This is a genomic window from Heyndrickxia ginsengihumi (assembly GCF_011008565.1).
Taxonomy (GTDB): domain Bacteria; phylum Bacillota; class Bacilli; order Bacillales; family Bacillaceae_C; genus Weizmannia; species Weizmannia ginsengihumi.
In genome coordinates this window covers 57,672-115,342 of record NZ_JAAIWK010000006.1, presented here as the reverse complement: position 1 = coordinate 115,342, position 57,671 = coordinate 57,672, and the positions used below count along the sequence as shown (strand labels likewise).

At 36.4% G+C, this 57,671-nt stretch carries 53 protein-coding genes and 1 pseudogene (2 of these 54 cut by a window edge); 29 read left to right on the top strand and 25 right to left on the bottom strand.

The genetic code is table 11. The features are described from left to right. The 7 genes in view from G4D61_RS06135 to G4D61_RS06105 are tightly spaced (at most 49 nt apart) and all read left to right on the top strand, a layout consistent with a single transcriptional unit that may run on beyond the window. On the top strand, positions 1-22 hold the end of the coding sequence (locus tag G4D61_RS06135) for a ribulokinase (protein WP_163173505.1). Its footprint begins 1,646 nt before the window's first position; only the last 22 of its 1,668 coding nucleotides appear in the window; the start codon falls outside the window, past its left edge; it ends in the stop codon at positions 20-22. 29 nt (positions 23-51) lie between these two features. Continuing rightward, on the top strand, positions 52-738 hold the full coding sequence (locus G4D61_RS06130; protein ID WP_025730479.1) for a class II aldolase/adducin family protein: 687 nt from the start codon (positions 52-54) through the stop codon (positions 736-738). Positions 739-765: 27 nt separating this feature from the next. Next, positions 766-2,262 (top strand): rhamnulokinase, encoded by a 1,497-nt coding sequence (locus tag G4D61_RS06125; protein WP_025730477.1) that lies wholly within the window; start codon positions 766-768, stop codon positions 2,260-2,262. A 16-nt stretch (positions 2,263-2,278) separates the two neighbouring features. Beyond that, entirely contained in the window at positions 2,279-2,707 is a 429-nt protein-coding gene (locus G4D61_RS06120) for an RbsD/FucU family protein (protein ID WP_025730475.1), read from the top strand. 16 nt (positions 2,708-2,723) lie between these two features. Beyond that, positions 2,724-4,244, top strand: coding sequence for a sugar ABC transporter ATP-binding protein (locus tag G4D61_RS06115; protein ID WP_200886149.1), 1,521 nt, complete (start codon positions 2,724-2,726; stop codon positions 4,242-4,244). Further along, a complete protein-coding gene (locus tag G4D61_RS06110; protein WP_197023494.1) occupies positions 4,231-5,244 on the top strand; it encodes an ABC transporter permease in 1,014 nt (337 codons plus the stop codon). Before G4D61_RS06115 ends, G4D61_RS06110 begins: the two co-directional genes overlap by 14 nt. A 49-nt stretch (positions 5,245-5,293) precedes the next feature. Beyond that, entirely contained in the window at positions 5,294-6,394 is a 1,101-nt protein-coding gene (locus tag G4D61_RS06105) for an ABC transporter substrate-binding protein (protein WP_152604359.1), read from the top strand. Between the two features lie 414 nt (positions 6,395-6,808). On the opposite strand, the gene G4D61_RS06100 is transcribed toward G4D61_RS06105, so the two are convergent. From G4D61_RS06100 to G4D61_RS06075, 6 genes and pseudogenes are all read right to left on the bottom strand, one after another. After that, positions 6,809-7,345 carry a ribonuclease H-like YkuK family protein gene (locus tag G4D61_RS06100; RefSeq protein ID WP_025730103.1) on the bottom strand — a complete coding sequence of 179 codons (537 nt, stop codon included), beginning with the start codon at positions 7,343-7,345 and terminating at the stop codon, positions 6,809-6,811. Between the two features lie 386 nt (positions 7,346-7,731). Continuing rightward, a pseudogene (locus G4D61_RS06095) lies at positions 7,732-7,938 on the bottom strand (transposase); the annotation flags it as partial. Between the two features lie 265 nt (positions 7,939-8,203). Further along, a complete protein-coding gene (locus G4D61_RS06090) occupies positions 8,204-9,541 on the bottom strand; it encodes an amino acid permease (RefSeq protein WP_025730099.1) in 1,338 nt (445 codons plus the stop codon). 315 nt (positions 9,542-9,856) lie between these two features. Then, on the bottom strand, positions 9,857-10,081 hold the full coding sequence (locus tag G4D61_RS06085; RefSeq protein ID WP_025730097.1) for a C40 family peptidase: 225 nt from the start codon (positions 10,079-10,081) through the stop codon (positions 9,857-9,859). Next, a complete protein-coding gene (locus G4D61_RS18470) occupies positions 10,011-10,361 on the bottom strand; it encodes an NlpC/P60 family protein (RefSeq protein WP_367613765.1) in 351 nt (116 codons plus the stop codon). Before G4D61_RS18470 ends, G4D61_RS06085 begins: the two co-directional genes overlap by 71 nt. Positions 10,362-10,670: 309 nt before the next feature. Further along, positions 10,671-11,111, bottom strand: coding sequence for a LysM peptidoglycan-binding domain-containing protein (locus G4D61_RS06075; protein WP_025730093.1), 441 nt, complete (start codon positions 11,109-11,111; stop codon positions 10,671-10,673). A 160-nt stretch (positions 11,112-11,271) separates the two neighbouring features. Here G4D61_RS06075 and G4D61_RS06070 point away from each other — a divergent pair, with 160 nt between their 5' ends. Further along, positions 11,272-12,036 carry a polysaccharide deacetylase family protein gene (locus G4D61_RS06070; protein WP_025730091.1) on the top strand — a complete coding sequence of 255 codons (765 nt, stop codon included), beginning with the start codon at positions 11,272-11,274 and terminating at the stop codon, positions 12,034-12,036. 124 nt (positions 12,037-12,160) lie between these two features. Here G4D61_RS06070 and G4D61_RS06065 read toward each other — a convergent pair whose 3' ends face one another. Next, complete coding sequence (locus G4D61_RS06065) at positions 12,161-13,810, bottom strand: M20/M25/M40 family metallo-hydrolase (protein ID WP_025730089.1); 1,650 nt, start codon at positions 13,808-13,810, stop codon at positions 12,161-12,163. A gap of 29 nt (positions 13,811-13,839) precedes the next feature. Then, a complete protein-coding gene (locus tag G4D61_RS06060; RefSeq protein ID WP_163173503.1) occupies positions 13,840-14,736 on the bottom strand; it encodes a PhzF family protein in 897 nt (298 codons plus the stop codon). A 311-nt stretch (positions 14,737-15,047) separates the two neighbouring features. On the opposite strand from G4D61_RS06060, the gene G4D61_RS06055 reads away from it, so the two are divergent. After that, on the top strand, positions 15,048-17,084 hold the full coding sequence (locus G4D61_RS06055) for a Na+/H+ antiporter (protein ID WP_163173501.1): 2,037 nt from the start codon (positions 15,048-15,050) through the stop codon (positions 17,082-17,084). 72 nt (positions 17,085-17,156) lie between these two features. Here the strand turns inward: G4D61_RS06055 and ehuA are convergent, their stop codons facing one another. The 5 genes from ehuA to G4D61_RS18460 form a co-directional block, all read right to left on the bottom strand. Continuing rightward, positions 17,157-18,032 carry an ectoine/hydroxyectoine ABC transporter ATP-binding protein EhuA gene (gene ehuA / locus G4D61_RS06050; RefSeq protein ID WP_025730082.1) on the bottom strand — a complete coding sequence of 292 codons (876 nt, stop codon included), beginning with the start codon at positions 18,030-18,032 and terminating at the stop codon, positions 17,157-17,159. Beyond that, entirely contained in the window at positions 18,029-18,721 is a 693-nt protein-coding gene (gene ehuD / locus G4D61_RS06045; protein WP_025730081.1) for an ectoine/hydroxyectoine ABC transporter permease subunit EhuD, read from the bottom strand. The genes ehuA and ehuD overlap by 4 nt, the downstream gene beginning before the upstream one ends. After that, positions 18,721-19,371 carry an ectoine/hydroxyectoine ABC transporter permease subunit EhuC gene (ehuC, locus tag G4D61_RS06040; RefSeq protein ID WP_025730079.1) on the bottom strand — a complete coding sequence of 217 codons (651 nt, stop codon included), beginning with the start codon at positions 19,369-19,371 and terminating at the stop codon, positions 18,721-18,723. The genes ehuD and ehuC overlap by 1 nt, the downstream gene beginning before the upstream one ends. A 64-nt stretch (positions 19,372-19,435) precedes the next feature. Further along, complete coding sequence (locus G4D61_RS18465; protein ID WP_367613764.1) at positions 19,436-19,846, bottom strand: transporter substrate-binding domain-containing protein; 411 nt, start codon at positions 19,844-19,846, stop codon at positions 19,436-19,438. A 2-nt stretch (positions 19,847-19,848) separates the two neighbouring features. Continuing rightward, positions 19,849-20,310, bottom strand: coding sequence for a transporter substrate-binding domain-containing protein (locus tag G4D61_RS18460; protein ID WP_367613763.1), 462 nt, complete (start codon positions 20,308-20,310; stop codon positions 19,849-19,851). 591 nt (positions 20,311-20,901) lie between these two features. Between G4D61_RS18460 and G4D61_RS06030 the strand changes: the two genes are divergently transcribed. Further along, positions 20,902-22,476, top strand: coding sequence for a PucR family transcriptional regulator (locus G4D61_RS06030; RefSeq protein ID WP_163173499.1), 1,575 nt, complete (start codon positions 20,902-20,904; stop codon positions 22,474-22,476). Positions 22,477-23,071: 595 nt separating this feature from the next. Here G4D61_RS06030 and G4D61_RS06025 read toward each other — a convergent pair. Then, entirely contained in the window at positions 23,072-24,241 is a 1,170-nt protein-coding gene (locus G4D61_RS06025; protein ID WP_163173497.1) for a M24 family metallopeptidase, read from the bottom strand. 233 nt (positions 24,242-24,474) lie between these two features. Here G4D61_RS06025 and solA point away from each other — a divergent pair, with 233 nt between their 5' ends. From solA to G4D61_RS05975, 10 genes are all read left to right on the top strand, one after another. Continuing rightward, the gene (gene solA, locus G4D61_RS06020) at positions 24,475-25,611 is read left to right on the top strand and encodes an N-methyl-L-tryptophan oxidase (protein ID WP_163173495.1); all 1,137 of its coding nucleotides are present in this window, start codon (positions 24,475-24,477) and stop codon (positions 25,609-25,611) included. 266 nt (positions 25,612-25,877) lie between these two features. Beyond that, positions 25,878-26,876 carry a hydroxyectoine utilization dehydratase EutB gene (eutB, locus tag G4D61_RS06015; protein WP_163173493.1) on the top strand — a complete coding sequence of 333 codons (999 nt, stop codon included), beginning with the start codon at positions 25,878-25,880 and terminating at the stop codon, positions 26,874-26,876. 147 nt (positions 26,877-27,023) lie between these two features. Continuing rightward, positions 27,024-28,724: a PucR family transcriptional regulator gene (locus G4D61_RS06010; protein ID WP_025730069.1), complete on the top strand. Its 1,701-nt coding sequence runs from the start codon at positions 27,024-27,026 to the stop codon at positions 28,722-28,724. A 302-nt stretch (positions 28,725-29,026) separates the two neighbouring features. Beyond that, positions 29,027-30,214: a M24 family metallopeptidase gene (locus G4D61_RS06005; RefSeq protein ID WP_163173491.1), complete on the top strand. Its 1,188-nt coding sequence runs from the start codon at positions 29,027-29,029 to the stop codon at positions 30,212-30,214. A 28-nt stretch (positions 30,215-30,242) separates the two neighbouring features. Continuing rightward, the gene (locus tag G4D61_RS06000; RefSeq protein WP_163173489.1) at positions 30,243-31,247 is read left to right on the top strand and encodes a cyclodeaminase; all 1,005 of its coding nucleotides are present in this window, start codon (positions 30,243-30,245) and stop codon (positions 31,245-31,247) included. Between the two features lie 20 nt (positions 31,248-31,267). After that, positions 31,268-32,461, top strand: a complete 1,194-nt coding sequence (locus G4D61_RS05995; protein WP_371316477.1) for a cystathionine gamma-synthase family protein — start codon at positions 31,268-31,270, stop codon at positions 32,459-32,461. 33 nt (positions 32,462-32,494) lie between these two features. After that, positions 32,495-33,727 (top strand): M20 metallopeptidase family protein, encoded by a 1,233-nt coding sequence (locus tag G4D61_RS05990; RefSeq protein WP_025730061.1) that lies wholly within the window; start codon positions 32,495-32,497, stop codon positions 33,725-33,727. 4 nt (positions 33,728-33,731) lie between these two features. Further along, the gene (locus G4D61_RS05985) at positions 33,732-34,793 is read left to right on the top strand and encodes a homoserine dehydrogenase (protein WP_163173487.1); all 1,062 of its coding nucleotides are present in this window, start codon (positions 33,732-33,734) and stop codon (positions 34,791-34,793) included. Between the two features lie 18 nt (positions 34,794-34,811). After that, the gene (locus tag G4D61_RS05980; protein ID WP_163173485.1) at positions 34,812-36,257 is read left to right on the top strand and encodes an aldehyde dehydrogenase family protein; all 1,446 of its coding nucleotides are present in this window, start codon (positions 34,812-34,814) and stop codon (positions 36,255-36,257) included. Positions 36,258-36,367: 110 nt separating this feature from the next. Beyond that, positions 36,368-37,849: an MFS transporter gene (locus G4D61_RS05975; protein ID WP_163173483.1), complete on the top strand. Its 1,482-nt coding sequence runs from the start codon at positions 36,368-36,370 to the stop codon at positions 37,847-37,849. Positions 37,850-38,010: 161 nt separating this feature from the next. On the opposite strand, the gene G4D61_RS05970 is transcribed toward G4D61_RS05975, so the two are convergent. The 5 genes from G4D61_RS05970 to hisD form a co-directional block, all read right to left on the bottom strand. Continuing rightward, complete coding sequence (locus G4D61_RS05970; protein ID WP_235929331.1) at positions 38,011-39,015, bottom strand: LacI family DNA-binding transcriptional regulator; 1,005 nt, start codon at positions 39,013-39,015, stop codon at positions 38,011-38,013. Positions 39,016-39,046: 31 nt separating this feature from the next. Beyond that, positions 39,047-39,985 carry a 3-hydroxyacyl-CoA dehydrogenase family protein gene (locus tag G4D61_RS05965; RefSeq protein ID WP_306666534.1) on the bottom strand — a complete coding sequence of 313 codons (939 nt, stop codon included), beginning with the start codon at positions 39,983-39,985 and terminating at the stop codon, positions 39,047-39,049. Positions 39,986-40,005: 20 nt separating this feature from the next. Continuing rightward, positions 40,006-40,767, bottom strand: coding sequence for an SDR family NAD(P)-dependent oxidoreductase (locus G4D61_RS05960; RefSeq protein ID WP_025730050.1), 762 nt, complete (start codon positions 40,765-40,767; stop codon positions 40,006-40,008). Between the two features lie 44 nt (positions 40,768-40,811). Beyond that, positions 40,812-42,137, bottom strand: coding sequence for an MFS transporter (locus tag G4D61_RS05955; RefSeq protein ID WP_025730048.1), 1,326 nt, complete (start codon positions 42,135-42,137; stop codon positions 40,812-40,814). A gap of 364 nt (positions 42,138-42,501) precedes the next feature. Then, positions 42,502-43,791 (bottom strand): histidinol dehydrogenase, encoded by a 1,290-nt coding sequence (gene hisD, locus G4D61_RS05950; protein ID WP_025730044.1) that lies wholly within the window; start codon positions 43,789-43,791, stop codon positions 42,502-42,504. Between the two features lie 380 nt (positions 43,792-44,171). On the opposite strand from hisD, the gene dhaK reads away from it, so the two are divergent. Genes dhaK through dhaM form a run of 3 tightly spaced genes read left to right on the top strand, consistent with a single transcriptional unit; the run spans position 44,172 to position 46,141 of the window. Next, positions 44,172-45,164: a dihydroxyacetone kinase subunit DhaK gene (gene dhaK, locus G4D61_RS05945; protein WP_025730042.1), complete on the top strand. Its 993-nt coding sequence runs from the start codon at positions 44,172-44,174 to the stop codon at positions 45,162-45,164. A gap of 15 nt (positions 45,165-45,179) precedes the next feature. Beyond that, complete coding sequence (gene dhaL, locus G4D61_RS05940; protein WP_025730040.1) at positions 45,180-45,764, top strand: dihydroxyacetone kinase subunit DhaL; 585 nt, start codon at positions 45,180-45,182, stop codon at positions 45,762-45,764. Beyond that, positions 45,764-46,141, top strand: a complete 378-nt coding sequence (dhaM, locus tag G4D61_RS05935; RefSeq protein WP_025730038.1) for a dihydroxyacetone kinase phosphoryl donor subunit DhaM — start codon at positions 45,764-45,766, stop codon at positions 46,139-46,141. The genes dhaL and dhaM overlap by 1 nt, the downstream gene beginning before the upstream one ends. Before the next feature lie 260 nt (positions 46,142-46,401). Here dhaM and G4D61_RS05930 read toward each other — a convergent pair whose 3' ends face one another. Then, the gene (locus tag G4D61_RS05930) at positions 46,402-47,472 is read right to left on the bottom strand and encodes a sensor histidine kinase (protein WP_163173479.1); all 1,071 of its coding nucleotides are present in this window, start codon (positions 47,470-47,472) and stop codon (positions 46,402-46,404) included. Further along, positions 47,469-48,149: a response regulator transcription factor gene (locus tag G4D61_RS05925; protein ID WP_025730034.1), complete on the bottom strand. Its 681-nt coding sequence runs from the start codon at positions 48,147-48,149 to the stop codon at positions 47,469-47,471. The genes G4D61_RS05930 and G4D61_RS05925 overlap by 4 nt, the downstream gene beginning before the upstream one ends. 519 nt (positions 48,150-48,668) lie before the next feature. On the opposite strand from G4D61_RS05925, the gene yidA reads away from it, so the two are divergent. Further along, positions 48,669-49,481: a sugar-phosphatase gene (gene yidA / locus G4D61_RS05920; RefSeq protein WP_163173477.1), complete on the top strand. Its 813-nt coding sequence runs from the start codon at positions 48,669-48,671 to the stop codon at positions 49,479-49,481. A gap of 63 nt (positions 49,482-49,544) precedes the next feature. Here yidA and G4D61_RS05915 read toward each other — a convergent pair whose 3' ends face one another. From G4D61_RS05915 to G4D61_RS05905, 3 genes are all read right to left on the bottom strand, one after another. After that, entirely contained in the window at positions 49,545-50,738 is a 1,194-nt protein-coding gene (locus G4D61_RS05915; protein ID WP_035348876.1) for a S53 family peptidase, read from the bottom strand. Between the two features lie 363 nt (positions 50,739-51,101). Then, the gene (locus tag G4D61_RS05910) at positions 51,102-51,719 is read right to left on the bottom strand and encodes a class II aldolase/adducin family protein (RefSeq protein WP_163173475.1); all 618 of its coding nucleotides are present in this window, start codon (positions 51,717-51,719) and stop codon (positions 51,102-51,104) included. 14 nt (positions 51,720-51,733) lie between these two features. After that, positions 51,734-52,669: a 1-phosphofructokinase family hexose kinase gene (locus G4D61_RS05905; RefSeq protein WP_025730029.1), complete on the bottom strand. Its 936-nt coding sequence runs from the start codon at positions 52,667-52,669 to the stop codon at positions 51,734-51,736. A 285-nt stretch (positions 52,670-52,954) separates the two neighbouring features. On the opposite strand from G4D61_RS05905, the gene G4D61_RS05900 reads away from it, so the two are divergent. Genes G4D61_RS05900 through G4D61_RS05880 form a run of 5 tightly spaced genes read left to right on the top strand, consistent with a single transcriptional unit; the run spans position 52,955 to position 57,419 of the window. Continuing rightward, positions 52,955-55,015 carry a BglG family transcription antiterminator gene (locus G4D61_RS05900; RefSeq protein ID WP_163173473.1) on the top strand — a complete coding sequence of 687 codons (2,061 nt, stop codon included), beginning with the start codon at positions 52,955-52,957 and terminating at the stop codon, positions 55,013-55,015. Next, positions 55,012-55,500, top strand: coding sequence for a PTS sugar transporter subunit IIA (locus G4D61_RS05895; RefSeq protein WP_163173471.1), 489 nt, complete (start codon positions 55,012-55,014; stop codon positions 55,498-55,500). Before G4D61_RS05900 ends, G4D61_RS05895 begins: the two co-directional genes overlap by 4 nt. Positions 55,501-55,502: 2 nt before the next feature. Then, entirely contained in the window at positions 55,503-55,784 is a 282-nt protein-coding gene (locus G4D61_RS05890) for a PTS sugar transporter subunit IIB (RefSeq protein WP_025730024.1), read from the top strand. A 12-nt stretch (positions 55,785-55,796) separates the two neighbouring features. Beyond that, positions 55,797-57,146 carry a PTS galactitol transporter subunit IIC gene (locus tag G4D61_RS05885; protein WP_163173469.1) on the top strand — a complete coding sequence of 450 codons (1,350 nt, stop codon included), beginning with the start codon at positions 55,797-55,799 and terminating at the stop codon, positions 57,144-57,146. Between the two features lie 30 nt (positions 57,147-57,176). After that, positions 57,177-57,419 carry a hypothetical protein gene (locus tag G4D61_RS05880; protein WP_025730021.1) on the top strand — a complete coding sequence of 81 codons (243 nt, stop codon included), beginning with the start codon at positions 57,177-57,179 and terminating at the stop codon, positions 57,417-57,419. An 89-nt stretch (positions 57,420-57,508) separates the two neighbouring features. On the opposite strand, the gene G4D61_RS05875 is transcribed toward G4D61_RS05880, so the two are convergent. Further along, positions 57,509-57,671: the 3' portion of a PTS sugar transporter subunit IIC gene (locus tag G4D61_RS05875; RefSeq protein WP_163173467.1), read on the bottom strand. Its footprint extends 875 nt past the window's final position; the window shows 163 of its 1,038 coding nt (coding positions 876-1,038); its start codon lies off the right edge, out of view — the gene reads right to left on this strand; its stop codon occupies positions 57,509-57,511.

Sequence of the window (57,671 nt, the reverse complement as noted above, 5' to 3'; positions counted from 1 at the left end):
GAAAAATGATGCAAGAGTTTGAGCCGTTTCCAAAGACAGGGAGGTAGCAAAATGAATGAAGCACAACTAAAAGATGAAATATGTGAAGTTTGCAATAAAATGTGGCAATTAGGCTGGGTCGCTGCAAATGACGGCAATGTCAGTGCAAAGCTCGAGGAAAATATTTTTATTACTACACCGACTGGTATAAGTAAAAGCTTTATTACACCTGAAAAGCTAGTAAAGATTAATAGTCAAGGGGAAATCTTGGAGGCAAATGGCGAGTATCGTCCATCAAGCGAAATAAAAATGCATTTACGCTGCTATTCTGAACGTGATGATGTTGGGGCCGTTGTCCATGCACATCCTCCAACCGCAACAGGATTTGCACTTGCTCATATTCATTTAGACAATTATTCCTTGATTGAAAGTGCAATCACGATTGGATCAGTCCCGATTACTCCATTTGGAACTCCTTCAACGATGGAAGTACCAGAAGCAATTACACCGTACTTAGAGCATCATGATGTCCTGTTGTTGGAAAACCATGGTGCATTGTCAGTTGGATGTGATCTTATAACAGCATACTATCGAATGGAAACATTAGAATTAGTTGCGAAGACTAGTTTTATTGCAAGAATGCTTAATCAAGGAAAACAAGAAAAGGAAATTCCGAGAGAGAACCTTGAAAGATTATTTAAAATGCGTGAGGGCTATAAAGTAACAGGAAAACATCCTGGGTATAAGAAGTATAATTAACCAGTTTTGAAAGGGGTGTATTGCTTTGTGAAACAAGTACTGGCGCTTGATTTAGGAGCTTCAAATGGTAGGGCGATCTTGGGAAAATATGACGGCGAAAAATTGTATCTCCAAGAAATCCATCGGTTTGAAAATATACCCATAGAAGAAGAAAATACACTTTACTGGGATATAGAGGCATTATTTTTTGAAATAAAAAATTCTCTGCGACTTGCAGCGCATATCAGTCATTTAGACAGCGTTGGTATCGATACATGGGGAGTAGACTTTGGATTACTGGACAGCGCTGGAAATTTACTTGCAAGGCCTGTTCATTATCGCGATAGACGAACAGAAGGGATGAGTAAAAAAGCAGAAAAAATATTGACAAAAGAAAAATTATATCAATTGACGGGAAATCAAATTTTAGATATTAACACGCTTTTTCAGTTAATGTCATTAAAGGAGCGGAACGTAAAGCAATTTGAACAGATAAATAAACTGCTTTTAATGCCGGATTTATTCAATTATTTATTAACAAATACTGCAAAAACAGAAATAACAATTGCTTCAACGACACAGTTATTTGACCCATATAAGAAAAAATGGAGTAAGGAAATTTTAAATACTTTTCATATTCCAGAGAGTATGATGGGAGAGCTAGTAGAACCAGGGGCAACAATAGGAAATATTACACCAGTTTTGGCAGAGGAACTAGGCATTGCTGAAATCCCAGTAATTGCGGTTGGTTCTCATGATACAGCTAGTGCAATTGCAAGTGTCCCGTGTAATGAAGAATTTTTATTCATTTCATCGGGAACATGGTCATTGATTGGAACAGAAATTAAGCAGCCGATAATTAATGAAACATCTCTATATTATAACATCACTAATGAAAGCAGTGCCGATAAGACAACAAGTTTATTGAAAAATATAGCAGGGCTATGGATGATTCAGGAAACAAAGCGGCAATTTGAGAGAGAAGGAAGGATTTATAGTTATTCTGAGCTTGCTGAGATTGCACAGCATGCCAAACCGTTTAATTGTTATTTGGATACAGATTATCTAGAATTCCAACATCCGGGGAATATACCGAAACGAATTAGACAATATGCAGCCGCAACAGATCAGTACGTTCCTAACACAGATGCTGAAATTGTTCGTGTCATATATGAGAGTTTAGCTTTGAAATACCGATTGGTTATTGAAGAAATTCAAGAGGTGATTGGAAAAGAATACTCAATAGTAAACATCGTTGGTGGGGGGGCACAAGCAGAAATCCTTTGCCAAATGACAGCTAACGCAGTAGGAAAAAAGGTTATAGCTGGACCCGCGGAAGCAACTGCAATTGGAAATATCATCGTGCAATTAATTGGCAGTGGAGCCATACAAGACTTGCAGCAGGCACGAGAAATCGTAAAAAGCTCATTTAGATTAGTAGAATATCAACCAAAAGATGAACAACTATGGAAACAACATTATGAAATATATTGTCATTTACTTAAAGTTGGAAGACTTCATCCAGAACAAAGGAGCAAGTTTTAATAAAGGGGGGAAAAGAATGCTTAAACATATACCAGCAATATTATCGCCAGAAATACTAAAAGTATTAATGGAAATGGGTCACGGTGATGAACTTGTTCTTGCAGATGGGAATTTTCCAAGTGCGAGTCATGCAAATATATTAGCTAGAGCAGATGGTCTAAGCATACCAGTATTGCTTGAAGCTATTTTAAAGTTTTTTCCATTAGATACTTATAGCAATGAAGCAGTTACATTAATGAAAGTATCACCTGGAGATGATGATCGTCCTAAGATTTGGAAAACTTATGAGGAAATATTGGAGCAATCAGGTGCAGAAAATAAACGAATAAAACTTGAAGAACGATTTTCATTCTATGAACATAGTAAAAACAGTTACGCAGTCATTGCAACTGGTGAAGAGTCTTTATATGCAAATATCATTTTAAAAAAAGGGGTCGTCCGCTAGTTTGGAGGTGAAAGCATTGAATGATGTAATCTTAAAAATGTCTGGGATAAAAAAGTCTTTCGGTCCAGTTCATGCACTAAAAGGGGTACATCTCGAGCTTAGAAAAGGTGAAGTTCATGCATTAATGGGAGAAAATGGAGCAGGAAAATCAACATTGATGAAGGTATTGACAGGAATATATGAAAAGGATGGCGGCGAAATTATTTATGATGGTAAAACTGTTGATTTTAAAGGACCAAAAGAATCTCAAGATGCTGGAATTGTCATTGTCCATCAAGAATTAAATATGATGAATCACTTGACAGTCGCTCAAAATATTTTTATTGGGCGAGAAAGTATGAAGATGAAGATTTTTACAGATGATCGTGCCATTAATGACAAATCAAAAGAACTATTTGATTTATTAAATATAAAGATTAACCCAAAAGAAGTAGTAGGAAACTTAACTGTAGGAAAACAACAAATGGTTGAAATCGCCAAGGCTATTTCAATGAATGCAAAAGTTCTAGTATTTGATGAACCTACAGCAGCTTTAACGGAGGCAGAAATTACCGAGCTTTTTCATATTATTGAAGATTTAAGAAGCAAAGGTATAGGTATCGTATATATTTCTCATCGAATGGATGAGATTGAAAAAATTACCGATCGGGTTACGGTTATGCGTGATGGTGAGTATGTCGGAGAACTAGAGACGAAGAATACAACGAAAGATGAGATCATCAGCATGATGGTCGGAAGGGCAATATATGAGGAACCAAAGCAGAAATCCGCTGTAAGTGAAGATGCAGAAATTGTGTTAGAAGTAAAAGATTTATCTCGTAGTGATGAAGTGAAGAATGTATCTTTTCAATTGAGAAAGGGGGAAATTCTTGGCTTTTCCGGCTTAATGGGTGCTGGAAGGACAGAAGTTGCAAGATTAATATTTGGTGCAGACAAATGTGACAGTGGAGAAATCTTTATTAAAGGAAAAAAAGTAGAAATCAAAAACCCGAGGGATGCCGTGCAGAATGGAATAGGCTATTTGTCGGAAGATAGAAAGAGATACGGTGTAGTTGTAGATATGGATGTTGGAAATAATACTGTACTGCCATCATTAGTTCGTTTTACAAAATCTATGATTATTAAAGATAGGTTGATCCAAAAAATTAGTAATCGTTATATAGAATCTCTCAATATTAAAACGCCATCTTCCAAACAGTTAGTGAGAAATCTTTCAGGGGGAAATCAGCAAAAAGTGATCATTGCTAAATGGCTTGCGCAGAATAGCGATATTTTCATTTTTGATGAACCAACAAGAGGGATTGATATTGGAGCAAAGAGTGAAATTTATCATTTAATGAATCAATTAGCTGAAGAAGGAAAATCAATTATTATGATTTCTTCAGAATTACCAGAAATTTTACGAATGAGCGATCGGATTATCGTTATGTGTGAAGGGAGAAAAACAGCAGAACTTTCAATCGAAGACGCGAGCCAAGAGAAGATTATACATTATGCAACAATGAGAAATGGGGGAAGAGACCATGCCAGTAGTTAAGGAAGTAGAAATGGAGAACAACCATCATATTCATTTTGCAGCAAGTACGATACAAAAGATTGGAACACAAAAATTAATTGCAATCGTCGCACTGTTAGCAATTTATTTATTTTTTGCCATTTCTAGTCCAGCTTTTCGTTCAGTAAATACATTGGTTAGTATTTTTGACGCCTCCTATTATATTGGGTTTTTAGCAATTGGGGTAACCTTTGTTATTATCACAGGAGGAATTGATCTATCAATTGGAACAGTGATGATGTGTGCGGCGATGGTAGGTGGAGTGCTGCATTCCAATCTTGGATGGCCAATGTGGTTATCATTAATTAGTATTATTGTCGTTGGTGGTCTATTTGGTCTTGTCAATGCTATCCTCGTTGCAAAAATGAGATTACCAGCTTTTATTGCAACACTTGGAACAATGATGATTGCGGAAGGATTAAGTTCGATGGTATCCAATGTTCAAAGTGTTACTTTTCCGTTACGCTCAAGTTCCGACGGCTATTACAAAAGTTTTTTCCGGCTCGACAATAATTTTCCAATTGGCATTTTTGTGCTTATTGTTTTTGTTCTTTTAGCTGCGGTGATATTAAATAAAACAAGAATTGGCCGTTATATATTTTCGATAGGAAGCAATATGGAAGCTACACGATTATCAGGTGTTAATATTGTGAAATGGGAGGGAATGTCGTACATCATTAGCGGTTTATTTGCCGGGCTTGCGGCAATTGCCTATTCAGCTACTTATACGACTATTCTTCCTGGTGCTGGCCAAGGCTTTGAACTTGATGCGATTGCTGGAGTTGTCGTTGGTGGTACATCTTTAGCAGGGGGGTTAGGCTCAATTTTAGGAACTATTATTGGGGTATTTATTATGAGTGTACTTAAAGTTGGCTTACCATTTATTAACTTACAGCCCCATTATCAAATTTTTATTACTGGTTTTGTTGTTATTATCGCTGTCTATCTTGATATCTATCGAAATCGCAAAAAGAGGGTGTAATGTTTTTCAATATAATATTGGTGTTCTATCTTAATGAGGGGGAAAAACAATGAAAAAAATCTCAAAAAAATTTGGATTTGCAATGGTTGCTACGCTGATATCAATACTTGTTCTTAGTGCATGTGGCAATGCAAAAACAGGGGCATCAAAAGGTGATGATATAAGATTAGAAGTGATAGCAAAAGGTTTTCAAAACGATTATTGGAAAGCTGTTAGAACAGGGGCTGAAAAAGCTGCTAAGGAAGAGGGGGTCAAAATGAATTTTGTTGGCCCTAAAGATGAAAGCGCTATTTCTGACCAAGTTGAAATGCTTAACGATGCTATAAACAAAAATCCTTCGGCGGTTGCCCTTGCCGCTCTTGATACGAACGCAGAATTAGATGATATAGAACAGGCAATGAGCAAAAATATTCCAATTATAGGATTTGATTCTGGTGTTCCGAATGCTCCAAAAGGCGCGATTAAAGCAACTGCTTCTACAGATAACTATAAGGCAGGGGCACTTGCTGCAGATAAAACATTCACAGCCATAAAGAAGAAGATAACTGCGGCTAAAAAAGGAAAACCTGTTCGGATTGGAGTTTTATCACAAGAGGTAAATTCATTATCTATTACTGCAAGAACATCTGGTTTTATTGACGAAATGGTAAAAGATATTGAGAAGATGGATGGCGTTGGTAAGGGAAAAGTTCAAGTGACAGGGCATGATAAATTTGCGAATAAAGTAAAGCCACAAAATGCAATCGCAATAATTGAGGTTCGCATACCAGCGGAAGTAACAGATTCAGCAGGAAAAACGGAAGCGCAAGCTCTGTTAAATAAGAAAGATTTAATTTCTATTTATGGATCTAATGAATTTGCAGCGAAATCAATTATTAATGCAGATTCTGCAATTGCTGGGGGAAGAATTGGCAAGAATAAGGTTATTGCCGTAGGGTTTGATTCAGGTACTTTGCAAATTGATGCAATTAAATCTGGAAAATTCCTTGGTTCCATTACGCAAAATCCAATTGCCATTGGTTATAATACTGTAAAACTAGCAGTTAAAGCAGCCAAAGGTGAAAAAGTAAAAGATGTGGATACAGGATCAAAATGGTATGACAAAGCAAACATTGATTCTAAAGAAATTGCTCCATTATTATATAAATAAACATCTTTATATAGCTTAAAGTACATTTTTTCTCTAGTAAACTTTTATAAATATAAAAAAAGGAGTGGGTAGCAGGGGTTCGCTTTCCGCGGGCGGTTAGGAGGACTCTATTTATATCTTTATCTAATTCCCTTCTTTGGAGGAAGTATGTAGAAATACGTACGATCTGACATTGAGGGGCTTATTTTTTGTAATACAAAGATTGATTGAAGGAGGGGGAAACTTGTTATAGATAAAGTGGATCTTGACTGCTTATCTTCTTTTAGATGTTGATGTTTTGGCAAGGCAGTCAGCAACTAATATATAAGTATGCAATAACTATTAAAAGGTTATTAACGTAAAGATGTTAGATCGATTATGGGCCTATTTCGAATCGCCCCTAAACGGGCAAGGGGATATTTCAAAATTTTGAAGTTATTTTGTATAGCGGTTTGCATAGCTGGAGGCAACAAAAGCATTCGGCTTAATCTTTGGTTCAACTCCCATGGACTCCATTCGAGCAACCATTTCTTTTACAAATGCTCTCGTTTTATTACGGTTGCCAGCCCCAATATCAATATGTCCTTCCATCGAAAAAGTTGCTCCTTGATACACGTAGGGTAGAATGATATGAATCAATTGGTTTTTTTTATGTTCCGTAAACATGGAAACAATTTCTTCTGTTAATGTTAATTCTTTGGAAATACGTTCATGGAGGTGCAGCATTTTTCTCGGCACAATCACCTTTCTAATACAGGCCCATACACCATGACTTTCCTGTTGGATGACAATCCCTGTTATAAAAATGGTATAGGTTCTATGAACTTGGGAATCTGTACCGACCATTAGCCGGTAATTTCCTCGGGGATTGAGCTTCATGAAATGCACAATATGCTTAAAAACATCTTCAAATGACATGTTCTTTTCTTGAAGGTTTTGAAATCGAAAGTTGCGGATCGAATCTTGTTCCATATAGGTAGCCTCACTTCTTCTTAATAATGATAACGGGGAAGAGTACTCTTACCACATTATATGTAACGATAATGATGTCATGCAGTGAAAAAGCATATTTTTCAAAGAGAAATTGACTGTTTATAGGAAGATAGCTAGAGAATGAGTTTGTTAATTAAAATAGTAGAAGATGATACATACATAAAAAATGGCTGCGATTAAACGTTTTTCAGCGTTTCTAAAGCAAAACGAAAAAAAGACACTTGAAATTCACAAATGTGAACTTTAAGTTGTCTTTTTTAGTTACCGGAGTCTGCTTTTCTCCTATTTTTGATCCATTAATTTCAATATTTTTTTAGACCTACTATAAATATAGCCATGGCGCCTTGTAGTTCCATGCCTAATCTTGTTTTTAACAATAAATATTTGAACATGCGAATAGGGGCGATAGCATTTCGACCATTAACATGACAATATTTATCGTTTAGTTCATCATAGACGAAAGAGAAATCGATCAACTCGTTAAGCTTACGCAAAAGATTATCTTTTGGAACAACTAAATCATAAATAGCTATATAATGACTAAAAATCATGGATTGTTGATGTTGTATCATAGTGCCCACACGTTTGAAATGTTTGAAATTAATATTAAAATTATACAGCAAAAAAGGTATAATCCCCTTAATAATGAGGAATTATACCTTTTTAAATTTAGCCTAGGTAAAAAACGCGGTTGATTGGAGTGGAAGGCGGCGAAGATGCCCGCGGAAAGCGAATCTGCCTGAAGCGGAAATCAATAGCCCCATTTAGTATCACAATCTAAATTTAAGGGATTTTTTCAGTGCCCTCGTTTAAACCGAAGCCATTTTTTAGAAGTGATTATGATCTTTTTAGCCTAGTCGTAAAAGATAAAACAATTACGATCGCTAGAATGATAAGACAAACCGTTGTGCCAATAATGTTTTGGTGATTAAAAAGAAAACTGATAAAAATACAAGATAGTGCAATAATTGCAAAGATTGTTATATATGGATAGCCTATTACTTGAAATCCCGGCTTTTTCGGATATTGAGGACGGAGTTTTAATTGTGCTGAACAAATTCCAATCCAAATAAGTAACACGGTAAAGCCAGGAATGGTCATTAAATAGTTAATGACTTGTTCTGGAGTGATGTAAGCTAAAAATACGCCAACTAAAATACATAAAGTTGTTAACAAGATGCTATTTAACGGAATTCCTTTTTTAGACGTTTGTATAAATACTTTCGGTGCTTCACCTGTTTGCGACATTGTAAACAATGTTCGCGATGTTGCGTATATACCTGAATTTGCTGCTGATAAAACAGCTGTTAAAAGAACAAAGTTCATGATATTGGCAGCTCCCGGAAGTCCTGTGAAGCTAAATACTTGGACGAAAGGACTTTCAGCTGAAGATACTTTGTCCCAAGGAATAATTCCGCAAATAATTAAAATCGGTAAAATGTAAAATAAAATAACTCTCCATACAGTGCCTTTTATAATTCGCGGCAAAACGCGCTGACTATCTTTCGTTTCAGTTACACTGACACCGATTAATTCGGCTCCGCCGTAGGAAAACATGACGACTAAAAAGGCACTAAACGTACCGCTAATACCGTTAGGGAAAAATCCCCCATGTGATGTATAGTTTGAAATTGAAGAACTGGAATGAGGGAAAAGTCCCAACAATAACAAAGCACCTAACACAATAAAAGCGATTAAAGTAATAATTTTGATGCCAGCAATCCAAAATTCAAGTTCACCGTAGTATTTTACATGAAATAAATTAATCCCGACAATGAACACAGTGCAAAGAAAACTTAAGAGCCATAATGGTACAGATGGAAACCAGTATTGCAAAAAGCTTCCAGCTGCTAATAATTCTACAACTGTAACGATTATCCAGTTTATCCAGTAAAGCCATCCGATAATAAATGAAATACGGTTTCCAAACGCTTTATTGATTAAATGCTGGACATTTAAATTTGGAAAAACAATTGCCATTTCCCCCAATGCGACCATGACAATGAACAGCAATAATCCTCCGATTAAATAAGCGAGTGCGACACTGGGACCTGCTAAGCTTACCGTATCTGAACTACCTTTGAAAATGCCAGTTCCAATCATTCCTGCTAAAGCAATAAATTGGACATGCCTTGGCTTTAACCCCTTTTGCAAATTTTGATGCTTTGTTTCCATTTTGTTCAACCTACTTTTTGAAGTAATTTATTATATTGAAATGCAAATGATACTAAAACTTTATCACTCAATACTTTTTTAGATAAACGCTTTTAAGCGCTAAAGTATTTTTATATAAATCATACCATAGTTTCAAATCATGTCAATTTTTGTAGAGAAGATAGTTCAATAGATTTATATGTTTGAAGGGAAAGATTTTTCTTATTTTATACAAAAATAAAATCCCACTTAATCTTAAATAGAATAGAAAGTGGGACTTAAAGATTTCATCGATATTTATTAATAAACTCTTTTGGCTCCTGCATAATATTTAGATCAATACGTATTATCGAGAGAATAGGTTGTAACTCCTTTTGAAGTAGTAGCAGAAATGAATTGAATATTTCCTGTATAAAACCCTACATGAGAGATTGTTTCTGGTGAGTTAATAGCAAAGAAAACGAGATCTCCTGGCTGCAACTTTGATTTTTCAATTGCTATTGCGGGGCATGCTAATCCCGTGCTGGCTAAACATATAATAAACGAAACCTGAACAATCAAATCCAGCAGGTGTTATTCCTCCCCATAAATAAGGAACACCAATATAATTAGCAGCATCCTTTATTAATTGCTTTTTGATAGTTGCATGTTCGATGGCTGTGTTTGTTTCCTCATTGGTCTTGCCAGTGATAGAAAGCCCGTAATCGCTTTGAAAATTTTCAATTGCTTGTGTAGTAGCAGTATCATCCTTTCTTGTAAAAGTTTGACTAGTGTAATATCCGGGAGTGTTAAGATTTTTTTGGAGAGATTCTAAATTAGCATTTGTTTGTGCAGTCGGTATTACTAATATTTGTCCAACCTTAATGATGTCACTAGTTAAGCGGTTAACTTGTTTGATTTATTCGGCAGAGACATCATATTTTTTTTGCAATGACAGATAAACTATCTCCTGCAACTACTTTATAGGTTGTTTGCTTTTGGATGGAAGGCTGTTTAGAAGTACTTGATTGACCTTGAATCAATATAGGAATGATGAGGGTTTGCCCAATATACTTTTTAGTCTTATTTGCTTCTTTAATTGCCGCTCAGTCGTTCCATGTTTCTTCACAAGAACAGTGAGATAATCACCTGTTTGAACCTTATGGAAGGTTTAAGGAATAATTAAGAGTTGGTTAACCTTTATAACGTCTGATTTAAGATGATTTGCCTGTTTAATGTTAGTACTTGATGTGTGATACTTAGTTGCAATTTTCGAAAGTGTGTCTCCTGATGAGACTTGATAATAGATAGAACTTGAGTTTGAAACTTGATTGCCTTCCATAGTAGCAGCCTGTACATGATCAGTATGCAATAGTTTAAAGGATGTTACAGCGATTCCGCCAATTACTACTTTTGCCATTGTAATTTTAAAATTTGGGTAGCGCTCTCCAATAAATTTCTTTGTTGTTGCCATAAAGTGTTTATTTTCTTTAATTGTACTGCCTAGTTCATCAGAGAATTCTGTTAGCGGTTTATCATAATAAAAAATGATCTCATATTCATTACTGCCTGAGATAATTTTTCTAAGTTCATGCTTCTGATCATTATTCATCTGTTCTCCCCCTTTATTATATGTAAAGTATAGTTTCTAACCAATTTTCTATTTCATGCGGGAGCACTGTTATTTTTAATTGTTTATAAAAATGAATCCGTTCATAAAATGTCGGATATTACAAACAATAATTAGAAATGAGTGTAGGAGATATTGGGTTATGAAATTACGTTTTGTATTATTTTCCATTATTTTACTTAGTTTATTTAGTTACCATACAACTATTTATGCTTCAGCAAAAAGCAGATTTGATTTTGAAAGGACAGGACATGCTTTCTGGGATGTTAAAACAAAAGAAAAAATGGTCGCACTAACTTTTGATGATGGACCGAATCCTGTCTATACTCCACAAATATTGAATGTCTTAGCAAAATACCATGCAAAGGCAACTTTCTTTGTGATTGGAGCACATGTTGTGAAATATCCTTATTTAATCGAAAGGGAGATTAAAGAGGGGCATGAAATTGGAAACCATACTTTTCAGCATAGTTATAATTTAAATATGAATGAAAAATTTTTAAAAAGTGAATTGAATCAAACAAGTGATGCTGTGCAAAGTATAACAGGGGTCCGACCAGCACTTTTCCGTCCTGTAGGCGGATATTATAATGATTTAATCGTAAACACAGCGATCAAAAATCATTATCAAGTGGTTATTTGGTCTTGGCATCAAGATACGCGTGATTGGAGCAGGCCAGGAGCGGATAAAATTGCCAGCAATGTGTTATCAACTGTTGCACCAGGAAATATTATTTTGATGCATGATTCAGGAGGAGATCGTCAGCAAACCGTACAAGCTTTGGAAAAAATCTTGAAAGTTTTTGCTAAAGAAGGATATGAATGTGTTACTGTTTCTGAAATGCTTTCTCGTTCCAAAATGATTAAGTCAACACCAACACCGTTTCAATTATTTCCATATTATTAAACAAAACGGTTTAATTTCCGCTTCCGGATGCTCGTTCTTTGCACCAATTAGCTTTGAAAATAAGCAACATTTAAATTTAGGAGAGGAAGATTACCTAAACTAGGCAACCTTCCTCTATTGATCGTTAGTTTAATAAATTTTGAATAACATAATTTGTAAGATTAGGGACAATTTCTAAAGAGAACGTCATCTCCATTCTCTCAAATTTTTTGTGGGCATCTACACCATAAGGCCCAATGTTAATAACTGGTACATTTAATGCGCGAATATCCTGATAATCAACATAATGCTTGTATCCTAAACTGGGGCTATTGTTTGTCACGGCATCTAAACCTTCTTCGTTATCACTTATAGCGACAAAACTCATATCTGAGATATATGGGAAGAAGTTTCTCGTGACAATCGGATGTACATAGTGTGGCTGCACAGATTTAATTGCCTGATCCAATGCCTTAATTAAAGCTTGTTCTTTTTCATTTTTCCCTGTTAATTCAATACGTGGAGAATAGAGTGATGAATAAAATAAGATGATCGTTGGGTTTTTGTCTTTCATCCATTTCCAAGCTTCTTCAACGACTCTTGCTGAGAACATGCGTGTATCCAAATCTTGCTGCTTTAAAAGTTGTTCTTTAAATTTAGTCATATGGTTTTTGAAAAGGGAGCCGTGTTTTGAAGTTAATAAATTCATCATTTCTTCATATGTCAGTACTTTCGGTTTCCAGTCCATATTGACATATGGTTCACTACTTATGGCTGCAAATTGCTTGTATCTTTGCTCATAAGTGGCAAGGGCGTTATTAAAGGCAATATATGCTTGCTCTTTTAATTTCGTTAAGACATCCTTTGGTGACCATGAATGTATGAAAAAATTATAATATGCATAGGCAGCAAGTGCTGTTTGCACTGTATAAGATGGTTTTAAATCTGTTTGCTTCAAAGATACTGGCGGGACAGTTGTTTCCCCATATGCTTCATTACTAAGTTCAGGGTTATAATCAATTTGTTTTGTCAGCTCAGCAGCGATTAAATTTGGATCTAATCCTTCAAAGCATGAACCGACATGGGTTTCGGAGCCTGTAATAAAAAACGAGGGGAGGAGCTTTCCCACTGTTCCTTTATATATATAGCGATTGTCATCTCCTGCAAATCGTGGGGCAACAAAATCAGCATTGATGGCAGCAACATAATTGAACCCATATGTTTCTTTCAATGCTTGGAAAGTTTTTAAAGCACTAATGACTCCATGTGATCCATCCTCTTCATCACACTCAGCCAATAACACGATATTGCCATTTAATGTTTCAGGATGTTCAGCATAATATTTTAAAAGATAAAGATGGCTTGCTAATCCACTCTTCATGTCAAGGGTTCCTCTTCCAAATAACCATTCTCCAGACTCTAAATGTGCTTTTGCGGAAGGGGGCAGATCCTCATTCTTAAGTTTTTCCATTAATTGATCAGGAGAGCAGGCATATGGTTGTAACTGATTAAAGTCATCGATACCAACTGTATCGGTGTGTCCCATTAAAATAACTGTTCGTTTGCTGTTTCCTCCTTTTCCTTTAACAAAGGCAATTACATTGTATCTGTCATGATCATCTCTTGTTGTTTTTTCGAGCATAATATGTGAAGGATGTTGTACAAAGTAAGGAAATGATGAGAGAAATGAATACAATGAATGAGCGATTTCCCTTTCTCCATTTGTATTGACGACACTTTCTATATGTACGAGTTTTTTCGTATATGCAAGAATTTCATCACGGCATTGTAACATTGATGAAGCACCTCCTATAAATGGATTATTTATAAATGTAATACCCCTTTAATGGTGACAATTGCTGCACCCGCTACTTTAATAATTGGCTCCGTTCCATTTGGAGTAATGGTGACATATAGCGTTCCAGGTCGTTCTACTTTATGTCCTTGACCTATTATTAGACGGGTTGGTTCGTTCTGTGAAATGATTTTCTCATAATATAGAAGCCCTGCTAATGCACCATTTGCTGAACCTGTAACAGGATCTTCGGCTATTCCGACGCTTGGGGCAAAATCCCTTGTGTATAGGTCACAATCTTGCTTCGTGTTAAATGTATATAAATGTGTTGTACTAACACCATACTTTTTATTGAATGTATCCAGTGCAGCGAGATCTGGATCCGCCTTGTCGATCAGTATATCGTTTTTCAAAGGAATCAATAGATGCCAATTGCCTGTATTTGCTAATTTCAAAGGATAGTTTAGATCAAATGCATCTTTTTCAATACGAAGAAGTCGGCTGAGCTTGTCAAGATCAACGGAAATATCTTTTGTTTTTGGCGCAGCTTGTGTCATCTCAACGCTGTTTATGTTGCCATCTTTTATATCCCATGTAACCGGGATATTGCCAATATTCGTTTCTAGCACAATCCCATGTTTTGCTTGTGCTAGCCCCATTTCGGTTGCAACTAGCCATGTCAAGGCAACTGTTGCATGACCGCAAAAGTCAATTTCTTCCTTTGGAGTAAAATATTTTACTCTAAAATCATTTTCAACTGTTTGTGGCGGTAAGAGAAAAACGGTTTCTGACAGATTTAATTCATTTGTAATCTGCTGCATTTCCTGTGTTGATAGACATTCTGCGTTTAATACGACTCCTGCGGGGTTACCCGCAAATCTTTTTGTTGTAAACGCATCTATATGATTGATACAAATTTCTCTCATTACAAAATCCTCCTCATCTGGTGCTGATATTTCCATAGTAATTCTTTATTTTGTATAAGTAAAATAAATTTTTATTTTCAGAAAAATATATGATAGAGATTTTAAAGTAATAGGAAGTAAATAAAAGGAAATAGGAGATAATATGATGGTCCACATTGGATTTGTAATGAAAAATAACTTTAAAATAGATCTGTATCATTTTCTCAAAATGACAATATTTCCTGGCTGGACCTTCTATAAACATGAGAAAACCATAATTTATATGATTTGTTATAATTAGGAAAGGATAATTAAAAGGAGACTATTGGTACATGGATATTTTTCTTGCTGTTTTACTGCTTTTGATTATAATCGGGCTATCTAATATCATAAACCATCTAATTCCATTTATCCCGGTACCAATCGTTCAAATTGTACTGGGGTTTATACTGGCAGCTATTCCTTTAGGAATACATATACCGATGGAATCGGATTTATTTTTATTACTTTTTATTGCACCACTTTTATTTAATGATGGAAAAAGTGTTTCTAGAGAAGCCCTCTGGGAATTACGGGTACCGATATTATTACTCGCTCTTGGGCTAGTGTTTGTAACAGTGTTTGCAATTGGTTATTTAATTCATTGGATGATTCCGACAATTCCACTTCCAGCAGCATTTGCATTAGCGGCAATCTTATCACCAACGGATGTTGTAGCAGTTAGTGCTATGTCTACTAGGGTTAATATGCCAAAGGGAGTGATGCATCTTCTAGAAGGGGAAGGATTGATGAATGATGCTTCTGGTCTTGTTGCGTTTAAGTTTGCGGTTACAGCGACGGTAACAGGTGTTTTTTCATTACTAGATGCTAGTGTAAGTTTCCTCATGATCTCAATCGGTGGTTTTGTAGGTGGGGTAGTTCTCGCTTTTCTAATTATTCGCTTTCGTATCATGATTCGCCGTTTAGGGATGGAAGACGTAACATTTCATATGCTCATTCAAATTCTTACCCCATTCGTCATTTATCTTACGATTGAGCATTTACACTTATCAGGCATTTTAGGTGTAGTTGCAGCGGGAATTGTCCATGCAATTGAACGGGAGCGGGAAAAATCCCCAACGGTCGAATTACAAGTTGTTTCAAAGAGCACTTGGTCTGTCATTTTGTATATTTTAAATGGACTAGTATTTGTGCTTCTTGGTCTACAAATTCCAAGCGTCGTTAATCAAATATTTGCAGATCCGCATTTTAATAATGGGCAAGTCATTATGTATATTATAATGATAACGGCAGCATTGTTATTGCTGAGATTTATTTGGATATCAATGTCCTGGTGGATAGGCTGGAAACTAAAAAATCAGCAAATATTAAAGCCTGCGTTGAGGCCGATTGGGATTACGACGATTTCAGGTGTAAGAGGAGCAGTGACATTAGCAGGTGCATTTTCCATCCCATTATTATTAGCAAATGGTCAGCCATTTCCAGAACGAGCATTAATTATTTTTATTGCTGCGGGTGTTATATTGGTCAGTTTAATCGTTGCAAGCATCTTTTTGCCGATCATTGCAAAATCTGAAGTCGATATTGTTGAAACAAATAAAGTAGTGATTGAGAAAGAAGCGCTCATTCGAACAAAGGAAGCTGCTATTCATGCTGTCAAAGAAGTAATAGATGATGACAATCAGTCTGCTGCATTAGCTGTTATTTCCAATTACAATCAGCAAATTAATCAATTGAAATATGCAACAAATGAAGAAGCAGCCAAATTTAAAAATCTTGAAAATGATATTCGTGTAAAGGCTTATGAAGCGGAATCGGCTTATATTGCGAATTTAGCTAAAGAAAAGAAAATCGATAAAGAAACAGCCTATCTGTTCCAAGAATATATACGTAGAAAAGAAATGGCTGTTACAAATCAAATGAGATTTAGAGCCTTTATATTATGGAATCTTATCGAAATTAGTTTTATAAGATTGTTTAAGGTTTTTATTTCTCGCCGTAAAGCATTGCGTGAATGCAGAATAAGTAAGCAGAAAGAAATGATTAACATTAAAATAGCGATGGCAGAAGCAGCTATAAAAGAATTAAAGAATATAGTCGATCCGGACTATAAACATGTTGCGTATTTAATTATCGGTGAGTACTACAAATTACTGACACATTTGAAGTTGTACAAAAATGAAGCAGCTTCAAAGCAATTTGTTCATATGGAACGTGAACTTCAAGATAAAGCATTTCAGGCTGAAAGAGATGCCGTTCAGAAGATGTATGAGCAAAAACAAATTACAATTGAGATCCTTCGAACATTGCGCCGGAAAATCAACATGAGAGAAGCTCATTGGATGGAAGAAAATCAATTGCAGGATTAAGGAAAAATAATGTTTCTATGAAATGGAAAAAGAAAAAGCCATCGTGCGTGTTACGATGGCTTTTTCGATGTATCAAGAATGTTGAGCATTTTCCTGATTAGATGAATGGAGAAGACTTCTATAACTATAAGCTCTCTCTGAATTAATTTGTGAGGAAAATCGGCTTAAAAATTCGATTGTACGTTTGTGTTGCGGATGTAAAAAAAGCTGTTCAGGAGGACCTTCTTCGACAATGTTCCCATCAGCCATGAAGACAACACGATCAGCAATGTCACGAGCAAAGGCCATTTCATGAGTAATAAGCAGCATTGCCATCTCATACTCCGCAGCAATATCTTTGATTACTTCTAATACCTCTCCGACCAATTCTGGATCTAAAGCAGATGTCACTTCATCAAATAACATAATTTTTGGCTTCATCACTAATGACCGTGCCATTGCCGCGCGTTGCTGCTGTCCGCCTGATAATTGAGTAGGATAGGCATTACACTTATGTCCGAGACCGACTTTATCAAGCATTTTTTTTGCGTGTTGTTCGGCTTCACTTTTCGTTAATCCTAATACATGTACTTGTGCTTCCATTACATTTCTTAAAATCGTCATATGTGGAAACAAATTATAGTGTTGAAAAACCATTCCAATTTGACCGCGAACTTTGCGTAAGTGTTTTTCATTAGCTTCTACCAATTTGTCTTTTACTTTGTAATGCCACAGCTGTTCACCACTAATTTCAATTGTGCCACTTGTTGGTTTTTCTAATGTCATTAACATCCGTGCTAGCGTTGTTTTCCCAGAACCACTGGGACCAATCATTGCGACCTTTTCTCCTAGGAAAATATCAAAATTGATATTTTTTAATACTTCAGTGCTGCCGAATTTCATACCAATATTTCTATATTTGACGTAAGGTTCTTTTTTTAATTGATATTGATCGTCACCATTCTTCATTTTGCAACCTCCTTATTTTTAATGGAATAAGAACGATCGTAGCGGTAATTGATACGTCTTGAGATGTAACGAAATACAAGTGATGACGGATAACTAAGAACTAGGAAAATTAGGCCGACATCTGTAAAGGCTTCTAAATAGCGGAATGATTCTGCGCCGATCAGTCTCGCTGACTGCACCATTTCAACTAAAGTAATTGCAGACAACAGCGGAGTATCTTTAAACATCCCGATGAAGTAATTGCCAACCATTGGAATAATCGGTGGTATTGCTTGTGGTAAGATTATGTTTGTCCACATTTTTCTTCTTGAAAAATTTAATGCGGTTGCTGCCTCCCATTGTCCTTTCGGGATTGAATCGATTCCTGTTCGAAAAACCTCTGTCAAGTAGGCGCTGTAATGCAATCCAAGTCCGATCACTCCTGCTAAAAATGGTGATAGGGTGATGCCAAAGTTAGGAAATACAAAAAAGATGAAATAAAGCTGCACAAGCAAAGGGGTGCTTCTTACGAAAACAACAATAGCCAGAACTGCACCATTCAATAAGTTAAAGGATGAGCGGCGGCAAATAGTCCAACATAGTCCAAGGATAATAGCTAGTATAAATCCTACGACGGTTGCCTTGACTGTTATAAGCATAGCCTCTAAAAGCTGCGGTAAAATTGAAACAGCGAAATGCCAACTCCACATTAGTTACCCCTCCCAATAGATAGTCTTTTCTCAAGGCGCCGAAATCCGATTGTAATTGGATATGCAATTAGAAAATAGATGATCAATAAATAAGTGAAAATTTTTGTTGATTCCATAGTCGATGCTCTCATTGTCATTGCTTGAAAAGTTAAATCTGAAAGTGTAACAAGGGAAACGAGAGATGTCCCTTTTAGAAGTTCTATTACCAAATTACTAAATGTAGGTAACATAATGAGGAAAGCCTGTGGCAGGATGACAGATCGCATTCTTCGATAAGGAGTCATATTTAAAGAGATCGCTGCTTCTGTCTGCCCTTTTGGAACAGCCGAAAGGGCACTTTTAACCACGACTGCGCCATATGCGCCGTAACCTAAGCCAAGTGCCAGTACACCGACAAACATGGCGGGTAGTTTAATTCCTAAAATTGGAAGACCAAAGTAAAACCAAAACAATTGTACAAGAAGTGATGTCCCTCTAAACACTTCTATATAAAGACTAGAAATCAATCTAATGAGCGGCCATTTCGCCAAACTTAAAAAGCCAAAGAGAAATGAAACTACTAATGCAAAAATTGATGAATATACTAAAACTTGTAAAGTGATGGATAATCCTGTTAATAGTCCTTTTATAATGTCAAGATTTGAAAACATAAATGATTTCACTCCCCGATTTTCTTAAACTTCTAAATAGATGAGGGGGAATATTTCCCCTCATCTATTTGATTAACTGTTCAGTCGTAACATCCCCTGGAAGTTCATTCTCGGTAAATCCGTATTTCTTAAGTATTTTTAGTAATTCACCATCTTTTTTCATTTTTTCAAGTTCTTTATTAAAGGCTTCTCGGAAGTCGTCATCCTGTTTTCTAAATACAGTCGCTCCATACCCCTTCACACTTTTACCATTAATTACAGGCTGTTTAAAATCTTTAACTTTTTCTACATTATTAGATTTCGCCGTGTCTAATAATGAACGAAGTGCTGGACCAGTCATCGTGATTACATCAACTCGACCAGACTGGAGTGCTGACAATGCGCTTGGATTATCCGATATGACTGTAATTTGTGAAGCATTAACACCGGATTCTTTTACATAATTTGCTTCGGCAGTTCCGGCAATAACGCCCACTTTTACCTCGCTATTGTTCTTGATATCTTCATAACTTTAATATGATATGGATTTCCTTTTTTTACTGCGATTGCTTCTCCTATACTATAATCTGGGTTTGCAAAATCTACTTCATTCGCTCGTTCAGGAGTGATAAACATACCTGCAGTGATCATGTCAAAACGGTCAGCTTTCAGTCCGGGAATAAGAGAGCCAAATTCCGTTAACACTCCATCCATTTCTTTTATGCCAAGTCGTTTTAAAATAACACGGGCAACTTCAACTGATTCTCCTGTTAATTTTCCATCTGAAGTAGCATAAGCATATGGCTTTTCATTGGCAAATCCGACGACAACTCGTTTATCTTTTTTGGCTTTTTGAAAAGTTGTTTGTTTTGGAGAAGCAGATGTACTTTCTGATTTCCCGCATCCCATAATGCCGATTGCTAATAAACCAACCATAACAACCATCATAATTTTTTTCATATTCATCACCCTTTTTATTTTTATTTTGTGAAAAACATATCACTCTATTGATTTCAAACTCTCTTTATACACTGAAAATTTATGAATCAAACATTCCGTATAACAAAAAATACAATTTTAGTTGGATGTCTTTTGGACGATTTCATTTTTAATAAATTCTTTTCATTTAATTATCCATATTCTTTCAATATCCCATGTCTTTTTCGATTATCAATATTGCCTCAAATGAACACCTTCCTTCTTGTTAAGTTTTATAACAAACTGTGTTATATCTTATACTTTTATTTTAAAGATCAATCATTTAGAAAACTATCAGCCAATTTGTAAGAATATTCATCTAAATATTCTGTCACTTTTAGCATAGACATAGTATGGAATGTATAATAAAATAGAATTATTTCATTTTTCTGTACCTTATTACTTGCTATAAAGGTCTGTATATATGTACAGAGATGCTTAGAGAAATGTCATGTTTTATAACATGTAATTGGTGCTTACTTTTCGTGCTGGCTGTCTGAAGTGTTTTAAGAAAAGTCGGGAAGTAATCGACATATTAAGCAATCATGTATAGTTATCGTGGAGGAATGGAATATGCATTTTACAATTGAACAATTTTTATCTCATCCATTATTAAAAGAAGCTAAACTGTTATTTAGTAATAAGGCGATGCTTACACAGCCGATAGAGTCTATCTCAGTTATTGAAACTCCTGTTGAACGATTAATAAGAGAAAACGAAATTGTACTAACAACAGCGATTGGCTGTGAAGAAAATGATACTTTTAAATCTTTTATTAAAGCTATCTATGCCTCACATGCTGCTGCGATAGCAATTGCGATAGGGAGAAACGTCACAACGATTCCAGAGTCTATTTTAAAGTTCGCAAGGAAACATGAATTCCCAATTATTCTTTTACCGTGGAAAATCCGTTTCTCAGATATTATTAAAATTGTAACGGAAGGTGTTTACAAGCAAAAACAGTATTTTGCGGATAAAGCGGATTCGCTTCAAAGGCGATTATTGCAGCTTTATTTTGAAGGAGATTCGTTGAGCCGCGCTTTAAAGTTGATAGAAGATGAAACTGGTATGCAAGTCTATCTATTACAGGAGGAATTTGCTGCAGCTTTTTTTTCTTTAAACCAGGAGCATCCAACAAATTATCTCCAATATGATCAAGTGCAAATAGACAAGCCTTCAGTGGTTTGCACAATATGGAATACACGAGCACAAGTTTTTCCGTTTCATATTTATGATCATTACATAGGTATTATTATTCTAGAAACTGCTATGCTTTCTTTTGAATTAATAGACTGGTTTGTTTTAGAAAAAATTACTATTGCGCTGCGTTTATGGTTTAAGAAAGACCGGATATTAATAGAGCAAGAGAACAAAGAAAAAACAGAGTTCATAAAGACATTAGTAGAAGGAAAGTATAATGATTGGAAAAAAATTGAAAAGCAAGTCAATCGATTTAACATAGATAAATCCGTAAAGTATTTTTGTATTGTAGGTTTTGCGGAAATGGAGGACTGTGAACAAAAATACTCATCGTTTGAAAGTCAGATTAGCAAAATAGCTTTCGATTGTGCACGATCATTAAGGATCGAAATGATAAGTACATTTCAATCTGGATATTTAAGCATATTTTTAAACAGTGCAGTTAGCCTGTATAACGAGTTTATTGATGTCTTTGAGGAAAAATTAGCGATCTATTGCTTACCTTATTTTTCATGGGGGATTAGTGAACGTTTAACAGATGTGTACGCGTTTCCTCACAATTATAAAGATGCCAAAATTGCATTAGAAATTGGCAGAAGACAGAAAGGACCGGGAACAAGAAATACTTCTTCAGATACAAGTATATTTCGATTATTATCTCATTTATCTGAAAATAAACTAGCTGATGATCTAGTACGACAAACGATTGAACCATTAATAACATATAATCGAGAAAGAGGTTTAGATCTTTTTCGTACCCTTTCGTACTATATCAATTATCAGGGAAATATTAGTCAAACTGCACGGGCGCTAGCATTGCAGCGTCAATCGTTGCTCTATCGTTTGCAGAAAATAGAATCATTAACAGGGAAGTCCTTGTCCGAACCTGATGACCGTTTTCTTCTACAACTCTGTCAAAAACTATGGACCATTTCAGGTGTTCAGTAATATTTCTCCATCACTGGTTGAATTCAACCATATTGGTTATTCTATTTCTGCTATGTGCATTAAGAGGGGAGAGTTAAAATTAGAGCTTCTTAATGGTAGCGATGGATGGATGAGCTTTTCATCAGCAAAAGGGGAGTAAGAGTAACCAATCAAACACCGAAAATCTTTTGATGGATTTACATTAAAAGTTGTTAACAATCAACAAGTAAAAAAGATTTTTGTTAGGTATAAATAGATATGGATTAGAAATTCTAAAATCGCGGTCCTTCCGTCAGCATCCACCGGAATTGTAAACCAAAATGTTAATATTCAGGTCAAAATACTTAATCTAACAGTTACAATAAACAAGGACGATTTAAATGAAGAGTATTAATCAATTGTTATAAACTGTAGTTCTCATCCTTCTGTTAGTAGAAAAAGACAATTCAAGAAATTTATAAGCATAATGAAAACCTCGATTACTTTTTAGATTTAATCGAGGTTTTAACCTTTATAGCAGTATTAGTGACTTAAAATATGTTGACCTTTTGCTTAATGGCTATATTGATTCTGGCCGTTGATATATCATCAAAGTAAAGGATGACAGCATCCCTATTTATAACGCATTAGAATTTGCTACTTGCGTTATACCTCTTGGAAATGTATTAATGATCTCTGCGCCATTTTGGGTAATGAGTATTGTGTCACATTCTCTAGGTGAGCCAACTTCGGGAATAATTGCCCATGGTTCGATAGTAAGGACCATACCAGGTTCAAGAATACGAGTGTTGTAGTGACGTACTTCACCCAGTTCACTTCTGCCACCTGTATGATGGACAATTCCTCTCATAAGTCCTGATCCATTCGGGATTTGATCAAAACCATTCGCATGAAACACTGCTCGTGCAGCTTTATCAATATTGGCGAATTGACCTCCTGGCTTTGCCACTGAAAATCCGGCATTAAAAGCTTCGATTGCAATTAAACAAGCTTGATGAATCTCTGTGCTTACATCGCCGACTAAGATTGGTCGCTCTAGTGAGGCCTGGTAATACGCGACCTCTGCTTCAATCACGACCTCTACCATATTTCCGGGATTGATAAACAAATCATCTGGCAACGCATGACACTGATCGCTTCGTTGTCCTTGTTGAAGATAGCAGGATACGTTTAGCGGGTATGATGTTTTTGCTGCATCCTTCATAGCGTTACATGCTGCGCGGGACACTTCAATCTCAGTGCTGCCTTTCTTTATCATTTCTACCACTTTGTGCATCCCGATATCTGTAAGCCGGCATGCTTCCTGAATGTAGCAAAATTCCTCATCAGAACTGATGAAACGCGTAAGGTTTACAGCATCTGTGCGATCAACAAAGACAACATTTGGCATTTGTTTGGTGAGCAATGTCTGAAAGGATGCAGGGATTCCTTCTGCCTCAACACCAGCTATTTTTACTTCACGTTCTTTCAATGTTTTGGCAATAAGTTGAACAACCTTTGTATGGGTAGGGCCGTCTGAATCGCGATAAGTGTGAATTTCAGTAATTGGAGATTCGATTGCGGCTGCTCCGGTTTCAAATTCAGGAATAATCAGGACGTGTCTGCCATCTTTGAAAAGAATAGTTGCCGCAAATCTCCCCCATTGCAGCATTGGTAAACCAGACAAATAATAAGAATTATGGAATGAAAGTGCGATAAAGCAATCCTCTTCGTTTAATTTATTAATAACTGCGGATTGGCGCCGACAAATTTCTTCGGCTGTGAATATTGGTGAAGCTATTCTCATCCAGATGCCTCCTTAATAGTTATGTTTATCTTTCAAATTTGGAAGACTTTGAAATTAGTTAAATTATATTTACTTGTTTTATAGGATTCTATTACGCAAAATGTAAGAATAAAGAAAGGAGTTTTCTTACATTTTAAATGATTGATGTGTAAATGAAGTTGATTTATGTTATTTAATAATAAACAAGCTAGAGAAGTATTTCACAAGTAATTGTAAAAAAGGAGAGGAAAAGGATGAATAAGACTTATGATGTAATTGTTATTGGACTCGGAGGCATGGGAAGTGCTGCTGCCTATCATTTAATGAAAAAAGGGTTGCGAGTTTTGGGGATTGATCGCTTTCAGCCGCCTCATCAGTTTGGTTCTTCACATGGTCATACCCGGATTTTTAGAGAAGCCTATCTCGAGGGTGCCTCTTATGTGCCGCTTGCACAAAGAGCACATGCATTATGGCGTAGATTAGAGGAAGAGTCGGGAAAAGACCTACTCGCTGAAATTGGCGGAGTAATGATAGGTCCGGAGAATTGTGAAATTGTTCAAGGGACGATTACAAGTGCAAAACAATACAATTTACCATATGAGATGCTGTCTGCGAAGGAAATGGCTAAACGTTTTCCTGCATTTTATCTCGCGGAAGATGAGGTTGCAGTTTATGAGAAAACGGCAGGTGTTCTTTTTCCGGAAGCTTGTATTGAAGCTTGCTTAAAAATAGCCATATCTGAAGGACTTGAAATCAAAACAGATGAACGAGTGTTAAAGTGGGGTCAAGAAGGTGGCGGGATCACGGTATATACAGAAAAAGGAATCTATAAAGCAGAAAAGCTCGTGATTTCAGCAGGAGCGTGGAACCCGGACTTATTCGGTTTTACGATTCCGCTCGAAGTCCAACGTAAGGTACCTACGTGGTTTCAAGCCATGAATAAACCTGAAATTTTCAATCCTGATCAATTTCCAATCTTTTGCTGGCATTACACAAATGATTTAAATATTTACGGTATGCCTGGGTTCCACGGTGAAGGAACAAAAGTTGCCTTTCATCAAGGGGGATTAATTGGAACTGCTGATGAACTAGATCGGGAGGTCTCTTCAGAGGAAATAGCGCCAATTCAACGATTAGTTGCTGAAAGATTTCCAGATTTAAATATAAATGACGTTACAATTGATACGTGTTTTTATACGAATACACCTGATGGACATTTTGTGCTTGGAAAACATCCAAATTATGATAATGTCGCAATTGCAGGCGGTTTTTCCGGCCATGGATTTAAATTTTGCAGCGTAATCGGTGAAATCCTTTCGGATCTTGTGATAAAAGGTAAAACAAATCATGATATTACGCTATTTGATCCAGTGCGTTTTCAAAAATTATAATGAAAATATAAATGTAGTGATAAATGGCTAGTTGTATTCATTTTTTAGAACATAAAAGAAAAAATGCGCATTGTTAATAGATATATCTGAATATTTTACATTGACAAAAAATACGATAAAGTATATGCTTTCGATATATTACGTTACATTTGATGTTATAAAAAATAACATATTAATAAATGATCAAATTAAATAATTGAGAGAAAGTGAGAGTCCATTTTATAAAAGGTTTTTTAGTTATTTATATAGAATAAGGAGGGGTAGAAATGAGTAAATTAGCAGCTAATCAAACAAATGAGGTAACCATTCGTCATGTTTGGGAAGCAAGGAAAAGAATTGCATCTATTGTCAATAAAACTCCAATTCTTCAGTCCCTAGTACTGTCAGAAAAACTTGGACGCCCGGTTTTTTTAAAGCTTGAGAATATTCATGAGATTGGTGCGTTTAAAGTTAGAGGTGCCGCAAATAAAATTTTAAGTTTAAGTGACGAGGAAAAGAAAAGAGGGGTCGCGACTTATTCAACAGGTAATCATGGGATGGCTGTTGCATATGTCGCAAAAAAGCTTGGCATTGATGCCACTGTTTGTATTTCTAATCGAGTTCCAAAGGCAAAAGTAGATTCGTTGAAAAGATTAGGCGCCAATATTGAGATTTATGGTGATAGCCAGGATGACGCCGGAAAGCGCTGTTATGAATTAGAGAGAGAGAGAGGCCTAACGGTTATTCAGCCGTTTGATGACCCCGATATCATTGCTGGCCAGGGAACAATTGGTTTAGAACTATTAGAAGATGTACCAAACCTTTCGAATGTAATTGTTCCACTTTCGGGAGGTGGACTGCTGTCTGGAATCGGGCTGGCTTTAAAGTCAAGTACTCCGGATGTCCGAGTTACTGGTGTCTCAATGGAAAAAGCAGCTGTTATGTATGAAAGCTTAAGGGCTGGAAGACCAGTAGCATTGCCAGAACAGGATACCCTCGCAGATAGTTTACTAGGCGGGATTGGATTAGATAATAAATATACATTTCGAATGGTAAAGCAATATATGGATGACGTCATCTTAATTCCAGAGAAAGAAATTGCGAACAGTATGGCTTTTATGATGGATAAACACAGATTAATCATTGAAGGAGCAGCAGCCACGGGAGTCGCAGCAGTTTTGGAAAATAAAATTTCTCATCAAGATGGTGCAGTTGCAATTATTATTAGCGGCCAAAATGTAGATCTATCTGTATTAGTCCAAGTTATTCAACAATACCAAAATTGAAAAGAATGGTAGCTATTCTAAAAGATTGAAATTTTTATGATTTCATTGGGAGCATTGCTTACATGTTCGTTTAATGTCTGGATATCGGCTCATCTATATCTTTTGTTTTTTTTCAATGATTTGAATCTTTCTTGCAAGGGGGACAACATGACGTTAACATTAAACGACGTTCTAACATTTGAGATAATGGAAAGTGCTAGGGTGAGAACCGGGAAAAAATTTCTTGACCAACGGTATGTTCAATGGATCTCAGTTATTGAAATGCCAGTTGAAAATTTTGTCCGCAAAAATGAAGCTGTTTTGAGTACGGCGATTGGCTGCGGGCAGGATCTTGAATTATTTAAAAAATTTGTTCAAGATATTATAGAATCTGAAGCATCAGCTTTAATGATTGCTTTAGGAAGGCATATATTTCAAATTCCCCAAGAAGTGATTGCGTTAGCGGAGGAGAAAAATTTTGTCATCATTGAAATTCCTTGGGAGGTCCGTTTCGCGAATATTATTGAAGATGTAATGAAGGAGCTAAATGGTATTCAATATAAAGATCGCGAAAGGTCTGAGCAAGTCCAGCAAGAGCTTTTAAAGTTAATCTTAAAAAATAGTGATATTAATACAATTTCAAGGTTTATTCAAAAGCAAATTGGCTGCCCGATTATGCTGATTGATCGAAAAGGGGTCATGCTTGATCAAAATAGTCATCGGCAAAGTTTCATTGATCAATGGAAATTCCTTATGATGCGAGAAAATTCCCCAATAAAGAGTCCATCATCTGTTGCTATGCACGATCCGATGTTTAGTAAGTTCCAAATCTTTGAAATTGATGAACAAATTATTGTGCAAATGCCCATTTTACAAGGGCTAGGTGATGCTCAAGGTTATCTAATTGTGATGTTACCACCACATATAACAATAAATGATTTCTTAACACAGTACCGAATCAATGTTTTAGAACATTCTTCAACAACAATCGCACTTTGGCTTTCGCGGAAAAACGCGATAGAGAACACGAAAATGTCTCTTCGCAGTGATTTTGTACAGGAACTTGCTAAAGGCGATATTCATAATTGGAATCAGGCAAATTCAAGAGCTAAATTATTAGGCTATAATCTTAAAGTTCCATATGTATGTATTGTGGGGTTTGCAGAAAATTTAAAGACTCTTTTCCAAAAAAGAAAACATGATTATGCAACATTTGGAAATTGGCTCGATAACATGATTCGTTATATTGAGGAAGAAATCTTATATGCAGCCCAATCTCTTAAGAGAGAGGTCATGTTGACATACCAGGAAGAAAGATTACTTATTTTTCTGGAGATCTCTGGAGATAAAGGAAATGTAAATCCATCTGACTTTTTGGATCTTGTTGAAAGGCGTTTACGAAACTTAATCCCGGAAGTTGTCATTTCATGGGGGATTAGTAATCCACTGAATACATTAGATGGATTTCATAAAAGTTATGAAAATGCAAAAGTTGCCTTAGAAATTGGCAGAAGCAAAAAAGGAATCGGTTACCGTATGATGTACGAGCATACACAGGTTGATCGTTTGTTGCTAAATCTAGCAAAGAATAACGAGATGAAGACTGTCATTTTATCTACTATTGAACCTTTGATTCGATATGACGAGCAGCATCATATGGATTTAATCGATACCTTTAGTGCCTATAATGACTGCCATAGAAATGTAAGTAAGACTGCGAGAATGCTTAATTTACATAGACAGTCATTATTATATCGATTAAGAAAGATTGAAGCATTAACTGGACTTTCTTTAAATGATACAGATGATTTATTTTTGTTAGACTTAAGTATTAAAACATGGAAAATGGGGCTAGCTAAAGCAAAATAACTTATTAAAAGTGAGATAAGTAACGTTCTGCTATCTATATTTGTCTAAAAAATATAGTAATTTATATGTAGAACGATGCAGCATTGATTATAGGTTGTCTATAAAGAGTTTCGAAGACTTTTTAGACAACCTATTTTTGTTAATTATTTTAACAAATTATTAAATTCTGACTAAAAATACTTTAAAATTTCTTACATTTTTACGGATGATTGTATTTAACGTAATTTACTATAATGAAAATATAAAATTTAACAAAGTTTTTACAAATAAGTCGTGACCAAAACGAATAGGAGGCAATGCTCATGGCATTTGGAACAGCTGAATATAAAGAAAGAATTTATAAAACAAAAGAACGGATGTCAAAACAAGGGATCGATGTATTACTTGTTACAGACCCAGCAAATATGAATTATTTATCTGGTTATGATGGATGGTCTTTTTACGTACATCAAATGCTCATTATTATGATCGATGAAGAACAACCGATTTGGATCGGCCGTGGCCAGGATGCAAATGGTGCGAAGGTTACGACATGGCTTTATCACGAAAATATAATTCCTTACCCAGATGACTATGTTCAATCGAATACGAAGCATCCGATGGATTTTGTAGCTGATATTTTAAAACAAATTGGCCAAGATAACCGCACAATCGGTGTTGAAATGGAGAACTACTATTTTACAGCTAAATGTTATGAACAACTGAAAAAAGGATTACCAAATGCATCACTTAAGGATGCAACACTGTTAGTGAACTGGGTTCGTCTTGTGAAGTCTGACACGGAAATTGAGTATATGAAGCGTGCTGCGAAGATCGTTGAAAAAGCGATGATGAAAGGTATCGAATTAATCGGTGAAGGTGTACGTGAATGTGATGTCGCAGCAGAAATTTTCCATACTCAGATTAAAGGAACTCCAGAGTTCGGCGGTGATTATCCAGCAATTGTACCGCTGCTGCCATCAGGCGAAAAAACATCTACTCCGCATTTAACATGGACAGATGAACGTTATAAAAAAGGGGATACCGTTATTTTAGAATTGGCAGGTTGCTATAAACGCTATCATTCACCGCTTGCTAGAACGGTTAATATCGGAAAACCTTCAGAGGAGATTAAAACACTTTCGGATGTAGTAGTTGAAGGGCTAAATGCTTGTCTTGATATGATTAAGCCTGGTATTGCATGTGAAGAAATTGAGGAAACTTGGAGAAAGACAATTGAAAAAAGCGGTATTGTTAAAGATTCGCGTATTGGCTACGCAATGGGCTTGAATTATCCTCCTGATTGGGGTGAGCATACAGCGAGCATCAGAAAAGGAGATAAAACAATTTTACAGCCAAATATGACTTTCCACCTCATTCCGGGTGTTTGGTTAGACCAATATGGCTTTGAAGCGAGTGAAGCATTACGAGTAACTGAAAATGGGTGTGAAACATTTGCCTCTCTTCCGCGGCAGTTATTTATCAAAGATGGAATATTAACAAAAAATTAATGAGGTTGTAAGGCGGTGAAGCAAATCTATGCTTATTTTTACAGAGCAGGAGTTAAGAAAACATATTTTATTAAATAGAGAAGTTATTTCTATTATTGAAGAAGGATTTTGTAAATTGGCAAGCAATGAAGTAACAATGCCACCGATTATGCGCGTTGACATTCACGACGAAAACGGTGAAGTTGATGTGAAAACAGCGTATATCAAGGGAAAAGATATGTTTGCAATTAAAGTTTCATCAGGGTTCTTTAATAACTATCAAATAGGTCTGCCAAGCAGCAGCGGATTGATGATGTTAATTAGCGCAAAAACTGGTGTTCCACAGGCGATTCTGCTAGATAATGGCTATTTGACAGATGTCCGAACGGCGGCAGCTGGAGCTATTGCTAGCAAATTTTTAGCAAAAGAAAATATTGAAACCGTTGGTGTTATTGGAACAGGTGGTCAGGCAAGATATCAAGTAAAAGCATTAAAGTTAGTGCGGGATTTTAAAAAAGTGATTGTATATGGACGTTCCCTTGAGCGGGCCAAACAATACGCGGCAGACATTTCAACTGAACTTGGAGTAGATGTAGAGATAGCAAATGGTGCAGAAAGAGTTGTGAAAGAAAGTGATATCGTTATTACGACGACACCGGCAAAAGCTCCTGTTATTAAAGCAGAGTGGCTTCATCCTGGTTTGCATATTACGGCAATGGGGTCTGATGCTGAACATAAACAAGAGTTAGAGGCGGAAGTTCTCTCGCGCGCAGATAAGCTCGTTTGTGATACAAAAGAACAATGTGCCCGCTTAGGAGAATTGCATCATGCAATTGAACAACATGTAATACAGCCAAACGCTTCGATAATCGAGCTAGGTCAAGTAGTATCAGAAGCTATTCAGGGCAGGGAAGATGATGAGCAAATAACGGTTTGTGATTTGACAGGGACAGGAGTACAAGATACTGCAATTGCTTTATTTGCTTATTCGGAAATGGAAAAAAGAAATGCAGGTTTGAATGTAGATCAACAGATTTTATCATTAAAAAGCTAATGAGGAGTGATCATATGACAATGGAACATATTAAATTAGGTACAAAAGCAGTGTGGGCAGGAGAAAAGGATTATTTAGTACATGGTGCAACACAAGTTCCAGTCGTTCTAAGTGTTGCGTATGGATATGATGATATGGATGAATGGTATGATGTCGCGATTGGAAAGAAAAAAGGGCATATTTATGGCCGCAACACGAATCCAACTGTTCAAGCATTTGAAGATAAGATCAAGATTTTAGAAGGAGCAGAAGCAGCAACAAGCTTTTCAACGGGGATGGCTGCAATCAGCAATACGCTATCAACTTTTTTAGTTCCTGGTGACCGTATTGTTTCTATTAAAGATACATATGGGGGAACGAATAAAATTTTCACAGAATTCCTACCGCGTCAACAAGTTGAGGTTGCACTTTGTGAAACCGGAAATCACGAACAAATTGAAGCCGAAGTGGCAAAAGGCTGCAAAATATTGTATTTAGAAACACCTACAAACCCTACTGTTAAAATTACCGATATTGAACGTATGGCAAAGGCAGGAAAAGCTGTTGGCGCACTAGTGATCGTTGACAATACATTTGCAACACCGATTAATCAAAACCCGCTTACCTTAGGCGTCGATCTAGTTATTCATAGTGCAACGAAATTTTTAGGAGGGCATGCAGATGCATTAGGCGGTGTTGTATGTGGATCAAAGGATCTCGTCGAAAAAATTTACCATTTTCGAGAAATCAATGGAGCGACGATGGATCCAATGGCAGCATATCTCATTTTACGAGGAATGAAAACACTCCATCTGCGTGTTCGTCAACAATGTGAGAATGCAATGAGACTTGCAACATATTTACAGAACAAACAGTTAGTAGAAGCTGTTTATTATCCAGGGCTTGAAACGCATCCGCATCATGAAGTGGCAAAAAAACAAATGAGACATTTTGGCGGAATGTTAAGCTTTGCTGTTAAAGGTGGAGTTGATACGGTAAGAGATCTCCTGCCAAAACTACAATATGCGAATCGCGCAGCAAATCTTGGAGCTGTTGAAACGACAGTTGGCCCTGCGCGAACAACTAGCCATGTTGAATGTACACCTGAGGAACGTGCGGCAATGGGAATTCCAGAAGGACTCATTCGTATTTCTTGCGGAATCGAGGATATTGAGGACATTATTGCAGACTTCGAACAAGCGTTTAACCATGTTGAAAATGCATTAGAAGTTTAAAAGACTACGATTTTACTTGGGGAGGTGGAGAAGATGCCAAATAATCCTCTGATTCTTAAACAGGCAAATTGTTTGTTTAGTCAATTAGTCGAGTGGCGTCGAGCGTTTCATCAACATCCTGAACTCAGTTTTCAAGAGTTCAGGACTTCCCAATTTGTTGCTGAAACGTTGAGAAGAATGCCAGGAATGAAAGTGGAGACAGGAATCGGAACGGCGACAAGTGTAATTGGTATTTTAACTTCAGGTGAAGGCCCTACGATTGCAATACGCGCGGATATGGATGCACTTCCGATTACAGAGATAAACAAGGTAAGTTATTGTTCTGAAAATAATGGTGTGATGCATGCATGTGGTCATGATGCCCATACAGCAATTTTATTGGGAGTGTCTTCAATACTTGCTCAATCTTTTCAAGAAAATGTATGGAAAGGGACTGTGAAATTCATCTTTCAACCAGCTGAGGAAAGCACAGATCAAAATGGGCTTTCTGGTTCACCATACATGATTCAAGCAGGTGCTTATGATGATGTGGATGCAGCAATTGCACTGCATATGTGTCCATGGCTTCCGGCTGGAGCGGCACAAATAAACGATGGGTATAGTATGGCAAATGTTGATGTATTTCAAGGGAAAATCTATGGAACAGGTGGTCATGGGGCATATCCTGAGCTTGGAACAGATCCTATCTGGATGTTAGGACCTGTAATGCAGGCAATCCACGGCATTATTTCACGAAGAATTTCAGCACTTGATGCAGGTGTGGTTAGTATTGGTCAAATTCACGCTGGCACAGCAAGTAATATTATTCCAACAGAGGTTGCGATGGAAGGAACTCTACGCAGTTATACGCCAGAGGTGCGGAATCTATTGGAAGAAGAATTAAAGAAAGCGTTTTCTATAGTTGAACATTTAGGTGGGCGCTATACATTTCATGTAGAAAAAGGAGAGCCTGCTTTAAATAATAATAAGATGATAAATGGCTGGATTGCTAGTACTATTTCTGAGATTTTTCCCAATTTTCAAATTATAAAACGTCCATTTGGAATGGGTGGAGAAGATTTTGGATATGTAACACAAAAGTTGCCAGGATCGATGTTTTTTTTAGGGTGCAGATTGCAAGATGGAGAACAAAGAGATCTGCATACCCCAATATTTGATATTGATGAAAACTGTTTGCCAATGGGCGTTGCAATTCTTGCTCAGACAGCTTTGAAATTTTTAGCGGGAGAAGTGACGTTCACTCAAAATATTTCTTTGGAGGTATGAATCATTGGTGCAAAAATTAGCATTTATTGGTTTTGGCGTAGTTGGTCAAGGCTTAGCTGAAATTTTAAGAGATAAGAAAGAAACATTGAGAAAAGAAGAAGGGTTTGAAGCAGTTATCGTGGCAATCTCAGATTTAATGAAAGGATCTATTTATCATCCTGATGGCTTAAATATTGATCAGGTCCTTCAAGTATTAGAAGAAACAGGTAATCTTGAAAACTATCCAAATATTCCGGGGTTGATAAAAGGATGGGATAGCTTTCAAACGATCCGTGACACAAATGCTGACACAATTATTGAAGTGTCATTCACGGACGTAACAACAGGGCAGCCTGCGATTGATCATTGTAAGGCCGCATTTAAAAGCGGTAAAAATGTTGTTATGACAAATAAAGGCCCAGTAGCTTTAGCATACAAAGAACTTTCTGAATTTGCAAAAGAAAATCGCGTTTTTTGGGGTTTTGAAGGAACCGTTATGAGCGGTACACCTGCACTTAGAATGCCAGCAACAACGCTTATCGGAAATGATATTACAGAAATCAAAGGAATTTTAAATGGCACAACGAATTTCATTTTAACAAAAATGGAGGAAGAAAGGCTATCTTTTGAGGAAGCATTGAAACAAGCGCAAAAACTAGGTTATGCAGAAGCGGATCCTACGAGTGATATTGAAGGATATGATGTACGATATAAAGCTGTCATTTTAGCAAACTATGTATTGAATGTGCCACTAACTGTAGATGAAGTACTATGCAAGGGAATTACTGATATTACTTTAAATGATATTGAGCAGGCGAAAAGAGAAGGAAAACGCTGGAAACTATTGGCAAAAGTTAAGAAAGAAGACGGGAAAGTTATTGCATCTGTTATGCCTGAAAAAATAAATATGAAAGATCCACTTGCTTCAATTACCGGCGCAACAAATGCGATCTTATTTGAATGCGACCTATTAAATACGGTTATGCTTACAGGTCCAGGAGCAGGGAAAATGGAGACAGGATTCTCGCTTTTAATAGATTTGCTTACGATTCATCGTCAGGAGAGTCAAGTAGAAGTTTCATTTTAAAGGAAAAGGGGTAATAGGATGACAACACAAATGATTAGTCGTGAGATGTTTTTAGCAGGTAAATGGGTGAAACGTGAAAGAATTATTGAAGTTCGCGACCCGCAGGACAATAGTATTATTCATACTGTTCCAGCTGCATCTGCAGAAGATATGCTCCAGTGTATTGAAGAAGCGAAAGAAGGCGCGAAAATTGCTGCGAACTTACCAATGCATAAACGTATGGAAATTATCAATAAGGCGGCAAACTATATTGAAGAGCATCATGAGCAGTTTGCACGCACAATTTCGCGAGAAGGCAGTAAAACAATTCGTGAAGCAACGAAGGAAGTGAAAAGGTGTATTCAAACATTGCGAATTAGTGCCGAAGAAACAAGAAGAATTCATGGCGAAACGATTCCGTTTGATCAAGTTCCAGAAGGAGAAAATCGTATTGGATACTATGAACGCTTTCCAATTGGGATAATCGGTGCAATCACACCGTTTAATGATCCTTTAAATCTTGTTGCTCATAAAGTTGGTCCAGCTATTGCGTCTGGAAATGCGATTATTGTTAAACCGTCAACTGTTACTCCGTTAAGTGCCCTTTTACTTGCAGAAGCGTTTTCCGTGGCAGGGCTTCCTCCCAAAATATTATCCGTGTTAACAGGTTATGGAAATGAAATTGGAGATATTCTTGTTAAACATCCTGCAGTTAGAATGATTTCCTTTACTGGTGGACTTCAGGCAGGGGAAGAAATCGCTCGTAAAGCTGGCCTGAAGAAGCTCAGCTTAGAGCTTGGTTCTAATTCACCTGTGATTGTACTAGAAGATGCTGATATCAATCAAGCAGTAGAATCAACAGTTTCAGGAGCTTTTTGGGCAGCTGGTCAAAATTGTTTAGGTGTTCAAAGAGTGTATATTCACGAAAGTATCATCAAAGCTTTCCAAGAAAAATTTGTTGCAAGAACAAAACAATATCGTATCGGTGATAAACAGTCAATGTTAACTGATATGGGGCCACTTATTACTGAAAAAGAAGCGATTCGCGTTGAAAAAATGGTTGATGAAGCCATTCAAAAAGGAGCAGTAATATTAACTGGAGGAAAACGTAATGGTGCATTCTATTCTCCAACAGTACTCACAAATGTACCGAAGGATTGTATGATTTCGAAAGAAGAGATTTTTGGACCGGTTGTCTTATTATATCCATTTAATGAGCTTGAAACAGCTATTCAGCAGTCAAATGCAGTAGATTACGGTTTGCAAGCGGGAATCTTCACCAATGATGTTAGGAAAGCTTTCAAGGCAATTGCAAAGATGAATGTTGGTGGTATTATGATCAATGACAGCAGTGATTTTAGAATTGACGCTATGCCATTTGGTGGTGTGAAAAAATCTGGATTAGGACGTGAAGGAATTAAATTTGCTATTGATGAAATGACAGAGTTAAAAGTTGTTTGTTTTCATTTAGCTTACAATGAATAAATCTCGTATTTATTCATTGTAAGTTTATATATAAGAAGAAATAACGAAATACATTTTTAAATATTGGAAAATTCTGCAAATATCATATCGTGAAAAGGAGGATTGACGTTATGGACCAAAAAATAAACGAAATATTTAAAAAAGAAAATATAACAATTGTTGATAATAAACTTGCGAAAAAGTCCATGATTGGTACATCTCTTGGAAATGCAGTAGAATGGTTCGACTTCGGTATTTACTCATATTTAGCTGTTACGATTGGAAAAGTATTTTTTCCGGAAATCGACCCATCGGTGCAGCTAATCTACACTTTTGCTACTTTTGCAGTTGCTTTCCTAATTAGACCAATCGGCGGTTTATTTTTTGGGATGCTCGGTGATCGTTTCGGTCGAAAAAAAGTTCTTACAATTACTTTAACCATGATGGCGCTGGCCACTTTAAGTATAGGGCTTATTCCAAGTTACGCCACAATTGGTGTAGCTGCTCAGATTTTATTATTAGTAGCTAGGCTAATACAGGGATTTTCAACGGGGGGAGAATATGCAGGGGCAATGACATTTATTGCAGAATCCACACCTGATAAAAAGCGGGGCTTTATGGCGAGCGGATTAGAAGTTGGGACACTCCTTGGCTATATTGCTGGTTCAGGTATTGTAACATTATTGTCCTTCCTTCTTGGAAGTGATGCGATGGTTGAATGGGGATGGAGGATTCCTTTCTTCATTGCTGCACCGTTAGGTTTTATCGGTTTATATTTTCGAACAAATTTAGAAGAAACTCCTGCGTTCAAAGCAATTGAAAAAATAGAGGATAGAGAAGAAGACATATCTCTTAAAGAGATGGTCGTGCAACATTGGAAACCATTTTTAATTTGCATAGGAATTGTGATATTTTATAATACAATGAGCTATATGGTACTTACTTATATGCCTGCGTATTTATCAGAAATACTTGGCTTTGGGGAGACAAAAGGTTTATTACTAATCCTGATTGTCATGGTTGTCATCACTCCAATTGTTTTAGCAATGGGGTATTGGAGTGATCGTATTGGTAGAAACCCTATCATTAAGGGGGCATTAATTGCGACAATTGTTCTTAGTATACCTGTGTTTATCATGGTTCGTACTGGAAATAGTTATGCTTCCTTTTTAGGCATGCTTATCCTTGGATGTTTGTTAGCAGCGTTTCAAGGGACTCTTCCAGCGACATTGCCATCATTGTTTTTTACAAAAGTCCGGTACCGATCACTTGCGATCACGTATAATGTTTCTACCTCTTTATTTGGTGGGACAACACCATTAATCGTTGCATGGCTCGTGAGTGTGACAAAAAATCGTATGGTTCCAGCTTATTATTTAATAGCCGTTTGTGTACTTGGTATTGTGATTGTTGGCTTTTTTGTAAAAGAAACTGCCCGCAGATCATTACGTGGATCTTCTCCGGTAGTAGAGAATTCAAGTGAAATTAAAGAACTATTGAATAAACCAAATGAAGCTTTCTGGTGGATCCAAGAAATGAATAGAGAGGTAGAAGATCAAGGGGATTATACTAGTATGGGGTCAAAGAAAAAACGAGTTGAAAACTTACATTAAACTCTAGACAGATTAATTGTCCATGATGAAGATAGAAAATACTGAGGTTAAATCTTGCTTAAATTAATCATAATTGCTTCAAATAAATATCGGAATATTTATTTGAAGCAATTATTGAATCATTTTAATGATCGCAAGGAGGAAATAACAGTTTAACAACATTAATGGCGATCCATCACGGTTTTTCTTTCAACTAAGCTACCTTTAATAGATTTATAGATAATCAAGTTATTTTGTTCGGGCTTTTCGATGTGTTTTAACAGTAACTCAATTGTTGCTGCAATCATCTTATTTACTGGTTGTTTCCAAGTCGTTAACGAATAAGCAGACCATGCCGCAAGATCAATATCGTCGAATCCTATAATGGATACATCCTCTGGAATACGTACCCCTATTTCCTTAGCAGCATCAATTGCACCAAGTGCCATAATGTCATTAGCACAAAAAATGGCATCGAGTGGTAAAGCTGATTTTAGAAGCCGCAATGTTGCCTGATAGGAGCCCTCATATGTGTAATCTCCGTATTCCGTCGTATATGTGTATCCGCTTTCTTGGAGAGCTTCTTGAAATCCTTTCTTTCGATCATGACTAGTGGATGTATTAGGGTTCCCTGAAATAAAGGCAAGATGACGGTGCCCTTTTGTAAGTAAGTATTTCCCTATTTGATAACCACCATCAATATTGTCGCAAGATACCGCATGGAAAAGTGAATTTTGTTCATAGCGATTAAACATGACGATTGGTATTTGTTTATCTTTAAAATATGATGCTAAGGATGAAGTTAAAAGAGCATCTGTAATAATAATCCCTTCTACATTGTATTCACAAAGCTGAAATATTTCGTCGTCGCTAATTTGGTTGTTTTTTGTGTTTACAAATAAAAGATGATAACCTTTCTTTCCAAGCTCTCTTGAAAACATGCTAAGTACATTCGGGTAAAATGGGTTTTTAACATCCCCCATTACGATTCCAATCATATTACTTTTTTTCGTGATTAAGCTTCTAGCTATTGCATTTGGACGATATCCCATTTGTTGTGCAGCTTCAAGAACTTTTTTGCGAGTTTTCGCAGATACACTTGCGCCAGGGGTGAAAACTCGAGATACAGTAGATTGAGACATGCCTAAAGCCCTTGCTACATCTGAAGCAGTAACATTTTTTTGCATGAGCCATTCCTCCATGCATACTTTTCCATGATTATATCATAAGATCCATTTTTAACCACTTAATCAATTCTTTTTCGCGTTCAGCATTCATTTTCTCTGAAAACTCCGGGGACCATTGATAAAAGCCTGCACCATTTTTTTGCCCGTATTTTCCTTCAGCAACCAATGTCTTCATTGTTGATAATGATGTTGGGGCAATAGATAAATCTTTAAAAAGATAGTCAGAGATATGATGGAATACGTCTAATCCACCCATATCCGCTGTCATAAAAGGACCTGTAACAGTAAGCCGGCGCCCAATACTGTACCGAACGGCTGCATCAATCTCTTCTACCGTTGCAGCTCCAATCTCCAGTATGTGTTGTGCCTCTCGAAATAAAGCATATTGCAGCCGATTGCCAATTGACCCTAATATGTCTTTTTTAACTTCAATAGGTTTTTTATTCATTTCAGATAATAATGATAAGGCTTTTTTTACCGTTTTATCTGCTGTTTTTTCGCCACGCACCACTTCAACTAGTGGGATGAGATGGGCAGGATTCCAAAAATGAGTCACAATCATTCGTTCTGGATGCTTCATGCGTGAAGCGATTGCTGTTGGACTTAATCCAGAAGTATTACTGGCGAGAATGACATCCATGGAACATCTTTGATCTAATTGTTCATATAAACGTTGTTTAAGATCTAGTATTTCGGGTACAGCTTCAATAATAAAAGAAGCGTCTTGGATACACTTTCCGATAGAAAGCGTAAACTGTATTCGTTCTGTAATTTCTTTACTTTTAGACTCGTCAATTACTTCTTCGGCGACTAAAATACCAAGTTTCCTATGAAGTTCTTTACTTCCACGTTCTATATCATGCTGATCGTTTCCCCAAACTTTTATAGAAAAGCCGGCAAGAGCAGCTGTGAGAGCAATTGAATGCCCCATTGTTCCCGAGCCGAGGATAGAAATGTTTTTATCTATCATAAATAACATCTCCTTTTGTTTTAGATTGCCGTCCATCCACCATCTACACGAATTGTATCCCCCGTAATAAAGTTTGCCATATCTGATGCTAGAAATAAGACAGCTCCTGTAACATCAGATGGTTCAGCTAATTTTCCTAAAGGAATTCGCGTTAACACTTCGTCGTAAAAGGATTGGTCGGCAAACATTTTGTTCGTTAACTCTGTTTTAATGAACGTAGGTGCAACAGCATTTACTTTAATATTGTATGGTGCCCATTCAACTGCTAAAGCTTTTGTTAATTGGACAGCGCCACCTTTACTTGAGCAGTAGGCAGATCGGTTTCGAAAACCGACAAATGCCATTTGCGAAACAATATTAATGATTTTCCCTTTGTTTTTTGCAATCATATATTTCCCTGCTTGCTGTGCACAAAAGAATGTGCCTTTAAGGTTTGTATCTATTATTTGATCCCAATCTTCTTCAGTGACTTCCAGTGCAGGCTTTGGAATATTAATACCAGCATTATTGACAACAACATCCAGTCCATTTAAATAAGTGTACGCCTTATCAACCATATTACGAATACTTTCCACTTGCTGCATATCCGCCTTGATATAAGTGCACTTGCGATTATATTTCTGTAACATTTCTGTTGTTGAGATCAATGTAGCTTCATCCCTACCCGAAATGACAACATTTGCCTGGTGCTTTGCAAAAGATATTGCAATGTCTCTGCCGATTCCTCTATTGCCCCCAGTTACGAGAATTTTTTGAGTTGATAATTCACTTAAATATTCCATGAATAATCTCCTTTCCTATAAAAAAATAAAACAAATAATCTTTTTTATGATGCAGAATGATTGTTTAGTTTAGATTGAGTATCTTTTGTAAATGTAAGAATAGCTGCACGGTCATTATGGACACGATACAAAATAAGAAATAAGATCGAGCATAGTAACGTAATGCCTGCAGATATCAGAATTGCTGGAGTAAAGCTATTAAAATATTGTAAAATGAATCCCATTAATAAAGGTGATAAAATCCCTCCAATATTGCCAATAAAGTTAATAGCGCCACTTACAAACCCAGCTCCACTCTTGCCCCCAATTTCGGCTGCAGTAGACCACATAGGACCAAGAATTGACATGACAAAAGCGTATCCTAAAGACATACATGTAACAGAGGCATAAATATTATTGATAAAAGGGGTGACAAATAATGTTGCCGTACCTAAAATCAATCCAAGAGAAATGACAATTTTGCGTGCAGAAACTGAATCACGACCTTTATCTACCAAGCGGCGAACAACTGTACCTGCGCTCAATACAGTAATTAAACCGAACAAATAGGGTTCCATTGCCATTATCCCCATTTCACTCAAACTCATATGGTATTTTTCAGTAAGATAAGTTGGATACCATGTTAAAAACATATAATTTACGAAATCCAAACCAAAGTTTGCCATACTTGCTGCCCATAATGTTGGGCGTTTTAAAAGTGCTCTATACAATCCAGGTACAGAAGTAATTTCGGAATTTTCCTCTAGCTGATCATGTTTAATCCATTCTAGCTCATTTTCTGAAACTCCACGGTGTTCTTCTGGATTGTCTCTTCCATAAAGATAAAAGAAGACACCTAGAATAGCAGCGATAATACCTGTAATAATAAAGGCCACTTGCCATCCCCAATGAACTAACAAAAAAGCAACAATTGGCGGTGCGACAGCTGCGCCAATTACTAGACCGAGATTTTGCAACGACATTGCTTGCGAATATTCTACTCTTGGGAACCAACGAGCAAGCAAGACAGATGCAGCAGGCCAAGTAACTGCCTCAGCTAAACCAAAAGGAATTCGAAAAATAACCCATGCCCCAAATGAGGCGGCCTGTGTTGTTAGGATAAGAATGATGCACCAGACTAGCATCCCATAGAAATAGGTTTTACGTGGTTTTAACCAGTTTGCAATCATACCTGCGGGAATTTGACCGAGCGCATAAGTCCAAGAAAATGCGCTAAATATAATCCCTAATTGCATTGCAGAAATATGGAATTCATGTTGGATAACTGGTGCACTTACGGATAGATTGGTACGGTCTAAATAACTAACTGTACTTATTAAGAAGACAAGAAACATCATGATCCAACGTACATTAGTAGAAGTTTTTTTCATAAATGTTCCACCCCAGTATTGTTCGATTTTAGGAAATGAAGTCATTAACGTCGCAGCGAAAACAGATAAAATAAAAACATATTTGCGACGATTGCAAAAGAATAGTGCAAAAGAAGAGTATTACTGTAACTTATTTTTTATGTCTTATCGTTTCATGAAGAAAAAATGACTAGTAGCTGGCATGATTTTATAATGAAGTTCTAGAAGTTAAATGAAAGGATGCTCCTAGATTGGCATTGAAAGGAGCTTGAACTTGAAGAACTATAAGCAAGTTCATAGAATAATATTTTAATCGCTTACATTTTTAGGCGGGAATAGAAACACAATCAGCAACTGCTTAAGATTGTGTTTCATTTGCTATGTTTTATTTTATTACTTCCTTATTTCCGTAACGCTTGACCCTTAATTTAGCTTGTTCTGCATGAGCAGCAAAGTTTTCGAGTTCACATAGACGTGTACAATATTCACCGATTTGTGCGGTCACCTCAGGTTTTACTTTTTGGTAAGTACAAGTCTTGATAAATTTTCCTACCCAAAGACCACCCGTATAACGAGCAGCGCCTTTCGTAGGCAAAGTATGATTGGTGCCGATTACTTTATCTCCGTAGGCAACATTTGTTTCCGGTCCAAGAAACAATGCGCCAAAGTTGGTCATATTCTTCTTAAAGTATTCAGGGTTTTTTGTTAGTACTTCTACATGTTCATAGGCCAATTTATCTGCCTCAATAACAGCCTCTTCTAAACTATTAACTAAAATAATCCTCCCATTGTCTTCCCATGCTATACGAGCAACTTCACCTGTCGGCAACAATTGCAATTGACGTTCAATTTCTTTGATTGTTTCAAAAGCTAATATTCTTGACGTTGTAATGAGAGCACAGGGGGAGGTAGGTCCATGTTCTGCTTGCCCTAATAAGTCGGTCGCAACCATTTCAGCATCTGCTGTTTCGTCCGCAATGACTAATGTTTCGGTTGGCCCTGCTAATAAGTCAATGCCAACTTTGCCAAATAATTGTCTTTTTGCCTCCGCGACGAATGCATTTCCTGGGCCTACTAACATATCAACAGGACAAATAGATTTTGTGCCAAACCCCATTGCAGCCATCGCTTGCACACCTCCTAAAATATATATTTCATCTGCTCCAGCTAAGGCCATTGCTGTTACAGTTGCTGCAGGAATTTTTCCATTAATCGGCGGTGTACAAGCAATCACCCTCTTTACACCGGCTACTTTTGCAGTTAGTACACTCATATGAGCAGAGGCAACCATCGGATATCGTCCCCCTGGTATGTAGCAGCCAACGCTATTTACTGGTATATTTTTATGTCCTAATATGACCCCTGGCATTGTTTCTACTTCGATATCCTTTAATGCGGCTCTTTGTGCTTCTGCAAAACGTCTAACATTCGCTTGGGCAAATTTAATATCATTGATCGTTTGCTCTGGAATGCTTTTAATGATGGTATCAATTTGGTCTTGTGTGAGTCGAAAACTTTCTGGAGACCAATGATCGAATTTTGCTGAGAGTTCTCGTACTGCAGTATCTCCGCGTTGCTGGACATCATCTAAAATCTTTTGCACAGCTTCACGAACTTCAGCATCTGCCTTTGCAATTTCAGTGGTGCTTTTACCAGTTTTAATATATTCAGCCATCATGATTCCTCCTCAAACCCATCTTTTTGAATACGTATGCAAAATTATAGTCAGTAACATCTAAAAAGGATAATTAGGACGATGTAGTCATTGAAAACGTATTCATTAATTTATAATGAAATAAAATGGTGATAATGTCAATTAATTATTTTTAATAATTAAAATTTTAGAAATTATATATTTTTAACTTTGATAGCTAAATGATTGGTAAAAAATGTTTAAACAATGAAGTGCAATAATTTTATCAACTGAAATAATGAATTAAATTTAGTCATACAATTGGATAACGAGGAAAAGTCAAAAAATTTTACAATAAAACGCTTTCAATTTATGATTAGTCTATAGGTATAAGGCTTTATCAGGAGAGGGAGGAAGCACTTATGAAAAAAATAATGAATGATCCGTCAAATGTATTAGATGAAATGCTGAAAGGTTTTACTTATGCATACGAACATTTACTTCAACGAATTGATGGAACAGGTGTGATCTATAGACACTTTGTGGACAAGGGAAAGGTTGCTTTAGTTAGCGGTGGGGGAAGTGGACATGAACCGAGTCATGCAGGGTTTGTAGGACAAGGTATGCTATCAGCTGCTGTTTGCGGAGAAATATTTACCTCCCCAACACCAGATCAAATCTTTGAAGCGATTAAGAAGGCAGATCAAGGAGCAGGGGTTTTATTAATTGTAAAAAATTATTCTGGTGATGTCATGAATTTTGAAATGGCACAAGAGCTTGCCGAAATGGAAGGGATTCAAATCAAGACATTAATTATTGATGATGATATTGCCGTTGAGGATAGTACATATACAGCTGGAAAACGAGGGGTAGCGGGAACGATCTTTGTTCATAAAATTTTAGGTGCAGCAGCAGCAACGGGATTATCTATTGAAGAAATAAAAAAAATAGGTGATCGATTAGTTCCCCATATTAAAACGATTGGTGTTGCAATCTCTCCTGCAACTGTTCCAGAAGTAGGGAAACCAGGATTTTTATTAGGCGAGGATGAAATGGAATACGGTGTAGGAATTCATGGGGAACCAGGGTATCGCAGAGAAAAAATCAAAACCTCCAATGAAATTGCAAAAGAATTAGTAACGCAATTAAAGGCAGCATGTCAATGGGAAAAGGGGCAACATTATGCAGTTTTAGTAAATGGTCTTGGTGCAACTCCTTTGATGGAACAATACATTTTTATGAACGATGTTCAGAATTTATTGAAAGAAGAAGGTTTAATAGTAGATTTCAAAAAGGTTGGTTCCTTTATGACTTCAATTGATATGGAAGGGATTTCGTTGACTCTATTAAAGCTAGTCGATGATGAATGGAATCATTATTTGCAATTTCCTGTTGTTACACCAGCTTGGGGATAAGAAGGAGGAGCATTTATGTTAACTGTGGAGAAGACTGTTGTATGGCTTGAAGTATTTGCAAAAAAAGTTCAAGAAAATAAAGCCTATTTAAGTGAATTAGACAGTGCAATTGGCGATGGTGATCATGGATCAAATATGGGACGCGGGGTAAAAGCAATGGAAGAGAAATTAAAGGAAGGGGGATATTCAACTATTCAAGATGTGTTTAAACTTTCTTCTATGACTCTATTAAGTAAAGTCGGTGGCGCATCAGGACCTTTATATGGTTCCGCATTTATCGCAATGGCAAAACAAGCAGGGAATGATGAGCAAGATTTGCTTTCTATTTTAAAAGCAGGGCTTGAAGGAATAAAAAAACGCGGAAAAGCAGTCCGGGGAGAAAAAACAATGATAGATGTATGGGAACCAGTTATTGAGGCTTTAGAACGTGGGACATTAACGAAAAAAACTATTGAAGAAGCAGTGAAGCAAACGAAAGATATGAAAGCCACAAAAGGACGGGCTTCTTATCTTGGAGAACGTTCAATCGGGCATATAGACCCAGGTGCAGCCTCAAGTGGATATTTCTTTGATGCTTTATTAGAGGGAGAGATTGTTTAATGAGTAAAAAAAGGTTTGGAATCGTCATTGTTTCACATGTTAAAGAATTGGCAGCGGGATTGGAAGCTTTATTGGCAGAAGTGGCAAAAGAAGTGGAGATTACTTATGCAGGTGGAATCGAGGAAGGAGCTATTGGTACAAGCTTTGAAGCAATCCATACGGCAATTGTAGAAAACGATGCTGATAAAATTTTTGCTTTCTACGATTTAGGCAGTGCAAAAATAAATTTAGAAATGGCTATTGAAATGACCGACAAAACAATTTATTTAATAGATGCTGCTGTTGTTGAAGGAGCGTATACAACAGCAGCATTAATACAGGCTGATGCCTCCTTTGAAACGATAATGGATCAGCTTAAACCATTATGTATTAAATAATAAGAAGATCACTTCCATTAATGAGTCTGATTTATAGGATTCATGTGTAATGAGGCTGGGAGAAAAGTATATTAGTGAAAGAAAACCCGAATATTGCGTTCCAACCCTGCTCCGGAAATATATTTCGCTTTCCATGGGCCGGCTGGTGAGCCTCTCCTCCCGCAGGAGTCTACGTATATTTCCAGAGCTGATTTGTGCAAAGTTCGTCTTTATTTAACCACTTTTAAGTTTTGTCTTAGCCTCATGAACCAATATTAGTATCATTCATGTTTTGGTAGAGTTACTGTAAACTCCGTTCCATTTCCTGGCTCGCTAGCGACCTGAATTGTACCATGATGCATTTCAATAATTTTCTTAACAATTGAGAGTCCTAATCCGCTTCCGCCAGATGTACGGTTTCTTGATTGATCGGCTTTATAAAAACGTTCAAAAATATGCATTTGAATTTCTTTTGCCATTCCGATACCAGTATCTTTAATATTAACTGAAACCTTTTCATCATCTTGGTTGATAAGAATACTGATTGTTCCATCTTCAGGTGTAAATTTAATACTATTATGGATTAAGTTGATCCAAACTTGGTCCATTAGTTCTTCATCAGCATTTATGATTGTTTTACTTAACGAAACATCCATATCAATATTCTTGTTGGTCCATTGCGGCTCGCATGCAAGGATGACTCGCCGTAATTGCTGATCTAAGCGATAGTTTTTAGGCTCAAATGGGGGATGATCAGACTCTAGTGAAGTGAGCTTTAATAAATTTTCACTAAGCTTTGATAGCCGCATCGTTTCTGTCTCGATAATTTGCAAATAATGGGACCGTTCATCTTTTGACAATTGGTTATTTTGTAAAGCAATTGCAAAACCTCTAATCGATGTCAATGGAGATTGGATTTCATGGGATACGTTTGAAATAAATTCTTGACGCATTTGTTCCATTTCTCTAAGTTCATCGGCCATATGTTTAATGCTTTCGACAATCTCACCTAATGGATGCTCTTGAGATGGATTTTGTTCTGAGTAATAGGATAGATCGATATTAAAATTTCCTTGGGCCATATTTTCCATTGCCGTGATTAAAGGGCGGAAAAACTCAGCTTGTTTTTCTTGAAAACGTCCGATTCGTGATACCCCATACATGATAAAACCAAATAAAATGAATCCAATCAGAGAAATGGTTAATTGTTTTAACAATCCGGAAACATGTATCCCAATGTGATGAAAACACCATGTAGTGATGAGATAAGCGAAAGACCAGCATAAACATAATAGAGTGAGCACGGCTAAAGCCCAAACAATCCGCTTTACAATGTTATTTCCCCTCCTCATTTATTTACCTCTAAACGATAACCGAGACCGCGGATCGTTGTAATTTTAAATGGGCAGTTATCATTTGTAAAACGGTGACGAAGCCTTTTAATATGGACGTCGACCGTTCTTTCATCTCCTTCATAGTCATATCCCCATATATCTTCAATCAGCTGTTCCCTTGAAAAAGTCTTTCCTGGGTGTTCCGCAAGTTTAAATAAAAGTTCAAATTCTTTGAGTGGCAAAGTGATCTCATGCTCTCCGTCAAATACTTGGTATGTCGAGCGATTGAGTTCAATACTTCCAATATTTACTTTATTTGACACATTTATATGGTACCGTTTTAGTAATGCTTTAACACGGGCAATCAATTCAGCCGGTTCAAATGGTTTTACCATATAGTCATCTGTTCCGAGCTCAAAGCCTTTTACTTTTTGTCCCGTTTCTCCCTTAGCTGTCAACATTAATATTGGAAGTAAATCAGAATAATAAGTTCTGAGCTCACGGCATAATTCCCAACCATCCATGTTTGGCATCATAATATCAAGAATGATCAAATCTACTTTTTCGGATTCTAATAATGTTAACGCTGACTTGCCATCTGAAGCTTCAAGAACATTGAATCCCTCTTTTGTTAAGAAGACGCGAACTAATTCACGAATATGTGGATCATCATCTACAACTAATATTTTTGCCATTGTCTCTCATCCTTTTTACAAAATGTATGATGTCATAAAGAATTGATCAGCTGTTTTCGTAAAGAGGCTGGGACAAAACCTAAAAGTGGTTAGATAAAGACAAACATTGCACAAATCAGCTCCGTAGACTCCTAATGTATATTTCTGGAGCGCAATATTCGGTTTTTCTTTCCTTAGCATACTTTTGTTCCAGTCTCTTGTAGAAAAAGCCAATTGATATTTATAAGCTATTCTATCATTCTCTAACGGCTACTCTTTTTTTATGATAGCAAAGTATTAACAGAAATTAACTATTAGCGAAAAGCTATTTCCTGAAAAAAATAGTATTCGCATAAAGGATTCTTAATTGATTAACCTGTATAATATACTTCATTTTTAATGCTTACTTCAATACTGATTACAGAGTAAAGAATAAAACATCTTTATGAACTGAATATGAACAAATAGAATTATTCGTTTATCTATATTATGATTAAATTAAAAAATAAAGTTGCAACACGATTAGAAAGGAGAGTTATTATGTACAAATTAATCGCCATTGATATGGATGGGACGTTATTAAACGATCATCATGAAGTAACAGCTGAAGTTCGGCATGCATTACAGAAGGCAAAAGCGAATGGGGTAAAAATTGTTCTCTGTACAGGCCGACCTTTAGGGGGCGTTCGCCGCTATTTAGAAGATTTACAATTAAATGAGGAAGAAGATTATGTCATTGCTTATAATGGAGCGCTTGTCCAGAATACATATACAAATGAGGTTGTATCGGAATTATCGATTCGTTATCAGGATGTAAAGGAATTATATGCACTTAGCTTGCAATTACAGACCCCTATGCATTTTTTCGATACGGAACGTTTGTATACCCCAAATCGAGATATAAGCAAATATACGGTTTTAGAATCGTATTTAACGCAAGTACCTTTGCGTTTTTGTACACTAAATGAGCTTTCGGAAAATATCGTGATTCCGAAAGCAATGTATATTGACGAGCCAGAAAAGTTAAACAAGACAATTGAATCAATTCCCGAGGATGTAAAACAAAAATATACATTAGTCAGAAGTGCACCGTATTATTATGAAATTCTTCATCCTCAAGCAAGCAAAGGAAATGCAGTGCGGCAATTAGCTGAATTTCTTGGTATTCAGCAAGAAGAAGTAATGTCTATCGGCGATAATGAAAATGATCTGACAATGATCGAATTTGCAGGTTGTGGTGTGGCGATGGGAAATGCAGTACAGAAAGTAAAAGAAATCGCTAATTTCCAAACTCGTACAAATAATGAGCATGGTGTTGCTTATGCGATAAATGAGCTTGTGTTCGCAAAATAATATTAATGAAAAAAACGTGGACTAAATGTGTCCACGTTTTTTTCATTAATATAATCTATTATATTATTTGTCATTTAAAGTAGTAATAAACTTGTTTGCAATTGGACTGCCAATGCCAGTTACAACATCATATCCAGCATTAGCAGTATATCCATTGCTTCCAGATACGATATCATGAAAGTTTGTTTTATATCCCTTACTGCCAGTTTTTCCAGCGGTGCTATAAATAGTTTTTAATACATCTTTACTTGATAATGATTGGGTTCTTCCTTCATTAGCTAGGGCAATGAGTGCTCCCCAAGCTGGAGCGCTAAAACTCGTTCCTCCGACTTGAAACCATCCTGTTTGGCCATTTTCTGCTGTACTGCTATACACATATACACCTGTGTTTGGATCGGCATCAAAGGCAACGTCAGGAATGCCGCGCTTTGATCCGAGAATACTTGTCCAATTAGACTGGTAAGTGGGCCTTCCTTCGTATTGACTTAGTTCACCGCCTGACCCGGACCATGCGGTTTCACTGCCATACTCACCTGTACTTTTTACTGTTAATGTTGTGCCTCCTACAGAGACTACATTTGGCGAGGATGCTGGCCATGAACTTCCTTGACCATTATCGCCAGAAGAGGCTAAATATGTAATACCAGAATGATTAAAGTGATTATCGTAAGAAGTTTCTGAGGAAAATTCAGATCCTCCCCAACTGTTGGAAACGATAGTGGCCCCGTGGTTAGTAGCATAATCTTCTGCTTTTAATAAATCATTGATTGAAGCTGATTTTGCAGAAACTACCATAATATTTGCTTTTGGGGCGAGAGCATGTGCCCATTCAACATCCAGTGCTGTTTCAAGCGCCCAGCCTCCGTCAGTTTTAGGTTTGCCGCTTGGATAAACTACATTAATATTGGTATTGGGAAGATCAAATCTCTCATTAAATGTTTTTAAATCGTTTTTGATAGTAGGACTTCCGTAGGCTTCAACAAGGGCAATTGTCGCACCAGCTCCTGTCTTATTTAGTTTATCAATTCCATACGCTTGTTTTATTTGTGAAGGTGAATAAATAGAAGCAAAAGTAAAAAGTTTAATCCCACTGCTAATATGTTTAGCATGAATCGGGTCATGAGCTTTCCAATTACTTATTTGAGCTGATGAAGTATTCGTTTTGGCGCTAGCAGATGTTGTTATGCCTATTATGCCAAATAAAGCAATTAAACTAGCAGCAACACAGTATGCTATTTTCTTCATAAAATCATGCATATTTATCCCTCCTAGTAGATTAACTAATAGAAAAGGCATCTATAAAAGCCTTTAACTATTAGATTTAAATATTTCGAATGATCATATCATGAAATTGCCACTAATTTTGTCATATAATGGCATATTATTGGAATAATAGAAAAATGATGAATGATTACTAGTATTTATATAGTCCTAAGTGAGGAGCGAAACTAAAAAAGTAGGATAATAGAATGATGTTGGCAATATGAAATAGCAATGCTTTCAGTAGGGAGTTAGACTAATCTTTTAAATCAATCGTTCATTATTAAAGGAATTAAAAAAACTGTTGATTCTAACAGCTTTCAACAGTTGTTAAAAATATATAATGTTATAGAAAACCGATCATTTTTCTCCTTTGTATAAACCGAGCGCCCCAATGACAGCAGCTTGAAAATTAACGTAGGCCTCATATTCTAAACGTTCCAACATATCGTATGCTTTGCGCAAGGATGTATCGGCAATTAATACTCCATGCTCTCTTAATAATGTTGCTACAGGTATATCGCTTTTTCTCGAACGCATATATGTTTTAACAACTTCGGCAAGTTCCATTGATGTAGCCGGAGCGTATGGAAGTGTTTTAACTTCTCCAAGTTTTCGCGTGCTTTCTGTCAAATGAGACACTTCAAGCCCTAAGGAAGCAAATACCATTAATTCTTTTGGGTGGGCATGAATAATAGCTTGTGCATTTGGCAACGTATCGTATGTGCCTATATGCATGTTAAATTCCCGGGTAATATTTCCTTTTCCTTCAATGATTTCGCCGTCACGAGTTAAAACGAGAATATCATCAGGCGATAAGTCGCAAAATTTTTGCTGAGCCATTAAAGTAGGGGTCATAATAAAATGTTCATGATTGATTTTAACGCTAATATTGCCACCAGCGGCATTTGTCACAAAACGATTAAACATCATTTTTGTAACTTCACATACATCTTGGCGCTCTTGTTGATAGAGCATAACGATTCCTCCTTTTAAAGTTGGTTCACTTTAACCTTTTCCATTAAAGCTTGCACTTGCTCTAACTCAAAATCAGAACTAGAGTGCTGAGTAGCTTTTGATGCACTTATAGCAGTGGCGAACCGGCACATTTTTTCTACTGAAAATTTCTGAGCGATGCTGTAGACGAGTCCTCCAATAAAGACATCTCCACAGCCAGTATCGTTTACCTGTTTGACAGTAGGAGGAATAATGTGATAAATCTCTTGATGGTGTAAAAGCAGTGATCCTTCTTTTCCTAATGAAATAAAGAAATATTCAATGTCATCACACATAAAATGAAAAGCTGCATGAATATAATCTTCTAAAGTATTTAGAGGTTTTCCAATTAATTCTTTAAATTCATATTGATTTGGCTTTAAAAGATATGGTTTAACCGCGAGCGCTTCTTGCAAATAGCGATCGGAAGCATCAACAACTAATCGGCAATGTTTACTTTTTATCATTTCAAGTACTTCGCGATAATCTTTTGGGTCCATTTGTGTTGAAGGATTTCCAGCAAACACAACAATATCATTCTTCTGAATGGTCGTTTGCAACTTTTCTTTAAACTGTTGGAGCATGTTTGGAGACACGTTCGGGCCTTTTTCTGTGATCATATAACTTCCTTTGTTCGTTTCATCTACAATCACAATGCTTTCTCTTACTTCCTCATTAGGCAAGGTGAGAAAATCATGACATACTTCTTTCTTTTCTAAAAGGTCAATCAGTACATCTTGACGTCCTTCGCCCATAAATCCAGTAGCGATATTGGCAATATTTAATGAAGATAATACAACGGAAACATGTGTTGCTTTCCCTCCGATGTCAAATGAAGTTGCAGTAGAGCGATGATTTTGTCCTCTTGTTAATTCGCCGGGAATATGAACAATACGGTCAATTGCAGGGTTTAATGTAACGGTGTAGATCATTCAATTCACCTCCTACTTTAAAAACTTTTCTTATCTATTTCATAAAAGGTAGTTGGAAAGCTAATGGCTGGAGTGAATGAAAGATAGATATTCTGCTATATAGTTATTATAGAAGATAAAAACTAATCTTTGATTGCGCATTCATTTAAATTTTTATTATCCATTTTTTCTCCATTGTGATCGTTATTTCATCACAATGGAGAAAAAGCTTTTTATAAAAGTTTTGATGAAAGCGCATTCAATAAATTTATGAAATAAATATAATGTAGAAAGGGAGGTGATAAGATGGAGCAGCGCATCTACTACTTTTTAAAGGAAGTATTTGCGAATCCAGGAATTACAATGAAAATGCTTGAATCAGAATTAAATAGCACCCGGAGTCAGTTGGAATATACATTAAAAAAAACAAATCAATGGTTAACTGATAAAGATTTACCAAGTATTAAAAGAAAGAATAAAGGATTATTCTGTCATATAGATATTGTAAATAAAATACCGGAATTACTAGAGGAAGAGAGTGTTTTTGACCATTTTCTCTCTGAGAAAGAGAGAGGCTATCTCATTTTACTTACAATTCTTGTTCGTCAAGAGGAATTATCTTTGTACCATTTATCATCAGCACTTCAAGTAAGTAAAAATACGATATTAGCAGATATGAAAAAGATTCATCAAGAACTAGGTTTATTTCATGTAAATATTAAATTTAATCGGGTCAAAGGCTATTACTTAACTGGAAATGAATTAGAAAAAAGAAAAGTATTATTATTTGTTCTAAATAAACTGCTGCATCATCCAAACGGGGAAAGCTGGATTAATCAAATTATCACAATAGATGCCTCTCTTTTACAGTCTTTTATTGAACATGTTCATCAAATTGAAGCTGCTCTTGAAGTTCAATTCTCCGATGCCAAAATTTTAGAATTGCCGTATATTGCTTATTTTTCCTATATTAGAAGTTTACAAGCAAAATCATTGGAAGTACATGATGTTGAGGAGAGATTCTTAATTAAAGAAACAAAGGAATATCAAGTAACAAACGCTGAATTCGAAGGCGTAATGAATGAAACAGATATATTATTTTTCACAGTCCAAATGCTTTCAGCAAACGTTATTGATTGTTATAAAGATGACAGAATAGATGATGATATTTATCAAGCCGTTGAAAACATGATGAATACTTTCGAATTGCTTTCTTGTATCCAGTTTCAAAATCGTCTGGATTTGTTGCAAAAACTTTATCAGCATATACGACCGGCAATGTTTCGCATTCAATATGGGGTAATTGAGGTAAATCCATTATTGGCAGAAGTAAAAAAGGAACATGGAGATGTCCACGAATTCGTTAAGAAAAGTATCACTCCTATCGAGCTGCTATTACAGCGAAAAATGCCTGAAGAAGAATTAGCATATATCACAATGTTCATGATTGGTTGGATGAGCAAAAATGGTGAATATCCGCAAAAAAGATTAAAAGCGGTTGTTGTTTGTACGAATGGGATATCTGTCTCACGCCTCCTATTGATCAATTTAAAACAGCTTTTTCCCGATATTGAATTTGTGAATCACTTATCTGTACGCGGATTTTATCAAAGTAAAGAAAAGTTTGATCTCGTTTTTTCTACAATCCCTTTAGAAACTGAAAAAAGGATATTCGTGATTCAACCATTTTTAACGGAAAAAGATAAGCTCATGCTGCAGCAGAATGTGAATCGTTCATTGCGCGGCTACCATGTTGATCAAATTAACTATTCGCAGTTATTAGATATTATTTCACGCCATGCAGAAAATATTAATCAACGGGAATTGAAAAAAGATTTAGAGATGTATTTCTCCAAAACAGATGTAACAACTGCTCAAAAAAGAGTCGAATTAGATCTAGACGAAGTATTAGTTCAAAGAAATATTCATATTGCTAAATCTGTATCCACCTGTTCTGAGGCAATTTGGTTAGCTGCTAAGCCATTATTAGAACAAGATTTTATTGAGAAAAGGTATATAGAAACGATTATTCATCAATTTAATCCTAAGGAACCCTACATTGTTATTGCTCCATATGTAGCCATTCCACATGCTAGTCCTGAAGATGGTGTGAACAGGTTATCAATGAGTCTCCTTTCATTAAAAGAACCTGTGCTGTTTACAGAACGTCATCCTGTACAATTGCTTGTGATGATTGCCGCCAGCGATTATCAATCACATTTAAATGCCCTTATGCAGTTAAATGAACTGTTATTTGATCCGCATTGTGTACAGCAAATTCTTAACATGAATAGTCCAGCTATGATTGCCGAATTTATTAAAACAACCGTACAGAAAATAAAAGAGAAAGAGGGAATGAGGTTGTGAGTGGAGATAAGGAATATTTCGATCTTCTTTTCCAAAAAGAACTTATCTTTTTAAATGAACATTTTGAAGATCAAGCTGACTTGTTTCAGAAAATTAGTGCGCGACTATATTCACAATCATATGTTGATTCAGGATTTCTACTATCATTGCAAACAAGAGAAAAAGAGTATCCAACAGGTCTTCATGCGCCTGCCTTTGATGTGGCCATTCCTCATACTGATCCTGTCCATATTAAACGCCCGTTTATTGTGGCGGTTCGCCCTGATCCTCCCCTTGATTTTCAGGCGATGGGAATGGAGCAAGATCATGTAGACGCAGCATTAATTTTTATATTAGGACTGCAACGAGAAGGAAATCAAGTGCTGCTACTTCAAAAGCTCATGGACCTATTTCTGGATGAACAGAAAATGAAACAACTATTACGTATAGCTGATCAGGAAGAGTGGTTAAAAGAAATTCAATATTTTATAAAAGGGAGAGATTGAATATGAAAAAAATTATTGTAGCTTGTGGATCAGGTGTCGCTACTTCACAAACTGTTGCATCAAAAATTAAAAAACTACTAGATGAGAGAAAAGTAAAAGCCGAAGTGGAAGCAGTTGATATTAAATCAATTCGTACGTATATCAAACAGGCAGATGTGTATGTTGCTATTACAAAGCCGAAAGAAACGTACCCGATTCCGGTAGTTGATGGTATTGCCTTTTTAACTGGGATAGGTATGGAACGAGAATTGCAGAAACTGATTGATGCAGTGACAAAAAAATAAGGGGGAGACAACATGGATGTACTGCAAACGGTTGTCAATTACGTGCTAAATTTAGGTGCGGCTGTTTTTGTTCCATTTATTATGCTTGTAATTGGGCTCATTGTCCGTATGAAGGCAAAAGATGCAATTAGTGCTGCCATCACTTTAGGGATTGCTTTTACAGGAATGAGTCTCGTTGTCAGTTTTATGTTAGACTCTATCAGTCCGGCTGCGCAAGCATTTGCACATCGAACAGGAATTAATTTGACAGCAATTGATGGAGGATGGACCAGCATGGCGTCCATCACTTGGGCTTGGCCACTTGCATTCCTAATGTTCCCAATCACAATCGGTGTAAATGCTCTATTACTTCTGCTTGGGTGGACAAAAACATTGAATGTTGATATGTGGAATGTATGGGGAAAAATTTTTACAGCTGTATTAGTTAATTATATATCTGGAAATATTTATTTAGCTTTTGCTGTTGCGATTCTTCAAATTGTCATTGAATTAAAAATTGGTGATATTTGGGGGAAACATGTTGAAAACTTAACAGGAATCCCTGGTGTTACTGTCCCACACCATATGACAATATTAGCTTCGTTACTTTATCCAATTAATAGATTATTAGATTTCTTTCCGATATTTAATAGAAAAATGGATGCAGATGCACTTAAAGAAAAAATTGGAATTTTTGCTGAAAACCATATTATGGGGGGAATTATCGGATTTTTATTAGGTTTGGTTGCAGGATATGGATTTTCAGGATCATTAATATTAGCCGTTAAAGCAGCAGCGGCTATGACATTATTCCCAATGGTTTCAAAGCTGTTTATGCAAGCGCTGTCTCCAATATCTGATGGCGTATCAGAATTTATGCGCAAACATTTTGGGGATCGAGATATTTTTATAGGGCTCGATTGGCCAATTCTTGCCGGCAGAAATGAGATCTGGGTAACAGCCATTTTACTTGTACCGTTCGAATTATTATTTGCATTGATTTTGCCAGGGAATGATGTTCTACCATTTGCCGGCATTATCAACCTTTCGTTTGTTGTTGCCGGCTTGCTTTTAACAGGAGGAAATTTATTGCGTATGCTGGTGCTGGGCATTATTAGCACACCGCTGTTCCTTTATGTCGCAACATATTTTACACCGGCTATTACAGACTTGGCAAAGACAACAAAGGTAGTAAAGGTAGCGGATGGTACAGCACTTACATGGAGTACAATTGAGAACGCAGATTTTCGCTTTATATTTAGTCAAGCGGCGAACGGAAATATTCTCGGCATTATTGGCGCGATCATTTGGCTTGCAATATTTGTATGGTTCTACAAAGCAAAGTCTAAGGAATTAAAAGAGGCAGAAATTGATACGAAATAGCTTGATTTCTATAGAATCGAGATGATTGGGATGAAAAGTAAATGGTTTTGGATATTTATGTTGTTACTGGCAGTATGTTTAATGGTCATTGGATTTATAACACAAGATATTCGCATGTGGATAGTAGCACTTGCAATCGGTTTGCTTATTCGTTATCAAGCGCATGATATATTATTTGGGAAATATGAAAAACGATTGCAGGTGAAAAGAGAAGCGTATGAAAAAATGCGGCGAAAAAAACAGCAAAAAGAGAACAGCGATCCTTCATTATAAAATGAAAATAGAAAAAACTGCTATTGATAGTTAGATGAATCAATAGCAGTTTTTTTGTATTTACGCAAGTGTATTTCGAAATCTATTATTTAATCGAACGATAGTTTGTAATCATCTGCTTTAATCATTTTTAATTTTCTAGAAAATAGGTAAATAAGTCCAATATTTAATAAAAATGGAAGAATGAAGAAAGTACTAAGCATTACTGCGATATTTTTTACAGACCATCCGCCTGAAGCTAAGTGAATATAA

Bases quoted from the DNA above. Each gene is read 5' to 3' on its own strand.
- G4D61_RS05965 (WP_306666534.1), bottom strand. From the start codon at position 39,985: ATGATAGATAAAAACATTTCTATCCTCGGCTCGGGAACAATGGGGCAT.
- G4D61_RS05910 (WP_163173475.1), bottom strand. From the start codon at position 51,719: ATGCTCTATCAACAAGAGCGCCAAGATGTATGTGAAGTTACAAAAATG.
- G4D61_RS06030 (WP_163173499.1), top strand. From the start codon at position 20,902: ATGCATTTTACAATTGAACAATTTTTATCTCATCCATTATTAAAAGAA.
- G4D61_RS06065 (WP_025730089.1), bottom strand. From the start codon at position 13,810: ATGTTACAATGCCGTGATGAAATTCTTGCATATACGAAAAAACTCGTA.
- G4D61_RS06005 (WP_163173491.1), top strand. From the start codon at position 29,027: ATGGCATTTGGAACAGCTGAATATAAAGAAAGAATTTATAAAACAAAA.
- yidA (WP_163173477.1), top strand. From the start codon at position 48,669: ATGTACAAATTAATCGCCATTGATATGGATGGGACGTTATTAAACGAT.
- G4D61_RS06130 (WP_025730479.1), top strand. From the start codon at position 52: ATGAATGAAGCACAACTAAAAGATGAAATATGTGAAGTTTGCAATAAA.
- G4D61_RS05905 (WP_025730029.1), bottom strand. From the start codon at position 52,669: ATGATCTACACCGTTACATTAAACCCTGCAATTGACCGTATTGTTCAT.
- G4D61_RS05970 (WP_235929331.1), bottom strand. From the start codon at position 39,015: ATGCAAAAAAATGTTACTGCTTCAGATGTAGCAAGGGCTTTAGGCATG.
- G4D61_RS18460 (WP_367613763.1), bottom strand. From the start codon at position 20,310: ATGAAAAAAATTATGATGGTTGTTATGGTTGGTTTATTAGCAATCGGC.
- hisD (WP_025730044.1), bottom strand. From the start codon at position 43,791: ATGGCTGAATATATTAAAACTGGTAAAAGCACCACTGAAATTGCAAAG.
- G4D61_RS05880 (WP_025730021.1), top strand. From the start codon at position 57,177: ATGAAAAGTAAATGGTTTTGGATATTTATGTTGTTACTGGCAGTATGT.
- G4D61_RS05900 (WP_163173473.1), top strand. From the start codon at position 52,955: ATGGAGCAGCGCATCTACTACTTTTTAAAGGAAGTATTTGCGAATCCA.
- G4D61_RS06100 (WP_025730103.1), bottom strand. From the start codon at position 7,345: ATGGAACAAGATTCGATCCGCAACTTTCGATTTCAAAACCTTCAAGAA.
- G4D61_RS05885 (WP_163173469.1), top strand. From the start codon at position 55,797: ATGGATGTACTGCAAACGGTTGTCAATTACGTGCTAAATTTAGGTGCG.
- dhaM (WP_025730038.1), top strand. From the start codon at position 45,764: ATGAGTAAAAAAAGGTTTGGAATCGTCATTGTTTCACATGTTAAAGAA.
- solA (WP_163173495.1), top strand. From the start codon at position 24,475: ATGAATAAGACTTATGATGTAATTGTTATTGGACTCGGAGGCATGGGA.
- G4D61_RS06070 (WP_025730091.1), top strand. From the start codon at position 11,272: ATGAAATTACGTTTTGTATTATTTTCCATTATTTTACTTAGTTTATTT.
- ehuA (WP_025730082.1), bottom strand. From the start codon at position 18,032: ATGAAGAATGGTGACGATCAATATCAATTAAAAAAAGAACCTTACGTC.
- ehuD (WP_025730081.1), bottom strand. From the start codon at position 18,721: ATGTGGAGTTGGCATTTCGCTGTTTCAATTTTACCGCAGCTTTTAGAG.
- G4D61_RS05955 (WP_025730048.1), bottom strand. From the start codon at position 42,137: ATGAAAAAAACTTCTACTAATGTACGTTGGATCATGATGTTTCTTGTC.
- dhaL (WP_025730040.1), top strand. From the start codon at position 45,180: ATGTTAACTGTGGAGAAGACTGTTGTATGGCTTGAAGTATTTGCAAAA.
- G4D61_RS05930 (WP_163173479.1), bottom strand. From the start codon at position 47,472: ATGAGGAGGGGAAATAACATTGTAAAGCGGATTGTTTGGGCTTTAGCC.
- G4D61_RS06120 (WP_025730475.1), top strand. From the start codon at position 2,279: ATGCTTAAACATATACCAGCAATATTATCGCCAGAAATACTAAAAGTA.
- G4D61_RS06010 (WP_025730069.1), top strand. From the start codon at position 27,024: ATGACGTTAACATTAAACGACGTTCTAACATTTGAGATAATGGAAAGT.
- G4D61_RS05890 (WP_025730024.1), top strand. From the start codon at position 55,503: ATGAAAAAAATTATTGTAGCTTGTGGATCAGGTGTCGCTACTTCACAA.
- G4D61_RS05915 (WP_035348876.1), bottom strand. From the start codon at position 50,738: ATGCATGATTTTATGAAGAAAATAGCATACTGTGTTGCTGCTAGTTTA.
- G4D61_RS05925 (WP_025730034.1), bottom strand. From the start codon at position 48,149: ATGGCAAAAATATTAGTTGTAGATGATGATCCACATATTCGTGAATTA.
- G4D61_RS06110 (WP_197023494.1), top strand. From the start codon at position 4,231: ATGCCAGTAGTTAAGGAAGTAGAAATGGAGAACAACCATCATATTCAT.
- G4D61_RS05990 (WP_025730061.1), top strand. From the start codon at position 32,495: ATGCCAAATAATCCTCTGATTCTTAAACAGGCAAATTGTTTGTTTAGT.
- G4D61_RS06105 (WP_152604359.1), top strand. From the start codon at position 5,294: ATGAAAAAAATCTCAAAAAAATTTGGATTTGCAATGGTTGCTACGCTG.
- G4D61_RS05995 (WP_371316477.1), top strand. From the start codon at position 31,268: ATGGAACATATTAAATTAGGTACAAAAGCAGTGTGGGCAGGAGAAAAG.
- G4D61_RS05960 (WP_025730050.1), bottom strand. From the start codon at position 40,767: ATGGAATATTTAAGTGAATTATCAACTCAAAAAATTCTCGTAACTGGG.
- G4D61_RS06075 (WP_025730093.1), bottom strand. From the start codon at position 11,111: ATGAATAATGATCAGAAGCATGAACTTAGAAAAATTATCTCAGGCAGT.
- G4D61_RS05975 (WP_163173483.1), top strand. From the start codon at position 36,368: ATGGACCAAAAAATAAACGAAATATTTAAAAAAGAAAATATAACAATT.
- G4D61_RS05980 (WP_163173485.1), top strand. From the start codon at position 34,812: ATGACAACACAAATGATTAGTCGTGAGATGTTTTTAGCAGGTAAATGG.
- G4D61_RS06090 (WP_025730099.1), bottom strand. From the start codon at position 9,541: ATGGAAACAAAGCATCAAAATTTGCAAAAGGGGTTAAAGCCAAGGCAT.
- G4D61_RS06025 (WP_163173497.1), bottom strand. From the start codon at position 24,241: ATGAGAATAGCTTCACCAATATTCACAGCCGAAGAAATTTGTCGGCGC.
- dhaK (WP_025730042.1), top strand. From the start codon at position 44,172: ATGAAAAAAATAATGAATGATCCGTCAAATGTATTAGATGAAATGCTG.
- eutB (WP_163173493.1), top strand. From the start codon at position 25,878: ATGAGTAAATTAGCAGCTAATCAAACAAATGAGGTAACCATTCGTCAT.
- G4D61_RS06060 (WP_163173503.1), bottom strand. From the start codon at position 14,736: ATGAGAGAAATTTGTATCAATCATATAGATGCGTTTACAACAAAAAGA.
- ehuC (WP_025730079.1), bottom strand. From the start codon at position 19,371: ATGTTTTCAAATCTTGACATTATAAAAGGACTATTAACAGGATTATCC.
- G4D61_RS06055 (WP_163173501.1), top strand. From the start codon at position 15,048: ATGGATATTTTTCTTGCTGTTTTACTGCTTTTGATTATAATCGGGCTA.
- G4D61_RS06000 (WP_163173489.1), top strand. From the start codon at position 30,243: ATGCTTATTTTTACAGAGCAGGAGTTAAGAAAACATATTTTATTAAAT.